Origin of the sequence: Thioclava sp. GXIMD4216 (assembly GCF_037949285.1) — a bacterium.
Taxonomy (GTDB): domain Bacteria; phylum Pseudomonadota; class Alphaproteobacteria; order Rhodobacterales; family Rhodobacteraceae; genus Thioclava; species Thioclava litoralis.
Map to the genome: position 1 here is coordinate 1,940,840 of NZ_CP149926.1, position 55,852 is coordinate 1,996,691.

General features: G+C 61.5%; 55 protein-coding genes and 1 tRNA gene (1 of these 56 only partly in view). 16 read left to right on the forward strand and 40 right to left on the reverse strand.

Features of this window, described 5'->3' with window-relative positions; all coding sequences use genetic code 11:
* A protein-coding gene (locus tag WDB88_RS09575) for a phosphoglycerate kinase (RefSeq protein WP_339107445.1) crosses the window boundary here: on the reverse strand, window positions 1–690 show its 5' portion. The gene continues 501 nt to the left of window position 1, outside the view; the window shows 690 of its 1,191 coding nt (coding positions 1–690); the start codon lies at window positions 688–690; the stop codon falls past the left edge of the window.
* Between the two features lie 202 nt (window positions 691–892).
* Between WDB88_RS09575 and WDB88_RS09580 the strand changes: the two genes are divergently transcribed.
* From WDB88_RS09580 to WDB88_RS09605, 6 genes are all read left to right on the forward strand, one after another.
* The gene (locus WDB88_RS09580; protein ID WP_339107446.1) at window positions 893–1,399 is read left to right on the forward strand and encodes a peptidylprolyl isomerase; all 507 of its coding nucleotides are present in this window, start codon (window positions 893–895) and stop codon (window positions 1,397–1,399) included.
* 40 nt (window positions 1,400–1,439) lie between these two features.
* Entirely contained in the window at window positions 1,440–1,985 is a 546-nt protein-coding gene (locus WDB88_RS09585) for a peptidylprolyl isomerase (protein WP_339109512.1), read from the forward strand.
* Between the two features lie 210 nt (window positions 1,986–2,195).
* Window positions 2,196–2,492: a septum formation initiator family protein gene (locus WDB88_RS09590; RefSeq protein WP_339107447.1), complete on the forward strand. Its 297-nt coding sequence runs from the start codon at window positions 2,196–2,198 to the stop codon at window positions 2,490–2,492.
* A gap of 190 nt (window positions 2,493–2,682) precedes the next feature.
* Window positions 2,683–3,708 carry a pyruvate dehydrogenase (acetyl-transferring) E1 component subunit alpha gene (gene pdhA / locus WDB88_RS09595; RefSeq protein WP_339107448.1) on the forward strand — a complete coding sequence of 342 codons (1,026 nt, stop codon included), beginning with the start codon at window positions 2,683–2,685 and terminating at the stop codon, window positions 3,706–3,708.
* Between the two features lie 14 nt (window positions 3,709–3,722).
* Complete coding sequence (locus tag WDB88_RS09600; protein ID WP_339107449.1) at window positions 3,723–5,093, forward strand: pyruvate dehydrogenase complex E1 component subunit beta; 1,371 nt, start codon at window positions 3,723–3,725, stop codon at window positions 5,091–5,093.
* A 12-nt stretch (window positions 5,094–5,105) separates the two neighbouring features.
* Window positions 5,106–6,401 (forward strand): pyruvate dehydrogenase complex dihydrolipoamide acetyltransferase, encoded by a 1,296-nt coding sequence (locus WDB88_RS09605; protein WP_339107450.1) that lies wholly within the window; start codon window positions 5,106–5,108, stop codon window positions 6,399–6,401.
* Window positions 6,402–6,528: 127 nt separating this feature from the next.
* On the opposite strand, the gene cysE is transcribed toward WDB88_RS09605, so the two are convergent.
* From cysE to fabD, 25 genes are all read right to left on the reverse strand, one after another.
* Complete coding sequence (gene cysE, locus WDB88_RS09610; protein ID WP_339107451.1) at window positions 6,529–7,332, reverse strand: serine O-acetyltransferase; 804 nt, start codon at window positions 7,330–7,332, stop codon at window positions 6,529–6,531.
* 160 nt (window positions 7,333–7,492) lie between these two features.
* Window positions 7,493–11,398 carry a glycoside hydrolase TIM-barrel-like domain-containing protein gene (locus WDB88_RS09615; RefSeq protein WP_339107452.1) on the reverse strand — a complete coding sequence of 1,302 codons (3,906 nt, stop codon included), beginning with the start codon at window positions 11,396–11,398 and terminating at the stop codon, window positions 7,493–7,495.
* 3 nt (window positions 11,399–11,401) lie between these two features.
* Complete coding sequence (locus WDB88_RS09620) at window positions 11,402–11,842, reverse strand: peptidase (RefSeq protein WP_339107453.1); 441 nt, start codon at window positions 11,840–11,842, stop codon at window positions 11,402–11,404.
* Window positions 11,839–12,729 carry a DUF2163 domain-containing protein gene (locus WDB88_RS09625; RefSeq protein WP_339107454.1) on the reverse strand — a complete coding sequence of 297 codons (891 nt, stop codon included), beginning with the start codon at window positions 12,727–12,729 and terminating at the stop codon, window positions 11,839–11,841. The genes WDB88_RS09620 and WDB88_RS09625 overlap by 4 nt, the downstream gene beginning before the upstream one ends.
* Complete coding sequence (locus WDB88_RS09630) at window positions 12,726–13,358, reverse strand: DUF2460 domain-containing protein (RefSeq protein ID WP_339107455.1); 633 nt, start codon at window positions 13,356–13,358, stop codon at window positions 12,726–12,728. Before WDB88_RS09630 ends, WDB88_RS09625 begins: the two co-directional genes overlap by 4 nt.
* A 31-nt stretch (window positions 13,359–13,389) precedes the next feature.
* Window positions 13,390–14,046 (reverse strand): phage tail tape measure protein, encoded by a 657-nt coding sequence (locus WDB88_RS09635; protein ID WP_339107456.1) that lies wholly within the window; start codon window positions 14,044–14,046, stop codon window positions 13,390–13,392.
* The gene (locus WDB88_RS09640) at window positions 14,039–14,269 is read right to left on the reverse strand and encodes a rcc01693 family protein (protein ID WP_339107457.1); all 231 of its coding nucleotides are present in this window, start codon (window positions 14,267–14,269) and stop codon (window positions 14,039–14,041) included. The genes WDB88_RS09635 and WDB88_RS09640 overlap by 8 nt, the downstream gene beginning before the upstream one ends.
* The gene (locus WDB88_RS09645) at window positions 14,266–14,586 is read right to left on the reverse strand and encodes a gene transfer agent family protein (RefSeq protein ID WP_339107458.1); all 321 of its coding nucleotides are present in this window, start codon (window positions 14,584–14,586) and stop codon (window positions 14,266–14,268) included. Before WDB88_RS09645 ends, WDB88_RS09640 begins: the two co-directional genes overlap by 4 nt.
* A gap of 1 nt (window position 14,587) precedes the next feature.
* A complete protein-coding gene (locus WDB88_RS09650) occupies window positions 14,588–15,010 on the reverse strand; it encodes a phage major tail protein, TP901-1 family (protein ID WP_339107459.1) in 423 nt (140 codons plus the stop codon).
* Between the two features lie 63 nt (window positions 15,011–15,073).
* Complete coding sequence (locus tag WDB88_RS09655; RefSeq protein WP_339107460.1) at window positions 15,074–15,484, reverse strand: DUF3168 domain-containing protein; 411 nt, start codon at window positions 15,482–15,484, stop codon at window positions 15,074–15,076.
* Window positions 15,481–15,813, reverse strand: a complete 333-nt coding sequence (locus WDB88_RS09660; protein WP_339107461.1) for a head-tail adaptor protein — start codon at window positions 15,811–15,813, stop codon at window positions 15,481–15,483. Before WDB88_RS09660 ends, WDB88_RS09655 begins: the two co-directional genes overlap by 4 nt.
* Window positions 15,810–16,409, reverse strand: a complete 600-nt coding sequence (locus WDB88_RS09665; RefSeq protein ID WP_339107462.1) for a head-tail connector protein — start codon at window positions 16,407–16,409, stop codon at window positions 15,810–15,812. Before WDB88_RS09665 ends, WDB88_RS09660 begins: the two co-directional genes overlap by 4 nt.
* A gap of 187 nt (window positions 16,410–16,596) precedes the next feature.
* A complete protein-coding gene (locus WDB88_RS09670; protein ID WP_339107463.1) occupies window positions 16,597–17,796 on the reverse strand; it encodes a phage major capsid protein in 1,200 nt (399 codons plus the stop codon).
* Window positions 17,797–17,836: 40 nt separating this feature from the next.
* The gene (locus tag WDB88_RS09675; RefSeq protein WP_339107464.1) at window positions 17,837–18,394 is read right to left on the reverse strand and encodes an HK97 family phage prohead protease; all 558 of its coding nucleotides are present in this window, start codon (window positions 18,392–18,394) and stop codon (window positions 17,837–17,839) included.
* 9 nt (window positions 18,395–18,403) lie between these two features.
* A complete protein-coding gene (locus WDB88_RS09680) occupies window positions 18,404–18,637 on the reverse strand; it encodes a hypothetical protein (RefSeq protein ID WP_339107465.1) in 234 nt (77 codons plus the stop codon).
* 3 nt (window positions 18,638–18,640) lie between these two features.
* The gene (locus WDB88_RS09685) at window positions 18,641–19,819 is read right to left on the reverse strand and encodes a phage portal protein (RefSeq protein WP_339107466.1); all 1,179 of its coding nucleotides are present in this window, start codon (window positions 19,817–19,819) and stop codon (window positions 18,641–18,643) included.
* 78 nt (window positions 19,820–19,897) lie between these two features.
* Window positions 19,898–21,256: a terminase family protein gene (locus WDB88_RS09690; protein ID WP_339109513.1), complete on the reverse strand. Its 1,359-nt coding sequence runs from the start codon at window positions 21,254–21,256 to the stop codon at window positions 19,898–19,900.
* Complete coding sequence (locus tag WDB88_RS09695) at window positions 21,195–21,521, reverse strand: hypothetical protein (RefSeq protein WP_339107468.1); 327 nt, start codon at window positions 21,519–21,521, stop codon at window positions 21,195–21,197. The genes WDB88_RS09690 and WDB88_RS09695 overlap by 62 nt, the downstream gene beginning before the upstream one ends.
* 230 nt (window positions 21,522–21,751) lie before the next feature.
* A complete protein-coding gene (mltG, locus tag WDB88_RS09700) occupies window positions 21,752–22,921 on the reverse strand; it encodes an endolytic transglycosylase MltG (RefSeq protein ID WP_339107469.1) in 1,170 nt (389 codons plus the stop codon).
* A complete protein-coding gene (gene fabF, locus WDB88_RS09705) occupies window positions 22,921–24,180 on the reverse strand; it encodes a beta-ketoacyl-ACP synthase II (RefSeq protein WP_339107470.1) in 1,260 nt (419 codons plus the stop codon). Before fabF ends, mltG begins: the two co-directional genes overlap by 1 nt.
* Window positions 24,181–24,322: 142 nt before the next feature.
* Window positions 24,323–25,921, reverse strand: coding sequence for a GGDEF domain-containing protein (locus WDB88_RS09710; RefSeq protein ID WP_339107471.1), 1,599 nt, complete (start codon window positions 25,919–25,921; stop codon window positions 24,323–24,325).
* Window positions 25,922–26,003: 82 nt separating this feature from the next.
* Window positions 26,004–27,425, reverse strand: coding sequence for a GGDEF domain-containing protein (locus tag WDB88_RS09715; protein WP_339107472.1), 1,422 nt, complete (start codon window positions 27,423–27,425; stop codon window positions 26,004–26,006).
* A 265-nt stretch (window positions 27,426–27,690) separates the two neighbouring features.
* Entirely contained in the window at window positions 27,691–27,924 is a 234-nt protein-coding gene (locus tag WDB88_RS09720) for an acyl carrier protein (protein ID WP_135505123.1), read from the reverse strand.
* Between the two features lie 229 nt (window positions 27,925–28,153).
* Window positions 28,154–28,891 (reverse strand): 3-oxoacyl-ACP reductase FabG, encoded by a 738-nt coding sequence (gene fabG / locus WDB88_RS09725; RefSeq protein ID WP_339107473.1) that lies wholly within the window; start codon window positions 28,889–28,891, stop codon window positions 28,154–28,156.
* A 129-nt stretch (window positions 28,892–29,020) separates the two neighbouring features.
* On the reverse strand, window positions 29,021–29,953 hold the full coding sequence (gene fabD / locus WDB88_RS09730; RefSeq protein WP_339107474.1) for an ACP S-malonyltransferase: 933 nt from the start codon (window positions 29,951–29,953) through the stop codon (window positions 29,021–29,023).
* Window positions 29,954–30,240: 287 nt separating this feature from the next.
* On the opposite strand from fabD, the gene WDB88_RS09735 reads away from it, so the two are divergent.
* Both WDB88_RS09735 and WDB88_RS09740 read left to right on the forward strand, forming a co-directional pair.
* The gene (locus tag WDB88_RS09735; protein WP_339107475.1) at window positions 30,241–31,452 is read left to right on the forward strand and encodes a cytochrome b/b6 domain-containing protein; all 1,212 of its coding nucleotides are present in this window, start codon (window positions 30,241–30,243) and stop codon (window positions 31,450–31,452) included.
* A 128-nt stretch (window positions 31,453–31,580) separates the two neighbouring features.
* Entirely contained in the window at window positions 31,581–32,201 is a 621-nt protein-coding gene (locus tag WDB88_RS09740; RefSeq protein WP_339107476.1) for a DNA-3-methyladenine glycosylase I, read from the forward strand.
* Between the two features lie 125 nt (window positions 32,202–32,326).
* On the opposite strand, the gene WDB88_RS09745 is transcribed toward WDB88_RS09740, so the two are convergent.
* Window positions 32,327–32,908 carry a YceI family protein gene (locus WDB88_RS09745; protein WP_339107477.1) on the reverse strand — a complete coding sequence of 194 codons (582 nt, stop codon included), beginning with the start codon at window positions 32,906–32,908 and terminating at the stop codon, window positions 32,327–32,329.
* Between the two features lie 248 nt (window positions 32,909–33,156).
* Here WDB88_RS09745 and WDB88_RS09750 point away from each other — a divergent pair, with 248 nt between their 5' ends.
* Entirely contained in the window at window positions 33,157–33,918 is a 762-nt protein-coding gene (locus tag WDB88_RS09750) for a Crp/Fnr family transcriptional regulator (RefSeq protein ID WP_339107478.1), read from the forward strand.
* A gap of 11 nt (window positions 33,919–33,929) precedes the next feature.
* On the opposite strand, the gene WDB88_RS09755 is transcribed toward WDB88_RS09750, so the two are convergent.
* A complete protein-coding gene (locus WDB88_RS09755) occupies window positions 33,930–35,807 on the reverse strand; it encodes a ferrous iron transporter B (protein WP_339107479.1) in 1,878 nt (625 codons plus the stop codon).
* A 21-nt stretch (window positions 35,808–35,828) separates the two neighbouring features.
* Entirely contained in the window at window positions 35,829–36,110 is a 282-nt protein-coding gene (locus WDB88_RS09760) for a FeoA family protein (RefSeq protein ID WP_339107480.1), read from the reverse strand.
* 288 nt (window positions 36,111–36,398) lie between these two features.
* Between WDB88_RS09760 and WDB88_RS09765 the strand changes: the two genes are divergently transcribed.
* The gene (locus tag WDB88_RS09765) at window positions 36,399–37,844 is read left to right on the forward strand and encodes an NCS1 family nucleobase:cation symporter-1 (RefSeq protein ID WP_339107481.1); all 1,446 of its coding nucleotides are present in this window, start codon (window positions 36,399–36,401) and stop codon (window positions 37,842–37,844) included.
* A gap of 17 nt (window positions 37,845–37,861) precedes the next feature.
* Here the strand turns inward: WDB88_RS09765 and WDB88_RS09770 are convergent, their stop codons facing one another.
* Window positions 37,862–38,629: a DeoR family transcriptional regulator gene (locus WDB88_RS09770; protein WP_339107482.1), complete on the reverse strand. Its 768-nt coding sequence runs from the start codon at window positions 38,627–38,629 to the stop codon at window positions 37,862–37,864.
* Between the two features lie 178 nt (window positions 38,630–38,807).
* Complete coding sequence (locus WDB88_RS09775) at window positions 38,808–40,421, reverse strand: FAD-dependent oxidoreductase (protein WP_339107483.1); 1,614 nt, start codon at window positions 40,419–40,421, stop codon at window positions 38,808–38,810.
* Window positions 40,422–40,945: 524 nt separating this feature from the next.
* On the opposite strand from WDB88_RS09775, the gene WDB88_RS09780 reads away from it, so the two are divergent.
* Both WDB88_RS09780 and glpK read left to right on the forward strand, forming a co-directional pair.
* Window positions 40,946–41,665, forward strand: coding sequence for an MIP/aquaporin family protein (locus WDB88_RS09780; RefSeq protein ID WP_339107484.1), 720 nt, complete (start codon window positions 40,946–40,948; stop codon window positions 41,663–41,665).
* A gap of 61 nt (window positions 41,666–41,726) precedes the next feature.
* Window positions 41,727–43,220, forward strand: coding sequence for a glycerol kinase GlpK (glpK, locus tag WDB88_RS09785; RefSeq protein WP_339107485.1), 1,494 nt, complete (start codon window positions 41,727–41,729; stop codon window positions 43,218–43,220).
* Between the two features lie 99 nt (window positions 43,221–43,319).
* Here the strand turns inward: glpK and WDB88_RS09790 are convergent, their stop codons facing one another.
* The 4 genes from WDB88_RS09790 to WDB88_RS09805 form a co-directional block, all read right to left on the reverse strand.
* Complete coding sequence (locus WDB88_RS09790) at window positions 43,320–43,976, reverse strand: LysE family translocator (protein WP_339107486.1); 657 nt, start codon at window positions 43,974–43,976, stop codon at window positions 43,320–43,322.
* Window positions 43,977–44,226: 250 nt separating this feature from the next.
* A complete protein-coding gene (gene ggt / locus WDB88_RS09795; protein ID WP_339107487.1) occupies window positions 44,227–45,900 on the reverse strand; it encodes a gamma-glutamyltransferase in 1,674 nt (557 codons plus the stop codon).
* A 129-nt stretch (window positions 45,901–46,029) separates the two neighbouring features.
* The gene (gene glnA, locus WDB88_RS09800) at window positions 46,030–47,439 is read right to left on the reverse strand and encodes a type I glutamate--ammonia ligase (protein ID WP_339107488.1); all 1,410 of its coding nucleotides are present in this window, start codon (window positions 47,437–47,439) and stop codon (window positions 46,030–46,032) included.
* Window positions 47,440–47,510: 71 nt separating this feature from the next.
* Window positions 47,511–47,849 carry a P-II family nitrogen regulator gene (locus WDB88_RS09805; RefSeq protein WP_339107489.1) on the reverse strand — a complete coding sequence of 113 codons (339 nt, stop codon included), beginning with the start codon at window positions 47,847–47,849 and terminating at the stop codon, window positions 47,511–47,513.
* Between the two features lie 256 nt (window positions 47,850–48,105).
* Here WDB88_RS09805 and WDB88_RS09810 point away from each other — a divergent pair, with 256 nt between their 5' ends.
* Window positions 48,106–49,698, forward strand: coding sequence for an NAD(P)H-hydrate dehydratase (locus WDB88_RS09810; protein ID WP_339107490.1), 1,593 nt, complete (start codon window positions 48,106–48,108; stop codon window positions 49,696–49,698).
* Window positions 49,699–49,765: 67 nt separating this feature from the next.
* On the opposite strand, the gene WDB88_RS09815 is transcribed toward WDB88_RS09810, so the two are convergent.
* A complete protein-coding gene (locus WDB88_RS09815) occupies window positions 49,766–50,245 on the reverse strand; it encodes a Hint domain-containing protein (RefSeq protein ID WP_339107491.1) in 480 nt (159 codons plus the stop codon).
* A 164-nt stretch (window positions 50,246–50,409) separates the two neighbouring features.
* Between WDB88_RS09815 and WDB88_RS09820 the strand changes: the two genes are divergently transcribed.
* The 3 genes from WDB88_RS09820 to WDB88_RS09830 all read left to right on the forward strand — a co-directional run bounded on the left by WDB88_RS09820 (window position 50,410) and on the right by WDB88_RS09830 (window position 53,245).
* Window positions 50,410–50,494 (forward strand) — tRNA-Leu (locus WDB88_RS09820).
* Between the two features lie 489 nt (window positions 50,495–50,983).
* Window positions 50,984–52,318: a trigger factor gene (tig, locus tag WDB88_RS09825; RefSeq protein ID WP_339107492.1), complete on the forward strand. Its 1,335-nt coding sequence runs from the start codon at window positions 50,984–50,986 to the stop codon at window positions 52,316–52,318.
* Window positions 52,319–52,540: 222 nt separating this feature from the next.
* Window positions 52,541–53,245: a heparan-alpha-glucosaminide N-acetyltransferase gene (locus WDB88_RS09830; RefSeq protein ID WP_339107493.1), complete on the forward strand. Its 705-nt coding sequence runs from the start codon at window positions 52,541–52,543 to the stop codon at window positions 53,243–53,245.
* On the opposite strand, the gene WDB88_RS09835 is transcribed toward WDB88_RS09830, so the two are convergent.
* The 4 genes from WDB88_RS09835 to rpsR all read right to left on the reverse strand — a co-directional run bounded on the left by WDB88_RS09835 (window position 53,242) and on the right by rpsR (window position 55,838).
* Window positions 53,242–53,637, reverse strand: coding sequence for a hypothetical protein (locus tag WDB88_RS09835; protein WP_339107494.1), 396 nt, complete (start codon window positions 53,635–53,637; stop codon window positions 53,242–53,244). The two genes, WDB88_RS09830 and WDB88_RS09835, sit on opposite strands and share 4 nt — an antisense overlap.
* A gap of 95 nt (window positions 53,638–53,732) precedes the next feature.
* The gene (locus WDB88_RS09840) at window positions 53,733–54,761 is read right to left on the reverse strand and encodes a YihY/virulence factor BrkB family protein (protein ID WP_339107495.1); all 1,029 of its coding nucleotides are present in this window, start codon (window positions 54,759–54,761) and stop codon (window positions 53,733–53,735) included.
* 233 nt (window positions 54,762–54,994) lie between these two features.
* A complete protein-coding gene (gene rplI / locus WDB88_RS09845) occupies window positions 54,995–55,600 on the reverse strand; it encodes a 50S ribosomal protein L9 (protein ID WP_339107496.1) in 606 nt (201 codons plus the stop codon).
* Between the two features lie 13 nt (window positions 55,601–55,613).
* A complete protein-coding gene (gene rpsR / locus WDB88_RS09850; protein WP_038073027.1) occupies window positions 55,614–55,838 on the reverse strand; it encodes a 30S ribosomal protein S18 in 225 nt (74 codons plus the stop codon).
* Window positions 55,839–55,852 lie beyond the last annotated feature (14 nt).

The following is a 55,852-nucleotide window of genomic DNA, read 5'->3' on the forward strand; positions in this document are numbered from 1 at the left end:
GCCTTGCGCCACGAGGAAGGTATTGGCCATGCCGCCACCGATGACCAGATTGTCCACCTTGCTCACCAGATTGCCCAGCAGATCCAGCTTGGTCGACACTTTCGCCCCGCCGACAACCGCAGTCACCGGACGCTCCGGATCCCCCAGCGCGGCCTCCAGCGCCTTCAGCTCCGCTTCCATCAGACGCCCCGCAGCACTGGGCAGAACACGGGCCAGAGCCTCGGTCGAGGCATGCGCACGGTGGGCCGCCGAGAAAGCGTCATTGATATAGACCGATCCAAGCGCGCCCATCGCCGCCGCCAGCTCGCGGTCGTTCTTTTCCTCGCCCTCGTGGAAACGGGTGTTTTCCAGCAGCAAAACCTCGCCCGCAGGCAGGGCCGCCACAGCCCGCTTGGCCGGACCGCCAATGCAATCCTCGGCAAAATGCACCGGAACGCCCAATGCGGCCTCAAGCGCCGGAACCAGCGGTTTCAGGCTCATTTCCGGCACGACCTTTCCTTTGGGGCGGCCGAAATGGGCCAGAAGGACGGGCTTCCCGCCCTTGGCCAGAATATCCTTGACGGTCGGAACGATCTTGTCGATCCGCGTGGTATCCGTCACACGTCCGTCCTCGACCGGAACGTTGATATCGACGCGAACAAGGGCAACCTTGCCCTCCAGTTCCAGATCGTCGAGGGTTTTCCATGCCATGCGTTATCTCCTCATTCCGGCACCAAATCAGGGGATGGGGTGCCCGTTGTGCCGCAACTTGCACCGTCCATGAAATGGCGTCAACACACGCAATCACCGGACATGACCCGCGCGTGAGAAGGCGTGAAAACGAAAAACGAAGGTTTCGGCTTTCCATAGCGGCCCTGTCGTGTAGATTGCGGGCCAAATCCAGGAGGACCTCATGGCCGAATATAAAGACCCCGAGAACACCATCATCATCGAATTGAAGGATGGTCCCGTTGTTATCGAGCTGATGCCCGAAATCGCGCCGAAGCATTCCGAGCGTATGAAACAGCTGGCCCGCGACGGTGCCTATGACAACGTGGCCTTCCACCGCGTGATCGACGGTTTCATGGCGCAAACCGGCGACGTAGCGAATGCGAATATGGAAAAAGACTACAATCCGGGCCGCGCAGGCACCGGCGGGTCCGAATATGACGACCTTCCCGCAGAATTCTCGCGTATTCCGCATGATCGCGGCACGCTGGGGGCTGCCCGCTCGATGAATCCGAACTCGGCCAACTCGCAGTTCTTCATCAACTTCTCGGACAACCACTTCCTGAACGGCCAATACACCGTTTATGGCCGCGTGATCTCCGGAATGGAATTTGTCGACAAGATCGTGCGCGGTGAACCGCCGGCGAATCCCGACCGCATGATCAAAGTCACGGTGGCCGCCGATGCGTAATCTTGTTGCGGCAGCCCTGATTGCGATGGGTGCCGGGGCAATGACCACTGGCGCTTATGCCGAAGACACCGCGCCCGACGGGCCCGGCCCGAATCTGACGCTGGAGATCGGCGGCTCGGTTCAGGGCGAGATCGTCATCGACCTGCTGCCCGATGTCGCCCCCAAAGCGGCGGAACGTCTGGAAGAGCTGGCCAAGGAAGGCGCGTATAATGACGTGGTGTTCCACCGCGTGATCGACGGCTTCATGGCGCAGACGGGCGATGTGCAATTTGGCAAGCGCGGCTCTTCGCAGATCGAGATGGCGGGGATGGGCGGCTCGAACAAGCCCGACCTTCCGGCCGAGTTCTCGAAACGCAAATTCGTGCGCGGCATTGTCGGCATGGCACGCTCGCAATCGCCGAATTCCGCCAATTCGCAATTCTTCATCATGTTCGCGGATGCGCCGCATCTGAACGGGCAGTACACGGTTGTCGGCCATGTCATCAAAGGTATGGATATCGTCGACCAGATCAAGAAGGGCGATCCCGCGAAAAACGGCTTGGTCGATGACCCCGATTACATCGTTTCGGCAACGGTCAGCAAATAAGATCCCGTGCCGAGACCCGGCCCAAGCTTGCAAGGCGTCCCAAAGGGGGCGCCTTTTTCTGTTCCGGTCCCCTTTCCATGCAAAAATGCCTAGGCGAAGCGGGGCGCTTCGTGGCATAGTCGGATCTCAGGCCCGACAAGAGGCCGCGCAGAACGCGCAAAGAACTGGCAGAGCAAAATGGCGCCCTTGCGCGCCCGATATAGGCAGAACATGCAGCAGAAAAACCGGGCGGTCGGTCCGCTGATCTTCTTTTCCATCGCCTTCGTGTTGGCGGCATATTTCACCTTTGCCGCCGTGCAGGGATCTTACGGGATCTTCAAGCGGGTGCAGATCGAGGCCGAAATCACCGACATGACGCAAAAGCGCGACGCACTGCGCGACGAGGTCAAGCGTATGGCGAATCTGACGCATCGCCTGTCGGATGATTATCTGGACCTCGACCTTCTGGACGAGCAGGCGCGCAATATCCTTGGACTGGTGCGTGGCGACGAGGTCGTCATTCGCTAAAGCGCCCGAAATGTGGACATTTTTAGCAACCCGCAAGCTTGCCTTGCGGGTTTTTTGCGTCATCCTTCTCCACATACCATCACTTTATGCCCGCAGAAGACACTGTTGCATATCGCGGTGATTGTCTTTGCAGATGCTTTCCGCTAGAGATGGTTTAATACTGAACTATCCGCTTTTAGGGAGGATGCCTATGGCTGCTCGCAAGAGTTCGGGGACCGCACCCAAGGCTGGTGCGAACGTCTCCAAGGACGAGCTTCTCAGCTACTATCGTGACATGCTGCTGATCCGCCGCTTCGAAGAGAAGGCAGGCCAGCTTTACGGCATGGGGCTGATCGGTGGCTTCTGTCACCTTTACATCGGTCAGGAGGCTGTTGTTGTGGGCCTTGAGGCCGCCGCGAAAGAGGGCGACAAGCGCGTGACCTCGTATCGCGACCACGGGCATATGCTTGCCTGCGGCATGGACGCCAAGGGCGTGATGGCCGAGCTGACGGGCCGCGAGGGCGGCTATTCGAAAGGCAAAGGCGGCTCCATGCACATGTTCTCGAAAGAGAAGCATTTCTATGGGGGCCACGGCATTGTCGGCGCGCAGGTTCCGATTGGCGCAGGTCTTGCCTTCTCGGACAAGTACAAGGGCAATGACAATGTGACCTTCGCCTATTTCGGCGATGGTGCGGCCAACCAGGGTCAGGTTTACGAGACCTATAACATGGCGCAGCTATGGGATCTTCCGGTCGTCTTCGTCATCGAGAACAACCAATATGCAATGGGCACCTCGGTCGCCCGTTCGACCAAATCCCCGGCGCTGTGGAAACGCGGCGAGGCCTATGGCATCTCGGGCGAGGAAGTCGACGGCATGGATGTTCTAGCGGTCAAAGCGGCTGGCGAAAAGGCCGTGGCGCACTGCCGTGCGGGCAAAGGCCCCTATATCCTCGAGGTAAAAACCTACCGTTACCGCGGTCACTCGATGTCGGATCCCGCGAAATACCGCTCGCGCGACGAAGTGCAGAAGATGCGCGAAGAGCGTGACGCCATCGAGCATGTCCGCCAACTGCTGCTGACCGGCAATCATGCCACCGAAGATGACCTGAAGGCCATCGACAAGGACATCAAGGCGATCGTCAACGAGTCGGCTGAATTCGCGAAAGAAAGCCCCGAGCCCGCGCTCGAAGAGCTCTGGACCGACATCTATGCCGACGCGGCACCGCAGAACGCCTGAGAGGGAAGAGAAGAATGGCAACTGAAATCCTGATGCCCGCCCTGTCGCCCACTATGGAAGAGGGCACTCTGGCACGCTGGCTCAAGAAAGAAGGCGATACCGTCTCCGCAGGGGATATCATCGCAGAAATCGAAACCGATAAGGCGACGATGGAATTCGAAGCGGTCGATGAAGGCACGCTGGGCAAGATCCTGATCGAAGAAGGCACCGAGGGCGTGAAAGTGAACACCCCCATCGCGGTTCTTCTGGAAGAAGGCGAATCGGCGGATGATATCGCATCGGCTTCGGCACCTGCGGCAGAGGCAGCCCCTGCCCCGGCTTCGGTTCCCGCCGCTGCCAAAGACGACACGCCGGACACGCCCCTTGCGCCGAATACGACGCCGGATTGGCCCGAAGGCACCGAGATGAAGACCCAGACGGTCCGCGAAGCCCTGCGCGACGCGATGGCCGAAGAGATGCGCGGCGACGAGAACGTCTATCTGATGGGCGAGGAAGTGGCCGAATACCAAGGCGCTTATAAAATCAGCCAAGGTCTTCTGGACGAGTTCGGCTCCAAGCGCGTCATCGACACCCCGATCACCGAGCATGGCTTTGCCGGTATCGCCGTTGGTGCCGCTTTCGGTGGCCTGCGTCCGATCGTCGAGTTCATGACCTTCAACTTCGCCATGCAGGCGATTGACCAGATCATCAACTCGGCGGCGAAAACGCTCTATATGTCGGGCGGCCAGATGGGCGCTCCGATGGTGTTCCGTGGCCCGAATGGTGCGGCAGCCCGCGTGGGTGCGCAGCACAGCCAGGATTACGCCGCATGGTATGCGCAGATCCCGGGCCTCAAGGTCGTTCAGCCCTATTCGGCAGCCGATGCAAAAGGCCTGCTGAAATCGGCAATCCGCGATCCGAACCCCGTCATCTTCCTTGAAAACGAGATCCTCTACGGGAAGTCGTTCGAAGTGCCGGTGATGGATGATTTCACCGTTCCGATCGGCAAGGCGAAAGTCTGGCGCGAAGGTACGGATGTGACCATCGTCTCCTTCGGCATCGGCATGACCTATGCGTTGGAAGCGGCAGAGAAACTGGCAGCAGAAGGCATCTCGGCAGAGGTCATCGACCTGCGCTCGATCCGCCCGCTGGATTATGACACCGTGCTGGCCTCGGTCATGAAGACCAACCGCTGCGTCACCGTGGAAGAAGGCTTCCCCGTCTGCTCCATCGGTAACCACCTGTCGGCTGTCATCATGGAACGCGCCTTCGATTACCTCGATGCGCCCGTGATCAACTGCACCGGTAAAGACGTGCCGATGCCCTATGCCGCCAACCTCGAGAAACTGGCTCTTGTCACCACCGATGAAGTCATCGCTGCGGTGAAAAAAGTCACCTATCGCTAAGGAGATCCAGAGATGGCAACTGAAATCCTGATGCCGGCCCTTTCTCCGACGATGGAAGAAGGCACACTGGCGCGCTGGCTGAAGAAGGAAGGCGACACCGTCGCCTCCGGTGACATCATCGCGGAAATCGAGACCGATAAAGCGACGATGGAATTCGAAGCGGTTGATGAGGGTGTGCTTGGCAAGATCCTTATCGCGGAAGGCACCGAAGGCGTGAAGGTGAACACCCCGATCGCCGTCATGCTGGAAGAGGGGGAAGACGCCTCGGCCATCGAGACCGCCTCGAACCCGGCAGCCCCCGCCAAGGCGGAAGCGCCCGCAGAGGCCCCCAAGGCCGCAGCCGCACCTGCTGCTGCACCCGCACCTGCGGCGCCTGCCAAGGACGGCAAGCGTATCTTCGCCTCGCCGCTGGCCCGCCGTATCGCGGCCCAGAAAGGTCTGGATCTGGCGACTATCGCGGGTTCGGGTCCCAAAGGCCGTATCGTGAAGGCGGATGTCGAAGGTGCGAGTGCCGCGCCCAAGGCCGAAGCCGCCGCTCCCAAAGCCGAGGCGCCTGTCGCCAAAGCAGCCCCCGCTGGCCCCTCTGCCGATGCCGTCATCAAGATGTATGAAGGCCGCGAGTTCGAAGAGGTCAAGCTGGACGGGATGCGCAAGACGATTGCCGCGCGTCTCTCGGAAGCCAAGCAAACGATCCCGCATTTCTACCTGCGCCGCGACATCAAGCTTGATGCGCTGCTGAAGTTCCGCTCGCAGCTGAACAAGCAGCTGGAAGGCCGTGGGATCAAACTGTCGGTGAATGACTTCATCATCAAGGCCGTGGCCCAAGCACTGCAGGCCGTGCCGGATGCGAATGCTGTCTGGGCGGGCGACCGCGTGCTGAAGCTGAAGCCTTCGGATGTGGCTGTGGCCGTGGCGATTGAAGGCGGTCTCTTCACGCCGGTGTTGAAAGACGCCGATATGAAGTCGCTCTCGGCGCTGTCGACCGAGATGAAGGATCTGGCCAAACGCGCCCGCGACCGCAAGCTTGCGCCGCATGAATATCAGGGCGGTTCCTTCGCGATCTCCAACCTTGGCATGTTCGGCATCGATAACTTTGACGCCATCGTGAACCCGCCCCATGCCGGCATCCTCGCCGTGGGTGGTGGTGTGAAAAAGCCGGTGGTGAATGCCGAAGGCGAAATCGAAGTGGCCACCGTGATGTCGGTCACCATGTCGGTCGATCACCGTGTGATCGACGGGGCGCTTGGCGCGGATCTTCTGAAGATCATCGTCGAGAACCTCGAAAATCCGATGACGATGCTGGCCTGATAGGTCAGTGCGGCAGGCGTGCAAACGCCTGCTGTAACAAAAACAAAACGGGCTACCGGTTATGCCGGTAGCCCGTTTTTCATATAGCAAACATCCGCCACGCGGGCTGACGCTCTCACAAATCGTGCTATTTTTCCAAAAGATGATCCATTGATACCGACGGCTGGCTGCAACCGGCATCTCCCACGATGCGGGCGGGCACCCCTGCGACCGTCTTACACGGCGGCACCTCGTTCAACACGACCGACCCTGCCGCGATGCGGGAATTGTCCCCCACCCGAATATTGCCCAGCACCTTGGCACCGGCCCCGATCAATACGCCATTGCCGATCTTGGGATGTCTGTCTTCCTCTTCCTTGCCGGTCCCGCCCAGCGTGACAGAATGCAGCATCGACACATTATCCCCGACCACAGCCGTCTCGCCGATCACGATAGAATGCGCATGGTCGATCATCACGCCCTGCCCGATGCGGGCAGCGGGGTGAATATCGACACCAAACATCTCGGAGGTACGCATCTGGACATAATAGGCCATGTCCTTACGCCCCTCCGACCACAGCCAATGGGCAATCCGGTAGGATTGCAGCGCCTGAAAACCCTTGAAAAACAACAGGGGTTGCATCAGACGGTGGCAAGCCGCGTCGCGCTCGTAAACCGCAACCAGATCGGCACGCGCTGCCGCAATCAGATAGGGGGCCTGCGCATAGGCATCATCCGCAATTTCGCGCAGGATCTGCTCGCTCATTTCGTTCGACGCCAGTTTCAACGAGAACCGGAAAGACAGCGCCCTCTCGAAAGTGGGGTGATGCAAAAGACCGGCATGGATCAGCGATCCAAGAAGCGGCTCGTTCTGAACGGCCGCGCGCGCCTCGGTACAGATCCGCTCCCAGACAGGATCAACGGTGGCAATTCTGACTTGGGGCTCAGCCATGACGTCTCCTTTGCGCAGCAAATGCGGGCTCACCTTCACAGGCATGCTCTAGCACAATACCACATGGAGGCCGACCAGAGATAAACCAAGTGCAAAATAGAGAAAAGTCCTTAACATCGGTCACAAACCTTTCTTTGCCCGCCATCGGATGCCCCGCCCGTCAAAGTCCGAGTGCCAGTCGTGCCGGCAATCCCGCTCCGTAAAGATCACTCAGTTGCGCCACCTCAAGCACCAACGCAGAACCGCTCGCAAGATCGGCCTGACGCTGGGACGCAGTATATATCCAACTCGGTGCCTCAAGCGTAACCTCACGCAGCACGGCACCGGTCTCGGTCAGAAGACGCAGCCTGTATCGTTCATGCAATTCGCCAAGCGGCACCTCCTGCTCCAGCCAGGGATCACCGTTCAGACGCGTACGCCGGACCCAGCCTATACTCCAGTCTTCCGTCGCCTTGGACACCCGCAGATGCGACGGTGCATAGGGGCGCAGGCCATTGCCTTTGAACGCCTCATTCAGATGCACATAGCTCGGGTCGTCATAGCTGCGCCGCGCCGATCCGATACGATAATGGCGGGAAATATTGCGCTGTGCCTGCGCCAGCGTGATCTGATCGAGATTGCCATCAAGTGCCACCACCACCGAACCTTCCGGCCAGATTTCGGGCATCAGCACATCGGTGCCCAGCTGGCCGCGCAACCTCAGGCTCAGATCCCATGTATTATTGCCGACCAGTTCAGCCTGCGCGAACTGGAAGATCTCCCAGTTGTCACTGCTGCCATCGCCGATGGCCATCGCATTCGCTCCGGCCAATAGCTGTTCTTCGCTGGCCGATTGCAGCTCCCCCGAAACAAGCGAAACCCGCAGCGGCGCCCCACGGTCCCATAGCCCCGCGCGGGCTGCATTCAGCGCCCCCAGACTACGCCCGAACGTCGCACGGCGCGTCAGCGTGGCATTCAACTGGTAATCGGCATCACTCACCGCATCGAATACCGCAACCGTTCCGGGCCACGGACTGGCGGTCACCGCCAGATACGGCGTATAGGGCACTTCCTCTCCGGTTAGAAGCGGCAGATCCATGAACTGCGCCGTCACCGGCACAGGCGCGTAAAACCGCGTCGTGGAGACATCCGCCTCGGCCGCATCGGACGGCTCGTAAAGCCCCGCCTCGATCCGGACGGCCTCCATTGTCGCCGCCCCCGCCAGATCGACACGGTCGATCCGGTACCGCTCTTCCTCGATCGCGATGACATCCCCCGCCCCGAGCCCCGTCAAGGAGGGCGGCACCGCGAATTGCACGACATCCCGCGCCATCTGCGCCTCTGCCAGCCAGCGTTCAACCGTGGCCACTGCCTGCGGACGATGCAATGCGGCATTTACCTCACTGGCACTATTGCTGCCCTGATCGGTCTCCTGCGGCGCAATCGCTTCGACCACACGGGTGGCATAGTCTCCCTCTGCCTCGATATAGGACAGCCGCACCCTGCCCGACATCTCCGCCTCGGAAGCACGAATGCGGGTCAGCGTGCTCTCGTCCTCCTGCAAAGCAAAATCCGTATCGGCAAGAACCCGGCTCACCTGACCACTCCGCATGATAAAATGCAGTGCTCCGTCGCGCTCGACCGCATCGAAACCATAGGCCAGCATAAGCGTTTGCAGCATTGCCCGCGGGGACTCCCCCGATTGCGCACTATATCCGCGCACAGAGCCACGCAGCCCCGACACATCCACCGCCGTCACCCCACCCATCGCGCAGATCTCGGCTACAACACGCGCCAGCGGCTGCGCCACCGCGCGACCGGATAGCCAATGCCCGCGCGCGTAATTCTCGGCATCGCTCCAGAGATCGTCACGGGAGGGAAACTCGGGCCAGGGCCGCGCGTCCCAACACCAGACATGCGCCTTGGTCATATCGATCATCGGCCCCTCATAGACCTCGGAAACAGGATTATGCGCCCGGTCCTGCCACCACCCCTCCATCGCCCGCACATATTGCATCTGGATCAGCTCGTCGCGCCGCCCGTTGGAAAAATGGGGCAGCATGGATTCAGAGCTTTTCGGGTCCAGAAACTTGTTGGGCTGGTTGGCCCCCTTATCGATCGCCGCACAGCCATATTCGGTAAACCAGATCGGTTTCATCTGCGGTATCCATGCCGTCGGCTCCTCCGCCCGCAGCCCGTCGATCCGCTCGTAATGACGGTTCTGCCACCAGCTACGGAAATCCTTCGCCCGCCAGATCCAGGGTTCTCCCTCCCCATCGGTGATGGGCGTGCGGATCTGCATCTGCCGATGGAGATCGGTCGCATAATACCAGTCATAGTATTCTCCACCCTCGATATTACTTTGCAGATAGCCCAGATCGTGGATGGCAGGCCATGCCGCATCGGCATGGTTTTCGCCCTCGCGCCAATCGGCAAGCGGCAGATAATTATCGACGCCGACAAAATCGATGGCACTATCTGCCCAGAGCGGATCCAGATGGAAGTAGCGGTTTCCATCCGGCGAATTATATCCGAAATATTCCGACCAATCCGCCGCATAGCCGATTTTACAAGTCTCGCCCAGAATAGCGCGAACGTCATTTGCCAGACGGCGCAAGGCTTCGACGGCAGGAAACCCGTCCTCGGCATCACGAATCTGGGTCAGGGCGCACATTTCGGTGCCCACGCAAAACGCATCTACCCCACCCGCTTGCGCGCAAAGATGGGCATAGTGCAAAATGAAACGGCGCATAGACCATTCTTCGGCACCACTATAGCGCAGCGTCATCCCCTCCGGCGAGAAGGCTTCTGGTGCGGCCTCCCCGAAAAAGGCCGCAACGTCCTGCGCGGCAGCCGCGCTACGATCGGTCGAGCCCTCCAGTCCGGGGGCGATGTCTGTCGTAATTCGTCCGCGCCACGGCAAAGCGGGCTGTTCCTCGGTCGGCGACCACGGATTGGGACGTGCATTGCCCGCGATCTGCTCCATCAGGATGAAGGGATAGAAGGTCACGAATTTTCCCGCAGCTCGCAAGGCCCGGATGGCCTCGATCACCGCAGCATCGGCGGGCGTGCCCCCATAAAGATCGCCCTCGGCGGTATGGGCAACCTTTCCGGCCTCGGCGCGCCCCACCCCCGAGACAGACCATGCCATATTTTTCCCGTCTCCTGCGGTTTCATTCACCCGCGGGCGGATCTTGCACTGACCCGCGCGCAGGTCATCACCAAACCACGACACCACAAGGGAAACGGCTTCGCAATTCGGCAGATCACCATTCAGTGCCGCGAGAGAGGTCGCGAAATCACTAAGCCCGCCCGGGGCGCTCTGGTTCATGACCTTGCTTGAGCCTCCCTCTTCTCCCGCAAAATAAACAGGGGTCGTCGCCAGAGAATACTCGCCCGTGCCGGGAATAAGCGCGACCCCCCTGACACAGCCCTCAAACCCCGCGATCTCCTGCGGCACAGACGGCGCGGCGGCGCGGAACACCTCGAAGGTCAGTTGCGGGACGCGATTGCCAAACGGAGCAAGCGCCAGATCCTCGAAAACCACATAGGCGATACCGCGATAGGCCGGGGCGGCATCCGCCCCCTCGACCGCCTGTATCTTCGCATCCGGTTCCTGATCCTCGGCACCGGTATACACACGAAAATCAAGGCCTGCCGTATCCAGTATCTGGCCATCGGCCCAGATCCGCCCGACCCGCAGAATCTCGCCTTCGCACAAGGCCAAGGCAAGACTGACGGAATAGCTGTAGCTTGTTGTCGACACGGTCGTGCCCGTGCCCTTTCCGCTTTTCTTGGTGCTGGCATGTTCGCGAAAGCGCGTTGCCCAGATCACCTGTCCTGCCACCCGCATCCCGCCCCAGACCATCGGCACGGGCGTCCCCTCGCTTGCCGAGGAAAGGCGGAACTGGCTGACCTTGCCGGTTTCAACGCTTTGCGATCCGGTTCCCAGAAGCCGTTGGTCGATGGCGCGCCCCAAGGTCGCTCCGACCGCCCGCCCGATGACCGCACCGGAAAGCCCCAGCACCGTGCCACCGAAGCCACCGCCAATCGCAGCGCCTGCCGCGCCCAAAAGGATCGTTGCCATGTCTCACCTCACATCCGGAAAGTCGAAGCGCGCCACCAATCGGGCACGCCAAGGCGCGGACAGGGCGTTTTCCACCACCCCATGCCCGCCATAAGCATGAATAAAGCGCAAAGGCCCCCGCTCCGAGAGCAGGCCAACATGCTTGGCCACCGCACGGGGTTTCATACGGAACAGAAGAACCTGCCCCATTCGGAACGGGTCATTGGCCTGAACCGGCACCAGATGACGCGCGGCGGCCTGCCAAAGCGCCTCGGCGCCCCCCGCCTCGGCCCAATCCGCGCTATAGGGGGCCGGAAGTTCGGGTTCGTAGCCATAAAGACTGCGCCAGATCCCGCGGATCAACCCCAGACAATCCGTGCCCCCCTGCAGACAGGACGCCTGATGGCTGTAAGGCGTGCCGATCCATGCCCGCGCCAAAAACACGACCTCGGAACGGGCGGTCATCGGAAGAGGCTCCCGCCGTCGTAATTTCCGCCAGAAACCGGATAGGACACCAGCCAGTCCTCCCCCGGAATATGCGGGAACCCACGGAAATTCACGAAATTGTCGAATTTCAACCGGCACGTTTCGGCACGCCGGTCACAGCCTGCAACAATCCGCACCCTGTCGCCCGCCACCAGCTCGGCACGCAAGGACTGCCATAATTCGATCACGCGGCGACCATCCTGTGCCAGACGGTCAAATTTCACCGCTCCCGAAAGACCGGCAGCCGCTCCATCGAGAACCGTCAGCAGACCGCGTTCGAACCAGCGATCCTCGAAGCCTGTCAAGGATTGCCACGAAAACCGTGTCGCCCCTTCACACTCTTCCACGGCCAGTTCGACAAAATACCCCGCCTGCAAAGGATCAAACCGGCACTTCCCGTCGCCCAGAACCGCCGAGCAGGCCGGATGATACACCCGACCGACCTGATTGTTCAGCCGGTCCGAAAGGCCACGCAACTCCGCCTGAAACGCACCGTCATTGCGCGTCAACTCTCCCAGATGGCCGCGAAAGATCAGTGCATGTTCGGACGTATCCGCCCAGTTGACAAGCCAGCTACGCAACTCGGCCCCATCGTAACGGCCTGCGCGGATATCGTCTTCGGTAATCGCATCAGCGCGCAAAGCCGCGACAACCTCGAAATTGTCGACCGAGAGCCCCGAAGATTGCCCCAGCGCGCTGGCCGACATTCCGGTTTCGGGCTGGAACGTCAGGCCGGCAAACGCCAATGGCCGATCATGGTCGGTGAACCCCATCACGATGCCATCCTGCCGTGTCACCGCCCATGCGCGCGCAATCGTGGTGGCCTTCGTGTCAAGATGGGCCTGAAACTGTGCGGAATAGCTCATAGGCGCACCTCCACAACCGGCACCTGTGGCACTTCTCCCGCCTGAAACGATTGCACCGAAACCTGAATCCGGTCGGTGTCAAACCGCACCGGCACGTCGAACTCGAAGCCTGCCGTTACCCGCGCGCCTTTTTCGGGCGGAGCGGCAAAGGTGACCACACCCGTTGTCGTGTCCACCGACCAGTCGATGCTTTCGGCCTGATAGCCGCCCTGCACCCCCACCAGCACCGTCGCCCCCACCGGCTTGGTGATCGGGCGCGTATAGGTGATATCGCCAGAGCGATAGGTTTTAGCCAAAGAAAAGGCGACGGTTTTCCCATCGCCAGTCCCGATCACCTGATCTTCATATCCAAGCGCGCGGCTGGCAGGGGCCGAACGGTAATCGGCCCAATCCTTCCAGCGGAACCCGTGCAACTGTCCAGCCCGCGCCTCGAAAAAGGCCAGAAGCGCCTCGACATCATCCAACGACCGCAGCCCCACACCGGCATCGTAATGACGCCTTGAATGGGCCCAAGGGCTGTTACGCTCCTCATAGCCGCTGGCAAGGGTGACAATCTCTGTGCGGCGCTCCGGTCCACCAAGCGAGCCGAAACTCAGACTGGCGGGAAAGCGGATTTCATGAAATGCCATCTTGTTCCTCCGAAAACTGTCTTGAAACGGCTCACATCGTTTTCGACCCGCGCGAGAGAGCGCGGCTCATCTGGGCAGCCAACTGCGCGCGCGAGCGACTGAAGCCCGCAATATCCGGCGTGGTCACATTCATCGTCACATTCACCGCGCGCCCGCCCTGTGCCTGCACGCCCAAACGACCATCCGCGCCACGGGTCAGCGGCATGATCGCCTCCGGCCCCGCCTCGCCCATCAGCCCCATTCCACCGCGCATCGCAAAACCCGTGGCCTCGCTGACCACGCCCCCCTTGGCAAAAGCGCGCACCTTACCCGAAGAGAAGGCCCCGCCATTGGCAAACGGCATCAAACCGCCAGCCAAAGAGGCAACACCGCTTGCCAAGGTACTGCCTAGCGTGTCGCTGACCGGCTTCACCGCCGCCGCATAAACCGCATCCGACATGCTCTGCGCGACAGAGCGCAACGCGTTCGACAGGCTCTCCCCATCAAAAACGACATCTTCAAACGCACTGCTGATCGTGGTCGAGAAACGGCGCGACAATGTGCCGATCTCGCGAGACGTCAGCCCCATGCTGTCACGCAGGCTCGATAATTCGCTCGAAAATGCCCCCGTCAGAACCCCGACATTGCCCAGAACCGTCTCCAGTTCCTGCGCGCTTTCGCTCAGCGCATCGAAATCAGTATCATCCATTACTTTCTCCTTCGGGTCCGCGACGATCGGGGAATGCCTGCGCCAGCTCTTCCAGCCGCGCACGTGTCAGTGGTCGCGCCTTGGGCATATCGCCCAGAAGCAGCGCCAGTTCGGCAGGGCTCAGCGCCCAGAACTCCTGCGGACGCAGGCGCAAGCCCACCAATCCCGCCCGCATCAGACCCGGCCAATCCAGCCGCCCCGATGCCTCATACCGGCGCATCATTGCTCTTCTGGCGCGCCAAAAGCGCGGGCCAGAAGGCGTGCGGCAAGCTGGGCCGCCTCAACCGGCCCAGAGCCGATTTCGACCATGCGCAGATCTTCCGCCCGTCCCCGCCAGCCACCACCGCGCAGCCCCGCCACCAGCAGCGCCAAGACATCGCGGCTGGAAAACCGCCCGCTTTCAAACCGCGTAACCAGATCCAGCATCGTCTCTGTCTCCAGCTGCGCCTCAAGTTCCGCCAATACGCCAAGGGTCAACTTGGCAGTATGCGGCACCCCGTCCAGCGTCACCTCGACCTCACCTGCCCAAGGGTTCGCCATATCACTCCTCCGTCAGCTCGATGAAGCTCAGCGCCCCCGCCGAAGCCATCGCCATCTCATAGGTGGCCTCGCCATCATGCGACCCCGCATATTCGATCGACGAAATCAGGAACGGCCCCTGCACGATGCCGAAACTGGGGATGATCACCTGAAACTCGGGGATCTCGCCATCAAAGAAAATCTGCCGCGCCCGCGCATCCGTATCGGCATCGCGAAACACCCCCGACCCCGAGATCGAGGCCGAACGCACCCCCGCACCCCCCAGCAGCTCGCGCCAACGCCCCTCGCTTTCCAGCGAGGTCACATCCACCGTCTCTGCGTTAAAGCTGATCCGCGTAGCCCGCAGGCCAGCGATCGTCTGGAACTGTCCGTCTCCGCTGAGATCGAGCTTCACCAGCAGGTCTTTTCCGTTTTGGACTGCCATTTTTCTCTCCTAGAAATGCAAAAAGGCCCCGTATCGGAGCCAGATATGGACGCGCCTGTCCGGTCACTCGGGGCTGACGAGGGCGCGAAACGTCAGATCAATCCGCCGTGTCGCATTGGTCCCTACACGACGCGCCTTGGCCTTGCGAAACCACACCCCCGCCACCCGTCCCGCTGGAAGCGTCAGCGCACCCTGTGTCAGGCAGGCATTCACCGCTTCGGCCAAGGTCTTGGCCGCCTGGAACCCCGCCGCATCCGTCACCACCGAAATGGTGAAATCATGCCGAGCAATCGGGCCGCTGCGATCCGAGATATCGACAACGTCTTCGGGGCCGAGACTGATATACGAACCGGCGGTTGCACCAAGAGGCTGGGCATCATAGATCGCTCCACCGCTCAATTCGGCAACCGTCGCATTGCCCGACAGCGCCTGAAACACCGCCGCCTGCAAGGCCGACGCCAAGAGATAGCTCATGTCACAACCTCCTCGCGGGCAAAGCAACGCAGGTAACCGGGGGCATCCTCCGCCACGGCAAGAATACGAAAGATCCGATCGCCCAGCCGAAAGCGCTGATTGGCCGTTGGCCTGCGCGGAGAGGAAGGCAGTGCCGAGCGCACCGTGACCGTCACCGATACCGCAGCGATCGCGCGCAGCTGATCGGCGCGCTCGGTGCCGGTGCCGAAATCGAGCGCCGCCCAGATCTCGCCCAGTTCGACCCAAGTCTCGATCAGGCCCCCCGCACCATCAGGGACATTCTGCGGTTCTTCCAGCACGAGGCAGGTGGAAAGCTTCGGCACACTCATCCCCGCCCCCCGTTCCCACCAAACAGCCGCACCACGCGCCAAGGCTCGATCAGCGCGTTTACGCCAAAGGGCAGCGCGCCGCTCTGGTCGCTTTCATGACGGTGCTCGAAATAATGGGCCGCCAGCAACATCACGGCCTGTCGCAAATCTGCGGGCACATTCTCCCACATGACCCCAAAGCCTGCCTCGACCGAAATCTCGATCAGTCCGCCGTCCTCAAGGGGCGGGAAATTGCCCCCAACCGCCAACAGCACGGGCCGCACCCCATCCGGCATCAGCCGGTAACGCGCCGCGTCCAGCACCGCCACCTCCTCATCGGCCCCGCGCAAAGCGACCTGCGTCACGCCCGTCAACGGTGCCAGAGGCAGAGGCTGTGCCTGCGGATTGGCCCAGCGACGCAGCCGCAGCAGAAAGCCGCGCGTCAAAAGCGCCTTTGAAATACGCTGTTCGATCAAGGCAATCGCCGCACGCAGATAGGCCTCAAGCGCCACATCCTCGGCCCCCACATCCGCAAACCCGCGCCCCAGCCGCAGATGGTCGCGCAGGGCCGCAATCGGAAGCCGGTCGCTTGTCACCGGCACTATTTCGTTCAACATGGAAAGCACCTCCGAAATTGGGATGATGACGCCCGCAAGACCACGGGCGCCATCTCGGACAGACGCCGCCTTCCGCCACCCGCTCGGACGGAGGGAGCAGCTAGGCGGACGGCAGAAAGACCGCGTCTGCCCTTATCCGGACCGAAGCCCGGATCGGGGTCAGCGCAGCCTCAGCCGCGCCCGCGCCTCAGGAGACCGCAAATTTCAGAAGCTTGATCGCCGCGAAATCGCTGACATCGCCGCCCACTCGCTTGGAGGCGTAAAACAGCACATGCGGCTTGGCCGAGAAGGGGTCACGCAGCACACGCAGATCGGGACGTTCGGCAATAGTGTAGCCCTGATGGAAATCGCCGAAAGCAATCGCATAGGTATCCGCTGCGATATCGGGCATATCCTCCGCGATCAGCACCGGATAGCCCATCAGGCGCGCAGGCTCGCCCGCAGCCAGACCGTCCGACCACAGGAAGCGGCCATCAGCATCCTTCATCTTGCGCACGGCCCCTGCGGTTTTGGAATTCATCACGAAGCTGCCATTGGCGCGATATTCCGCCTCAAGTGCATAAACCAGATCGACCACCGCATCCGCGGCCGCCGTGGCCGAGAAATCCCCTGCAACGCCGGTCGCCACATAGCCCAGACTACCCCAGGCCCAGTTTTCATTATTCACAGCCGGATGAGCCAGAAAACCCTTGGGCTTATCGGCACCATCGCCATTCACGAAAGCCGCAGCCTCCGCACGGGCGAAACGGTCGGCAATACGGCCCGCAAGCCAGCCCTCGATATCGAAGGCCGCATCATCCAGCAGACGCTGGCTGGCCTTGGGCATGGCCGAAAGCTCGTAGAGCGGGATCGAGATCCGGTCGATCTGCGGCGTGCTCGTCTCGGTGAGGTTCGCGGTCTCCGACGCCCAGCCCGAACCGATCTCGCCATGATCGACCAGCACGTCAAAGCTGGTGGCCTCGACCTGTACCACATTGGCGATCATGCGGATCGAGGCGGTCGAGCCGAGGATCGAGCGGATGGTATCGCTGGTCTGCGGATCGACCAGATAGCCACCCTCGGCGGCAACGGCCGTGTTCAGCCCCTTGGTCTCGACAACCAGACCGCGCAGACCGTCATCATCGCCCGAACGCAGATAGGCATCAAAGGCCTTCACATGGGGGGCGGTTTCTTGCGCTGCATGCGACAGGGCCGGACGATTTTGGATGGATTTGGTTTGCAACATGGTCAGACGCTCTTCCTGTTTCTGAATGCGTGAAGTCATTTCGTTCTGGAAGCCCTTGGCTTCCTTCACAAATTCGCTAAGGGCCGAGTGCACCTCGGCCACGATCGGGGCCCCGTCGGACATAGCTGTCCGCTCCCCAAAGACGCTTTTGTCGGGGGTCATTGTCTCTCCTCAATTTTTCACGAAGATCGAAAGCGCGGGGTCAGTTACCCGCCAGTTGCGACGCGGCCGCACGCAGCGCCCGTGCCAGATGTGAAAGCTCTGCCCCTTCGGACATCGCTTTGGCGGCGACCCGCGCCTCCTTCAGCATCGGGAAGGTCACCAGGGACACCTCCCAAAGATCCAGCTCGGTGAGCATCCGCTGGCCCTGCCCGTCGCGATGCGCCCGCACCACACGGTAGCCGATGGACAGACCGTCCATCGCCCCCGACGCCAGAAGCGCACGCGCCTCACGGGCACGGGCCACATCCTCCAGAAGATAGCCGCGCACAAATAGGCCGGTGCGATCTTCATGGATGTCTTCCCAGACGCCGATGGGCTGCGTCTGGTCATGCTGCCAGAGCATCGCCACGCGGCGGCCTTCCTGCGCAAGCCGCGCAAGACAATCGGTATAGGCGCCGGGGCAGACCACATCGCCGCCCTGATCAGGCAGGCCGAAAAGGCTGGCATAGCCCTCGATCCGGTCCTCGGTCACCTTCAGGGTGCTGGGCGTATCGGTGCGCACCGATTTGAACTCCAGCCCCAGTGTCATTTGCTCCATTCAGCCCTCCTAATGCGGCACCATATCCAGAAGCCCGTAGACCGCCTGCGACAGCACCACGGCCACCACGCCGTAAACCGCCATCCACAGACGCCGCTCAAGCCCCTCGATCATCGCTTCAATGCGCTGCAACCGGCGTTCCACCTGATCGAATTGCAGCTCCATAATCTTCTCCGTCGCGTTGAACCGTTCCTCATGCAGATCGAACGGCTCCTTCAGAAAGCGCGAGCCTCCAGTCGGCATGGCTTACTCCTCCGGTTGACGCGGCAACCCCAGAAGAACGCGCTTCTCGGCAGCGGTCAGAAAGCTCGCCTCGCCCACGCGCTGCCATTGCGCATCGCGTTCCGAGGCCAGCGCGGGCACCTGATCCAGATCGGGACGCAACTCGATGCGCGCGCCCAGAAAGCCCGACAGCCACCACGCAAGCGCCGCCGTCACCCGCGTGGCCAAAGGCAGCACGGTCAGCCGGAAGAAGGCCCGATTGGCCTCGGCGTAATTGGCATAGGTCGCATCGCCGGGAATGCCCAACAGCATCGGCGGCACCCCGAAGGCCACGGCAATCTCGCGCGCGGCGGCGATCTTGGTCTCATGGAACTCCATATCCGAGGGCGAGAACCCCATGGGTTTCCAATCAAGCCCCCCCTCCAGCAGCATCGGACGGCCCGCATTGCGTGCGCCCTGATGATTGGCCTCCAACTCGAAGGTCAGACGGTCGTATTGATCGGGGCTCAAGACACCCTGACCATCAGCGCCCTTATAGATGATCGCCCCCGAGGGCCGCGCGGCATTATCCAACAGCGCCTTCGACCAATGGCTTGCGCTGTTATGCACATCCACCGCCACCGCCGCCGCCTGCATCGGAGACAGCCCGTAGTGATCATCCTGCGGGTGGAAGGTGCGAATATGGCAGATCGGATCGGGATGGCCCGTCAGATCAAAGCGGTGCTTGCGCGCGCCCACCGTGTAATCATAGGCCACGGGCCAGCCGTCTTCGCCCGGCACCACACTCATCCTATCGGCGCGCAAGACATGCAGCTCCATCGGCACATCAACGCCCTCGCCCACGGCCTCGATATAGGTGTCACCGGTCAGCAGCATCTGGCCGAATAGCGCCTCAAGAAACTCGGCCTGCCCCTGAGCCCCATTCGGACGGCGCAGAAGGTCGATCACCGGATGCGCCTCATAGCGGCGCTCGGCATCCTGACAGATCAGCGGCAGCGCGGCGGCTGCCTCGGCAATCAGCTTCACACAGCGAAAACCGATGGGGTTGCCGACAAAACCCTGCCGCGTCATCGAGGCCGTATCGCGCGGGCTCCAGATCACCCGCCCCGAGCCACCCGACAAAGACACAGGGCGACCGCGCACCGCTTTTGTCTCGGGCTCTGTCCCGGGCGCAGGCCCCTTACGAAAGATATTCAGCCCCATGCAGATCTCCTTATCTCTAGTGCTCCCCGACCAAGCGGGCCAAAACGAAAGGGGCCGGAACACCGACCCCTTTTCGCATCACAACCGTCTTACCTGTGGCCTGCGCCAATGGGCGGCAGGTTCGATCATCAGTTCCGTCAAAGCCCAGACCAAAGCATCCAGCCGGTCCGGAGACCCTTTGGCCTGATAGCCCTGCACCGTCATCTGACACATCTGGTCCTCCAGCTTGCCAAGGCTGGCCTTGCGGTCGTGGTAGACGCGACCCTGCTCGTAAAGGGCGGCCACCGGCTCGGCGCGCAGCCCCTTGCCGCGCCCTGCACGCAGCGCACGGAAGGGCACCAGCGGATCGACCTGCCGCAGAACGCCCTCGATGAGATCACCACCCTGATTGACCTCGGCCACCAGACGGTCGGCGCCAAAGCGCTCCATCGCGGCAATCGCGGCCTTGGCCCAATCGGTGGGCTTGCCGCCGATGCTCAGATCACCCAAGACATAGGCGCGCCAATCCTGCGGCGGCCCCTTGGTGACAGCGCCCGCCACGATGATCCCGCATTCATCCGAAGCCGATCCCGCCGTGACCGCCGGATCAAGCGCCACCACGATCCGGTCAAGCGCAGGCACCTCATCAATCCGCAGAGCCTCAAGCATCTGCGTCGACCAAAGCGCCCCCTCGATATCCTCCAGCAGAACACCCTCCAGCTCCTGCCGCCCCAGACGCGTGCCGGCATATCGCGCCTGCACCTCGGCCAGAAAGCTCTCGGCCAGATAGGCGCGATTGGCCTCGGTCGGCGCATGGGTCACCACGGTCGAAGGGTTCTTCATGATCGCCCGTAGCACCGCCACATCCCGCGGCGTGGTGGTCACCACCTGCTGCGGATGCCGCCCCAGACGCAGGGCGAATTGCAGCATGTCCCACGTATCCTCGGCACGCTTCCACTTGGCCAGCTCATCCACCCAAGCCGCATCAAACTGCGGCCCGCGCAAAGCCTCGGGGTCATGCGCCGAATAGGCCATCGCCATCGCGCCATTCGGCCAAACCAACCTGCGGCGCGAGGCCTCCCACGTCGGACGACGATCGGGCGGCGAACAGGCGATGATCCCGCTGTCCCCCATGATCATCACATCACGCACCTGATCATAGGTCTCCCCCACCAAAGCCACACGCGAGGCCTTACCCGCATCCAGCGGCGTGGAGGATTCCACCTGAGAGCGCACCCATTCGGCACCGGCGCGGGTCTTGCCCGCGCCGCGCCCTCCCATAATCACCCAGCTTTTCCAGTCCCCCATCGGAGGCAACTGGTGAGGCAAGGCCCAGAACTCGAACAGCCACGGAAGGGCCAGAAGAGAATTCTCGTCCAGCCCATCCAGAAAGGCGTCAACGTCCTGAGGCGTCGCGGAGGCAAGCCAAGCGGCGCCCGATCTCAGTTCTGGCTGCATCAAAGTCGAGGTGCTGTCCTTCGACGACCCCGGCAGCCTCTCTGCGGAGTTTTTCAACGCGGTTCCTTTCCTCAAGCAAAAGTTGCAACGCCGCGCGCAAATCACGCACGGCGGCCCGTGCTGTCTTGGCCTCGGCAAGCTCCCCCTGCCTCAGACCCTCCATCGCAATGGCCAGCTCCTCGGCCACATCGCGATACATCGCTCCGGCCATCTCCAGTGCTTCGACCGAAGATGCCCCTTCCAAATCAACGGAAGTCACTTTCATTCCTGTAATCCGCCTCTCATGTGGTGTGACTCCGCACGAGCAAAATGAAAAAGACGCCCAACGGGTCACCCCGCGGCGTCTTGCCCACTTCTCCTAGCATGTCATAAGTGATGCCATGCAACGCTCTGACTGTCAAAGGAAATCGCGCCTAGGTTGCGCCCAGCCAGCGCACGTTGCACAAAGAAAAACCGGGCGCCTGGCCCGGTTTTCCCAATCGCGATTGGCTGGAATTAGTTACCACCCGCCTCTTTTGCCCGTTGCGCCTCGATCGCGCGCCACTTGGCAACATTGGCATTATGCTCGGCCAAAGTGCTGGCAAAAGCATGCCCGCCCGTGCCATCGGCCACAAAATACAGGTAGTCGGTGGAATCAGGGTTCAGCGCCGCCTCAATCGCAGCCTTACCCGGATTGGCAATCGGCGTCGGCGGCAGACCTGCGATGACATAGGTGTTATAAGGGCTGTTCGCCCGCAGCTCGGACTGACGCAACCCACGCCCGAGCGACCCTTTGCCATTGGTCACCCCATAGATCACCGTCGGGTCGGTCTGCAGCCGCATGCCCTTCTCGATCCGGTTGATAAACACGCTCGCCACTTCGGGACGCTCCGCCGTCACGCCGGTCTCTTTCTCGACGATAGAGGCCATGGTCAGCGCCTCTTCCGGCGTCTTGTAGGGCAGCCCTTCGGCCCGATTGGCCCAAGCCGTGTTCAGGATTTCGGATTGCGCCGTCTGCATCTGTGCGATCAGCGCATTGCGGTCCTCGCCCTTGGTCACCACATAGCTTTGCGGCGCAAGGCTTCCCTCGGCGGGGACCTCTTTCACATCGCCAGACAGGAAATCATAGGATTTCAGCGCCTGAACAATATGCCAGCTGGTTGCCCCTTCGGCCAGAATAACACGGTGATTGGTGATGTTTTTCTCGTCGACCAGTTCCTTGAACCCGTCGGGTTCGGGATCGGCCACCGGATCATATTTGGCAAGTTCCTCGTAGATCCCCGTCGCCGGATCCAGCTCGCGCAGCGCCAGTGTCTGGGTGTTGACGCCGATACGGTAGATCAGTTCCGACCCACAGCTGGACGGCCCCCCACGGGTGATCTGATCCACGATGTCTTCCATCGTCGACCCCGGCTCGATGAGATAGGAACCGAATTTCAGCTTGCCGTCCTTTTCGGTGTAATCGGCACCGGTGCGGAAGATATAGCCCGACGAAATCGCGCCCTTGGCCTTCAGATCATCCGAGACCTTCACGAAACTATCGCCCTGATCCACCCGCAAACAGATCGCCTGCGACAGCGGGCCTTCGGACACATATTCCCGTTTGGCCCATGCCACCACCCCCGCCACAGCGACGAGGATGACGATCATGGCCGTCAGAAAATTCGACGTGATGTTACGCCACATCAGTCCGCCACCTTGCGCAGCACAAGGCTGGCATTGGTGCCGCCAAAGCCGAAGCTGTTGGACAGAGCCACATTGATCTCGCGCTTGACCGGCGCATTGGGCGCCAGATCCAGCGGCGTCTCCACCGCGGGATTATCAAGGTTCAGCGTCGGCGGTGCGACCTGATCGCGGATCGCCAGAATACAGAAGATCGCCTCCACGGCACCCGCCGCCCCCAGCAGGTGGCCGATCGAGGATTTGGTCGAGGACATCGTGGCCTTTGCCGCCGCCTCGCCCATCAGCCGCTCGACCGCTTTCAGCTCGATCGTGTCGGCCATGGTCGAGGTGCCATGCGCGTTGATATAATCGATCTGGTCGGCGGTAATGCCCGCACGCTTAAGCGCCATTTTCATCGAGCGGAAGCCGCCATCACCATCTTCCGAAGGTGCGGTGATGTGATAGGCATCGCCCGACAGACCATAGCCGATCACCTCGGCATAGATCTTGGCACCGCGCGCTTTGGCGTGCTCATATTCTTCCAGAACCACAATCCCCGCGCCCTCGCCCATCACGAAACCGTCGCGATCGGCATCATAGGGGCGCGAAGCCTTGGTCGGGTCTTCGGCCTTGGTCGAGAGGGCCTTGCAGGCATTGAACCCCGCAATCCCGATCTCGCAGATCGGGCTCTCGGCACCGCCCGCCACCATCACATCGGCATCGCCCCACTGGATCAGACGCGCCGCATCCCCGATGGCATGCGCCCCCGTCGAACAGGCCGTGACCACCGCGTGGTTGGGGCCCTTGAAGCCGTGCTTGATAGAGACCTGTCCCGAAACGAGGTTGATCAGCGCCGACGGGATAAAGAAGGGCGAGACACGTTTGGGCCCGCGCTCCTTGATCAGAACGGCGGTATCCGCAATCGCCTTGAGGCCACCGATCCCGGCACCGATCATCACGCCGGTCCGCTCGCGCTCTTCGTCGGTTTGCGGCGCCCAGCCGGCATCTTTCACAGCCTGATCGGCAGCCGCCATCCCGTACAGGATGAATTCGTCAACCTTGCGGGCCTCTTTCGGGGCCATCCAGTCATCAGGATTGAATGTTCCGTTGGTCCCGTCACCACGCGGAATTTCGCAGGCATATTTGGTGACGACCTCGGACGCATCGAAGCGCGTGATCGGGCCTGCCCCCGACTGACCGTCCAGCAAACGCGACCAAGTTTCCTCGACACCGCAAGCCAGCGGAGACACCATTCCAAGACCTGTGACGACAACCCGACGCATATGCCATACCTCTTGTGGCTAATTAACCTTCGGGCATCACATACACGGGCAATCCCCTGCGCGCAATTCAAAGGATTGCTCCGATAGGCGGTTTCCGCCACGCAAGAGGTTGGGCCCGACATAAATTCCTACGGCATCGCGCCTATTTCGAAAGCTTTGCCGCTTTGGACAAACCCGTCACAAGCCCCTCCATTGGCCGTTCGAACATTGAAAGCCCCACCTGCGTCGCCCCGCCTTTAGGTAGACCAGAGATCGGGCCAGAGATCGGGCTGCCGGCGTGATCAGGGGCTAGACCAGAAATCGGGCCGGATGGCGGGCATGCCGCCTTTTGCATGGCCTGCAGCGAAGCGGCCTTGTCCAGCTGCTCTGGCCATGTTTCAACCGGCACCTCCTGCACCGCGCTCCAAACGGCATGGCCGCCGTCCGGCCCCGGCGCCACGCATACCTGATTCCCCCCACGAATGCGCGCCAGCTCGAGCGCGGCAAGGGCACGCTCGTAAACCTGCTTCGAGCTTTCCGAGAAATGCCAACGGGCCACCCCTGCCGAGGCGGTCAACACGCCCTGACCCGTCTTGATCTCGAGTTTCTCGATCACCTGACAGAGCTGCCGCGCCAAAGTGGCCACCTGCGTTGCCCGCAGACCGGGCAGGAACACAAGAAACTCATCCGCATGGGCACGGCCAAAACAGTCCTCCCCGCGTAAATGGGGCAAGACCCCCTGCGCCACGCGACGCAACGCCTCGTCACCATGTTCGTAGCCCCCCACCGAATTGACAGCACTGAACCCGTCAAGATCCAGCACGATCACCGTCAGTGCCGATCGTGCCTGTCGCGCCTCTTCGGTCAGTTCGGCAAAACGGGCCCGCAAGGAGGCGCGATTGTAAATTCCCGTCACCTCATCCGTGACCATGTCCCAAAGCCGCTGATCCTCAAGCGCACGACGTTTGCGTTCGATGATATGGCTGCGACGCATCCCGATCACCTGCAAGATGATATTCAGCCCCACGATATGCGCCACCACGACCGAAATCGCCTGCGCATAGGCCCCGTAATCGGCATAGGTCACAAGGGTCCAGCCGATCAAGATCGGGCCCAGAACACTGACCGTCAGATCGATCCGGAACGCCCCCATCGCCATCACGCTTGCCATCAGGCCCTTATTCGCGCGGCGGCACAACAGGGCCACAACCAGCCCGCCCGACATCATCACGGTGGCCAGAGACATATGGCCGTAAAGCCCCGCATCATCGAAAATATAACCGATCAGCGCGGCAAAAAGCACCGTCAGCGACAACAGCGCCATGAACTGGCCGCGCGCGGGCCGCGCCGTCTCCAGCCCCGCACGCGCAAAGGCCAGCATCATAAAAACCAGCGCGGTGTTCATCGCCGTCTTGGTGCTGCCATCGCCCAACGAATAGACCCCTGCCAGTCCCGGAACGAACTTGCCGATGGCCAGCAGGAAGGTCGCCCCCGCCAGTGCCAGCGCCACTCTGCGCGACCAAAGACGGTTCATCGGTAAAAACAGGGAGATCGCCAGAAGAAGGGCCATTGTCGAGGTTATCGGATGCACCCCGACAAAAACCGGCAGCACCCCGAAAATACCGGAGGTCGGCATCAGATACCCGAAAATCGGTACAATCGCCACGAAGACCACGAATATCGTTGGAAAGATCGACAGGACGTAACACCAATCCGCAGCCGAAACAGCTTGACCGTCCGTCGTAGCCTCTGTCGTCATCATGCCGCGTTCCTCCAGGGCGATACCCGCCTGAGAGGAATGCTACGCCAGCCTCACTAACAGAAGCTGAAGGACTGCCCCAAGGTTACTTAAAACTCGCTTTAACCAGATGCAGCGGCGGGATCGTGAAATCCAGATCCACGGCGGCTGTGGTGGTGGTGGTCGTGGTCTCGCCCACCGCCACCGGAGCCATCGGCGCCACACAGACCCGATTCCGCCCCTGCGCTTTGGCATGGTAAAGCGCGGCATCGGCACGGGCATAGCTCTGATCGAAGCTTTCCCCCTCCATCCATTGCGCGATCCCGATCGAGGTGGTCAGATACTGCCAGCGCCCGTTGCGCATGCGCACCTGTAGCGCGGCGATCGCTTGGCGGAACTGCTCGGCCCGCAGCTCGGCACGGTGCATATCGCTATTGCGCAAGATGACGGCAAATTCCTCGCCCCCCAGTCGCGCAGCGGTATCCTCACGCTCCAGACAGTCGGAAATCACATGCGCCACCCGCACAAGCGCCTGATCGCCAATCTCATGGCCGCCCATATCGTTGATCTTCTTGAAGTAATCCAGATCGAAGATCAGCAGCGAGAAAAACTCGCGATCCGATTGCGCCCGCTGCACCGCGCGGTCGAACCGGCGCCGCAGCATGACGCGGTTGAACAGCCCCGTCAGCCCGTCACGCAGCGCCTGCCGCGCCAGAGCGCGCTCGAGCTTGCGGCGGCTGATATCGCTGCGCTCGGAATAGACCGCATTCAGAACGATCACCACCATATTGAAGGCGATCATATTCGACACGATCAACCCGCCATAGATCTGCACCACAGGCACATTGACCGCGCCCACCGTCAGAATCCCGACAATCGCAGGCCCCGCGATCCCCAGACAAAGCTGCAAACGCGCCACCCCGCTGGCACGGTGACCGGCCAGAAAGATCCGCAGCGCGCCCCGATGCGGCTGATAGAGCAGCACCGAAAGCGTCAAGGCCACCCCCGCCAGCAGATATTGCGGATCGGCCAGCCCGAGAAAGGCCTCCGAACGGTCCAGATTTCCCGACACCGCACTCAGCAGGAACGCGATCCCGACCAGCACCAGCAACTGCCCCGAAAGATAATGGCGCATGGCCTGCAACATCAGCGCCAGAGCCAGCAGCACAAACAGCACCTCCCCGCTCAGGAAAAGTTGCAAAGGCACCCAGCCAATGGTCTCGAAACCGGATTTCATATCTCGGATATTCAGCACGATACCGGTCAGCACCGTGGCAATGACCGCCGCCCCGCCCATCATCTGCAGCATACGTCCCAGCGGATTGCGCGGCAGAAAGCCCAGACCGGCCATAAAGGCACCGATCACGCAAAACAGGGCCCGTGGCGCCAGAAGAAAGTCGTATTCCCCCCGCGGGAGGCCACGGAACGCGTCCAGCCCGCTGCCCATCACAAGCATGGCGATAGAAACCGAGGCCGCTACGAAAGCCGCCCCCCGCCTTACCCAATGCGCATAACGGATAGCCGTCATAACCAATGACCTCGACATTACATTCGATCCTCTCGGTCTCGCCCATGCGAGATCATATAATTCTCCGGAGGACCAGCTTATTATATATAGGTAACAGAAACGGCGACAAACCGATCACTTTACCTAAACGGAAAGAACACATTTTCGCAAGCTTTTCCCGCAGCGGAGTCACCTTGATGACATTCAAGCCTATTTTAGACGCAACGCCAAAAAAAACGGCGCCCTTCTTACAAAGGACGCCGTAAAATTCTTGGTCTCTAAGAGATCAGGACGCTTCGGAGATGAACTTGACTGCGTCGCCGAAGGTTTGGATGGTTTCGGCTGCGTCATCGGGGATCTCGATGCCGAATTCTTCTTCGAAAGCCATCACGAGCTCGACGGTGTCAAGGCTGTCTGCGCCCAGATCATCGATGAAGGAAGCATTCTCGGTGACCTTGTCTTCTTCGACACCCAGGTGCTCAACGACGATTTTCTTAACGCGATCTGCGATATCGCTCATAACTGTTTCTCCAGTTTCGTGGGCCGCAGCCCATCCTGAATTGCTCATAAGAGCGGCTGTAACACTCCGCCTGCCTCACGACGAAACGAAGTGGCCGATCACATTGCTGCCACCGACCCGACTGCACGCTGAATAGCCAGTGTGAAAGCCTATGGCAAGCGGTTAAACGCAACAGCCTGCAATCGGTAGAAACTTTGCCCCCCACTCAATGAAACAAGGGGCAAAGCACTCAGATCATGGCCATGCCGCCATTCACATGCAGCGTAGCGCCCGTAACGTAACCGGCTTCCGGCGCGGCCAGATACAGGACCGCCGCAGCGATCTCTTCCGGTTTGCCCATCCGCGCCGCCGGAATCTGCGTCAGAATCTTGCCTTTCTGCTCGTCATTCAGCTTGTCGGTCATCGCCGTCTGGATGAACCCGGGCGCCACACAGTTGACCGTGATTCCGCGCGAGGCGACCTCATAGGCCAAAGATTTCGACATGCCGACCATACCGGCTTTTGCCGCCGCATAATTGACCTGCCCCGGATTGCCGGTCGCCCCCACGATCGAGGTGATATTGATGATCCGGCCCCAACGCGCTTTCATCATGCCCCGCATGGAGGCGCGCATCAGACGCATGGCCGAGGTCAGGTTCACATCCAGAACCGAATTCCACTCGTCATCCGACATCCGCATGAACAGGTTATCCCGGGTGATCCCGGCATTGTTCACCAGAATATCAAGGCTCCCCATCGCCTCGACCGCCGCTTTCGGCAGCGCCTCCACAGAGTCCGCATCGCCCAGATTGGCGGGGCAGACAAAGGCATTCTCGCCCAGCTCCTCCGCCAGCGCCCGCAGCGGCGCCTCACGCGTGCCCGACAGGGCCACCTTGGCCCCCGCCTGATGCAACGCGCGCGCGATCTCGCCGCCAATCCCACCCGATGCGCCGGTGACCAGCGCCGACTTGCCCGTCAGATCGAACATGTCTCTTCCTTCCTGCAATCTCTTCCGCAACCCGATGCGGTTTGGTGAACGGGCCCGCCGCTTTCCAGCTGCCCGAAATATCCCGGGGTGAATGGAGCCCCCGAAGGGGCTCCAGAGGGGCAGCGCCCCTTACGCCTCTTTCAGCTTGGCAATATCGGCAGGCGTGCCGACAGCCTGCGTCTCCAGCCCTTTCACGATGCGCTTGATCATGCCCGAAAGCGCCTTGCCCGCACCGATCTCCCAGAAGCTGTCAACGCCCTGTGCGGCCATCCACTCGACACTCTCGCGCCAACGGACCGACCCCGTCACCTGCTCGACCAGCAACTGACGGATCACCTCGGGGTCGCTCACCCCCTGCGCACGCACATTGGCCACCAGCGGCACCGCAGGGGCGTTGATCGTCACCGAGGCCAGCGCCGCAGCCATAGCTTCCGCAGCCGGTTGCATCAGCGCGCAATGGAACGGTGCGGAGACCGGCAGCAGAAGCGCGCGCTTGGCCCCCTTGGCCTTAGCAATCTCGCATGCCCGCTCGATGGCGGCCTTGGACCCCGACACGACCACCTGCGAAGGGTCATTGTCATTGGCCGCCTGACAGATCTCGCCCTGTGCGGCCTCGGCAGCCACCTCCTGCACCGTGGCCAGATCCAGCCCCAGCACCGCGGCCATCGCCCCTTCGCCCACCGGCACCGCCGATTGCATCGCCGCCCCGCGTTTGCGCAGCAGCACGGCCGCATCCGCAACAGACAGGCTGCCCGCCGCACAAAGCGCCGAATATTCCCCAAGGCTGTGACCCGCGACGAACGCCGCATCGCCCACCGCAAAACCCTCGGCTTCGAGGGCCCGCAGCGCAGCAATCGAGGTGGCCATCAGCGCGGGTTGGGCGTTGGCCGTCAGGGTCAGCGTCTCGATATCGCCCTCCCAGATCAGACCCGAAAGGTTCTCGCCCAGTGCCGCGTCCACCTCGTCGAATACGGCGCGGGCTTCGGGATAAGCCTCGGCCAGATCCCGCCCCATACCGATGGTCTGCGCGCCCTGACCCGGAAATACGAATGCTTTGCTCATGCGTCCTTGTCCTTTTCAGACTATCCTTTGCTGGCCTCCCCTCTAGCGCGGCTTTGCCCGTCAGGCAAGCAAAGCCCGCAAACCGGCGCGCCCGGCGCACGGATCGGGAACGCGGGTCCACAAGATCGGGCCGCAGACCACGGCCCCACAAACAGCAGGCCCGCAAAGGATGCGCGGAGGCACCGCACAGGTCCTGTGCGCGGTTTCACCCCGATCACGGCTATGGTTCCTACGCGATTTTCCCGTATCAAGGCCGACAGACAGGTAGCACCCATCGGAGATTTCAGATGCTGACCAATACCCCTCTCAGCTATGGCGTGATGGCGCGGGGCTTGCATTGGGCCATCGCCCTGCTGATCCTGAGCGCGATCGGGCTGGGCCTTTACGGCGAAAGCGTGCCGCGCACTGCCGACACCACGGCCCTGCTGCAAACGATCTACAGCGCGCATAAGACCATCGGCGTGGCCACATTCTTTCTGGCCGTTCTACGGGTGCTCTGGACGCTTGGCCAGACACGTCCCGTGCCCCTCCATCCCGAACGCCGTCTCGAGACATGGGCCGCAGAGGCGGTGCATTTCGCGCTCTATGGCGCGATGTTCGTGATGCCGCTTTCGGGCTGGATCACCCATGCCGCCGAACAGGGCTTTGCCCCGATCTGGTGGCCTTTCGGGCAGGATCTGCCCTTTGTGCCCAAATCCGACACGCTCGCCCATACGGCCGGACATGTGCATAAGACCGCAATCTGGGTGCTCTATACCGCCTTGGCCCTGCATGTTCTGGGCGCGCTCAAACATGTGCTGATCGACCGCGATGCGACAATGGCACGGATGACGACAGGCCGTGCGGCAGGGCGCGAGGCCCCGCCCGCGACGCAGGGCGCCGCCGCTGTGGCCGCATTGGCGATCTGGGTCGCCGTGCTGCTTTTCGCGCTTCTGGGCAGCGCCGGTCTCCCCGCACACAATACCGCACAAGATGAAGCACGGGCCACCACCCCCGCCCCCGCAGCCCCTGATGCGGCAACCGGAAACTGGGCGGTGACGCAAGGCAGCCTGAGCTTTGATGTCGTGCAGATGGGGGCCAAGGTGCAGGGCCATTTCGGCAACTGGACCGCCGATATCCACTATGACGAAGACAGTGGCACGGGCCATGTCACGGTGCAGATCGACACCACCAGTCTTGATCTGGGATCGGTCACCGATCAGGCGAAAGGTTCGGAATTCTTCAATGTCTCGCACTTCGCCACCGCGACATTCGAGGGCGATATCACCCGCAAGGGCACAGGCCCCGACCATATCGCCACGGGCAGCCTGACGCTGATCGGCACCACCGCCCCGCTGACCCTGCCCTTCACGCTCGATCTGCAGGGCGACACCGCGCATATGACCGCGCAGGTCACGATCGACCGCCGCGACTGGAAGATGGGGGCCGCCTATCCCGACGAGGGCACGGTGGGCTTTCCGATCACGGTCTCTGTCGATCTGCAGGCGCGCAAATCCTGAGGCCGCGCACAGGACCACGCACAGCATCACCACAGCATCACACAAACACAAAGGGGGCTTCGGCCCCCTTTTCTCTTGCACAGCGCCCTCTGCCCGAGGATATAGGGACAAACAGAAGGGGGTAAATCATGAACATGCTGGAAACCGGTCCGGACGGGCAGTGCCGCTGCGGCTGGTGCCTGCCCGATGCGCCAGAATTCTACCGCCGGTATCACGATGACGAATGGGGCTTCCCCGTGGGCTGCGATATCAGGCTGTTCGAAAAGATCTGCCTCGAAGGGTTCCAAAGCGGCCTGAGCTGGCGCACCATTCTGGCCAAGCGCGAGAATTTCCGCGCCGCCTTCGCGGGCTTCGAGATCGAACAGGTCGCGCGGTTCGGCGCGCAGGATGTCGAACGGCTTGTGCAGGATGCAGGCATTATCCGCCATCGCGGCAAGATCGAGGCCACCATCAACAATGCCCGCCGTGCCTTGGAACTGCAGGCCGAATTCGGATCCTTGGGGGCCTATTTCTGGTCCTACGAACCGCAACCGCAGGAACTGATGCCGCTGATGACGGCGGCCACCTCCCCCGTTTCGGAGCGGCTGTCAAAGGACCTGCGCAAACGCGGCTGGAAATTTGTAGGGCCGACAACGGTCTATGCCTTCATGCAGGCGATGGGATTGATCAACGACCACGCGCAGGGCTGCATCACCCGCGCGCGCGTCGCACAGGCTCGCGCCACCTTCTGCCGGCCCTGCAAGGCCTGAGCCGCCTTACAGCCTCGCGCGCAAAACGCGAAATGCCCGCCGCGAACGCGAAATGCCCGCCGCGAAATTGCGACGGGCATTCTGAGTGGTGGCCCATATACAGCATGGGCCAGGGGATATCGGGGTTATTCCGCTGTGCCCTTCATCGCTTCGATCGAAATCCGCACATTGACATCATCCGACACGTAGGGCGCATACATTCCCATATCGAAATCCGAACGCTTGATCGTGGTGGTTCCGTCGAAACCGACCCACGGCTTTTTCTGCATCGGATGCTCGCCCATCTGGGTCATGGTCGCGTCGATAGTGATCGGCTTGGTCACGCCATTGACCGTCAGATCGCCGGTGATCTTGCCGGTTTTCTCCCCCGTTACCTCGATCGAGGTCGATTTGAACGTGATTTCGGGGTTTTCGGCCGCGCCGAAGAAATCATCGGTCATGAAATGCTTCGTGCGCGCATCCCAGCCGGTGATCAGGCTTTCCGCCGGAAATTCGACGCTGACCGAGGATTTTGCCGGATCCTGCGCGTCAAACTCGATCGTGCCTTCAAAGCCCGAGAACATGCTGGTCGTGGTCGAGAAACCAAGGTGGTTGTAATCGAAGACGATCTGGCTGTGGCTGGGATCAAGCGTATAGGTTTCTGCCTCGGCATGGGCCATCGACGCGAAAGAGGCCATCAGACCGGCGGCAAGAACGAGCGATTTCATTGGGATCTCCAAAGCTTGGATGAGTACGTTGGATAGAAGGATAGCCCAAAGGTGGCCTTGCACAATTCAACAGAAGCAAACAAATTATGTGCGGAAAAAAACACAAGCATGCTTAAAACTGAATTCATCTCTTTTTTACTGTCATAGCTTAATTTAACCTTTGGTTAATAATGTTGCGCAACCTTGAACGCGTTTTCGGGTATTTTGTTGCGCATGGTGTTTGGATTTGAATTTTTTATGAGGGTCGCATGGACGGGCAGATTTACCAGAAAATTGCGCGCAATACCGCCGATGACTGCATCACCTGCCCCGAAGAACGTCACTGCCTGTGGCGGACAGACCCCCTCAGTGACAGCGCCGGGACGGAACCGGCCACGGGCTTCAAACATATGCGCTTCACCCCCGGTCAGGCAGTGGTGATGGCGGGCTATCATTTCCCCTATGCCGCAACGATCCGCGCGGGCACGGCCAGCCTGACCCGCAGCCTGTCCGACGGGCGCTCACAGATCGTGGGGGTTCTCTACCCGTCGGATATTTTCAATTCCCGCCCTGCGCTTGCCTCGAAATACACCATCACCGCAACCACCCCGCTAGAGCTGTGCTGCCTGTCCGAAGCCAGCTTGCAACACCGGCTGGAGACCGAAAAGGCCCTGTCCCGCCGCCTGCTGGAGCGCAAGCTGCATGACCTGCAGGAGGCGCGGGACTGGATGTTCGTGCTGGGGCGCAAGACCGCGCTCGAACGGCTGGCCAGCATGATCTACACCGTGGCCGAACGCTATAGCCATCGCCGCCAGCGTTCGCCCGTGGGGGTGGAACTGTCGCTGCCGCTCGCACGCCACGAGATCGCGGATTATCTGGGGCTGACCCCCGAAACCGTCAGCCGGAATTTCGCACGGCTGCGCGCGGCGGGCATTCTCAGCACCAATAGCGCACGGTTGATCACCATCTGGAACATGCGCGCGCTTATGGAGGCCACCGGCAATGATGAGGATGGCGGCCCGATCTTCTAGCCGCCGATCTGCTACCCTCCGAGCGCCCGCATCACGTGATAGGCGATGAAGCTGCAGATATAGGCCAGCCCGAACATATAGACGACCGAGACCCACATCCAGCGCGCCTGCCCCGTTTCACGCCGGATCACCGCCAGCGTCGACAGGCATTGCGGCGCAAAGATATACCACACCAGAAGCGACACTCCCGTGGCCAACGACCAATTCGCCGCAAGCTCGGCCCCGAGCGCCGTTTCCCCGCCCGAGACGGCATAAACGGTCGAGAGCCCCGCCACCGCCACCTCGCGGGCGGCCATACCGGGCACCAGAGCCACACAGATCTGCCAACTGAAGCCGATCGGCGACAGGATCGGTTCCAGCAGATGGCCGATCATGGCCGCAAAGCTGTAATTGATGGCGGGTTCCGTTGCCCCTTCGGGCGGGAACGGAAAGGTCGACAGCACCCAGACGACCACCGAAGCGTAAAAGATGATCGTGCCCGCGCGGCGCAGGAAGGCCCGCGCCCGTTGCCACAGGCCCAGCAGCACACCGCGCATCTGCGGGATCTTGTAATCGGGCAGATCCAGCATCAAAGGCGCGGCAATCTCGTTGCGGCGCAACAGCATCCGGCTGACAAAGGCCACCAGCAGCGCCGAGATCACACCGGCGGCAAAGAGGCCGAACATCACCAGCCCCTGCAACCCGATCCCCGGCCCGATGCTGCGGGCGGGCACGAAGGCCCCGATCAGCAGGGTGTAGACGGGAATACGCGCCGAACAGGTCATCAAAGGCGCAATCAGGATGGTTGTCAGGCGGTCACGGCGATCATCGATCACGCGGGCCGACATGATGCCCGGCACCGCGCAGGCAAAGCTGGACAGAAGCGGAATGAACGCCCGCCCGTGCAGCCCCGCATGGCCCATGATACGGTCCATCAGGAAGGCTGCCCGCGCCATATAGCCCAGATCTTCGAGGATCAGGATAAAGCCGAAAAGGATCACGATCTGCGGCAGGAACACCACCACAGAGCCCACACCGGCAATCGCGCCATCCACGATCAGCCCGCGCAACAGGCCCTCCGGCAACAGCGCCGAGACCGCGCCCGAAAGCCAGTCGATCATCGCACCGATCGCCTCCATCAGCGGCGCGGCACCGGCAAAGACCGCCTGAAACATCGCAAACATCAGCACCAGCAGGATCATCGGCCCCGCAAACGGGTTGAGCACGACGGCATCCACCTTCTCGGTCAGGCTGCGGGGGGCTACGGGCTTGTGCACGGCATGGGCAATCAACTGGTCGGCCTGCCGCAGCGCCGCGCGCAACTGGGCGGCGCTCGGGGCCTCCCATGTCATCGCGCCGCGCGCGGGCAGCCCCTGCCCGATCAGCCCGTCAAGCCGTCCCCAAAGCGCGTCCATTCCCCCGCGGCGCACCGCGGTCGAGGCGGCAACCGGCAGACCAAGCGAACGCTCCAGCACCTCGAGATCGATCTCGATCCCGCGGTGGCGGGCGATATCGATCATGTTCAGCACCACGAGAATCGGAATACCGCAGGCGCGCAATTCCTGCGCCAGACGCAGGCCGGGGCGCAGATGGGTGGCATCGGCCACCACCATCAGCAGGTCGATCTGCCCCACATCCTTGCGCCGCCCCAGAATGACATCGCGCGTCACAACCTCGTCGGGACTGCGCGCGCGCAAGGAATAGGTTCCGGGAAGGTCGACCACCGTCAACGGCACACCCGCAGGTGTCACGGCCTGCCCGATCTTGCGTTCAACCGTGACGCCGGAATAGTTGCCAACCCGCTGGTTGGCGCCGGTCAGGGCATTGAATAATGAGGTCTTGCCACAATTCGGAGCCCCGATCAGGGCCACCCGCAAGGGGCTATCCGCTCTGGCTTGAGGCTCGAGCATATATGCACTCCGTCGGGAAACTTACTCCGTCAGGATTGCCATAGCATCTCGACGGCGCAGCGCAACCGTCGCCTCGCCCACGCGCACCGCAATCGGGTCGCGTCCGAACGGGCCTTCATGGATGACAGAGATCTCCACGCCCTCGATGAAGCCCATCTCGATCAGACGACGCTCCATCTCTTCGGGCGCAAGGCGGCCATTGCCCGGGATCGGCAGGATACAGGCCACCCGCCCGCGATAGCCCTTGCGGGTCAGCCCCAGAGCCACCGTGCGCTCGATTGCGTCAATCTGTCCAAGTTCCATCAGGCGAATCCTATACAGGTCACATCCTGATAGAATGACTCGGATACATTTCGCAACCATGCGCCAGATCAAATCGCCGGAAAGTGAGTGAAAAGATCAGGATTGCACGGTCCCTCCCCGCCACAGACCGCCCGTTTCCGCGCCCAGACGCCCGAAAAGCAGGCATCCACCGCGCAATTCCCGAAGCCTGCTTGCGATTTTCCGCAGGCCAGATGCCCCTGTCCCCGCGCCGCGCCTAGGCTGGGCCCATCAAGGATGCTCCATAAGACAACCATAAAGAGACGCCCCATGACCGATGCAAGCTTCGACCCCGAAAGGGTCCATCTGCCCTCCTCGCCGCATGACAGCGACCCGTTGGCCCCGACCGCCCCCTACGAACAGACCTGGGGGTGGTTTGCCATCTTCAACATCTGGGCCAATGATATCCAGTCGCTTTTCGGATATTCACTGGTGGCCTCGCTGTTCATCTCCTATGGGGTCAGCGGGTGGACGGCCTTTGCGGCACTGATCGTGGCGGGGCTTCTGGTAATGGGGCTGGTGACCTTGTCCGGCGTGGCAGGCCAGCGTTACGGCATTCCCTATCCGGTGCTGGCGCGCGCAAGCCAAGGACTTCAGGGCGCAAAACTTCCCGCCATCCTGCGCGCCATCGTGGCGGTGTTCTGGTACGGGGTGCAGGTCTATTTCGCCTCGACGGCACTGGCGCTGCTGATCCGCTCTGTCACGGGTCTGGGCGCGGGCGGCACCTTTCTTGGTCTGGGCACGATCGACTGGATCAGCTTCCTCCTTGTCTGGGCCTTCCATATCGTCATTTTCTGGCGTGGAATGAACTGGGTAGAGACCTTTCTTAATGTCGCGGGCCCGTTTGTCTATGCGGTGATGATCGGCCTGCTGATCGTGCTCTGGATCAAATCCGACGGGCAGCTCTGGACACAGGCGCAGACCATCTTCGCCAATCCCGAAGGCACGTTCTGGACCGAAACCTCGGGCTTTGTCGCGATTGTCGGCACGATGGTGTCCTATTTCGCCGCCGTGCTGATCAACTTCTCCGATTTCTCGCGCTATGCGAAATCGACACGCGCCATGATGCTGGGCAATCTGGCGGGGCTGCCGCTGAATATGGTGCTGTTTTCCGCGCTGGCGCTGCTGACCACCGCAGGGGCTGCCGTGGTCTATGGCGAGGCGCTCACCAACCCGACCGAGATCGTCGCGCGCACCGATAGCGTGATCCTTGGCATCATCGCCGCAATCACCTTCTTCGCCGCGACGGTGGGCATCAATCTGGTGGCGAATTTCATCCCTGCGGTCAATGGCATCGCCAATCTCGCGCCGCGCCATATCAGCTTTCGCATGGCAGGGGCGATCACCTCGGGCTTTGCGCTGGTGATCGGCGGGCTATGGGTGAGCTTCATCGCCGATGTCGGCATCTCGGGTTTTGTCAACACTTTGGGCGCGACACTGGCCCCGCTTTATGGCATCATGATCGCGGATTACTTCCTGCTGCGCAGAGGGCGGTTGGACAAGGCCGACCTCTACCGCGCCAAGGGCGGGCGCTACCAGTATAAAAACGGCTGGAACGATGCGGCGCTGATTGCCTTCGTCATTGCTGCGGTCTTCTCGGTGGCCACGGTCTGGGTGCCGGTGCTGGCCGTGCTATCCGGCTATGCATGGATCTTCGGCGCGCTTCTGGGCGGCCTCCTCTACCGCATTCTCGCCCCCTCGCGGATTGTGCTGTAAGCCCGACAGGCCAAGCCTCAGGGCTTGGCCACATGCACCGAGACCTTCGAGGCCTCCAGCATCTCGGCATAGGGTGCGGCAGGCAGCGCATCGATAAACAGACCGTCGAGATCGTTCAGATGGCCCAGCTTGACCATCGCGCGACGCCCGAATTTCGTGTGATCGGTCGCAAGGAAGGTCGTGCGCGAATTGGCAATGATTGCCTGCGCCACCTGCACCTCGCGGTAGTCGAAATCCAGAAGCGTGCCATCTTCGTCGATCCCCGAAATCCCGATGATCCCGAAATCCACCTTGAACTGGTTGATAAACCCGATCGTCGCCTCGCCCACCACCGCCAGATCGCGCTTGCGCACCTGACCGCCCGCGATGGTGATATCGAAATCCTCGCGGCTGGAAAGCAGCGTGACCACATTGATGTTATTGGTCACCACATGCAGATCCTTTTTGCCAAGGAGGGCCTGCGCGATGGCCTCGGTCGTGGTGCCGATATTCAGGAAAAGCGAGGCCCCATCGGGAATATGCGCGGCCACCATCTCGCCGATGCGGGCCTTCTCATGCGCCATGTCCTCGCGGCGGCGGGCATGATCGCGGTTGCGGGTATTGGTCATCAGGCTCGCCCCGCCATGATAGCGGTGCAAGATCCCCATATCGCAAAGCAGCTTGATGTCGCGCCGGATCGTCTGCGGCGTCACGTCAAGACGCACGGCAATATCCTCGATGCCTACGAACCCTTCGGAACGGGCGATTTCGGTAATCTGGTTCTGGCGTTGGGTAAGCGTGGACATCGCGACCTTGATCTCATGAAGCACCGGCAGGCCCTACTTGGCGAAGCAGAGCCAAATCTGTCAAGTGCTTAGGCCCCGAAAGGGCGTGCGCCGCGAGGCCGGACGGGCCCATTTCGTCCGGCCCCGCGCGCCCACCTTTCCGCCCCCCGCTCAAGGCCGGACACGGAAAGGGTTCGGGTTACAGGGCGATCTGCGTGCGCTGTTCGGCCAGCGCGATCTCTGCCGCAAGACGCGGAGCATCCCATCCGGCCTCGCGCGCCATCAGATCCGCCACACGGGCAATCGCGGCATCGGCGGCACGGCTGTCGACATGGGTCAGCGTCATGCGGCGGCATAGCACATCGGCCACCCGCAGCGCAGCCTCGTGGCGCATCGCATAAAGCACCTCTGCCTCGATATAGGGATGCGCCTCGGCCAGACGGGTCGCGCAGCCCTCGTCGCGCGCAATCCCCGCCACCACGGGCGCACGGTCACCATAGGAATGATGCAGGTGACGGGCCACATCCGGCGGCAGGCCAAACTCGCGGGCCAGAGCCTGCGCCCCCTCGGGCACGTAGTTTTCGGCCCCCAGAAGCTTCATGTCATGGGTCAGACAGGGCTTCAGCCCCGCAAATGCGCCGCCCGAGACGACCTTATCGACCGCCTCTTCCGCCATATGCCGGTAGGTGGTCCATTTGCCGCCCGAAATGGTGATCAGCCCCGAGCCATCCTCGATGATCACATGGTCACGCGCCAGCTCTGCGGTGTCCTTGGCCTCGGGATTGAAGACCAGAGGCCGGATGCCCGACCATGCCGATTTCACATCCGCGCGCGTTACATTGATGTCGAAATAGCGTTTCACATAATCCAGCAGATAGGCGATATCTTCCTCGGACACGGTGGGATGATCGACCACCTCGCAGGAGGTGTCGGTGGTGCCCACCAGCGCCTGCCCCTGCCACGGCAGAATAAAGACCACCCGCCCGTCATCGGTCTGCGGGATCAGCAGCCCCTCATCGGGCGGCACGAAAGAGCTGTCCAGCAGGATATGGATCCCCGAGCTGCCCTTCAGGATCGGCTTGGCATCGGCATGGTCCATCCGGCGGATGGTATCGGCAAAGGGGCCGGTCGCATTGACCACCTTCTTGGCGCGGATCGCGAAGGCCGCGCCGGTCATCGCATCCTCGACATTGGCGCCGATGATCTTGCCCGCCTCGTGGGTGAGGCTGGTCACCGCGATATGGTTGGCCATCACCGCCCCTGCCCGCTGCGCCGTCATGGCAAGGGTCACGCACATCCGGCAATCCACGAATTGCCCGTCGTAATATTGCACAACCGCCTTCAGCCCCTTGGAGCGCAGCATCGGAAACCGCGCCTTGGCCTTTTTCGCGCTGATGATCTTGGAATGGCCGATATTCATCTTGCCCGACAGAATATCATAGAGCTTCAGTCCGGCGTAAAGATAGGGCACCTGCAGCCAGCTATAGACCGGCGTGATCAGCGGCAGCGGGCGCGACAGATGCGGCGCATTGCGCAACAGTGCCCCGCGTTCGTGCAACGCATGGCGCACCAGATCATATTGCCCGCGGTCGAGCTTTTTGACCGCCGCCTCAAGGTAGCGCACGCCGCCATGCACCAGTTTGGTGGACCGGCTGGACGTGCCTTCCGCGAAATCGTAACGCTCGACAAGCGCCACCTTCAGCCCTCGCGTGGCCGCATCGACCGCAATCCCGCAGCCGGTTGCCCCGCCGCCAATGATCAGAAGATCGAAGAGTTCATTGCTTTGCAGCTTGGCAAGTGTCTCAGCGCGCATCGGATAGCCTCGTGCCGGATAGGAAACAGGTCGCGGAACGTCCGCTGTCCTTTCCAGATAGATTGATGTTCGATTTTTTTCAAGTGAAAGCGTCATGACAGGAAATGGCACCTCAATGCTCCTGATTTTCCGCTGAAACGGGCGCAAATCCGCCTTCGGACCCGTCAAGATCCGGATCGGTTTGCAGCTATCATCGCCAATGCAGGGCAACCTCCCTGCCCAGTCCTCAGAGAGAATCGCGAAAACATATCGAATATTCGCAATTTATCCACGAATGGTCTTTCCGCATCTCCGCTCACGGAACTGTCATCCGCTAACATTCAAAGAGATATTGACCAGATGTTCGAATGGGCCAAGTTTGAGTTCATAATTTTCGATTCCGAACATTTTGCCCTTGCTCGGATGGAGAATCGAAATTACCCGTGACCCGGTCACTATGGAGGAGACCGGAAAGCCGCGAGGAACGGCCTTTCCGATCCGGGTCACAGCGACAGTTTTCGAGGGCTTATTAGGGGGGAGGAAGTATGAACTTCTTTCTGAGTGAACTTGTCGGGACCGCCGTCCTGACACTTTTCGGCTGCGGCGTCGTGGCCAACGTATTGCTTGCAAAATCCAAGGGGTTCAACGGCGGCTGGATCGTGATCGCTCTTGGCTGGGGGATGGCGGTCACCTTCGGTGTCTATGTGGCGGGAAAATATTCCGGCGCGCATCTCAACCCCGCATTGACCATCGCCTTTGCCCTGACCGGCCAGCTGAGCTGGAGCTTGGTGCCCGTCTATATCGCGGGCCAGATGGCAGGCGGCATTCTGGGCGGCGTGCTGACCTATCTGATGTATCTGCCACATTGGGCCGAGACCGAGGATGCCGATCTGAAACTGGCCGTTTTCTGCACCCAGCCCGCCATCCGCAACACGCCCGCGAACTTCCTGTCCGAATTTCTGGGCACGGCGGTGCTGTCTTTCGGGCTGAGCTGCATCGGTGCCAACAGCTTTGCCGAGGGGCTGAACCCGCTGATCGTGGGCTTCTTCATTCTGGCCATCGGCCTGTCGCTGGGAGGCCCCACCGGCTATGCCATCAACCCCGCCCGCGACCTGGGCCCCCGCATCGCCCATGCCCTGATGCCGATCAAGGGCAAGCGCGACAGCGACTGGGGCTATGCATGGCTTCCGGTTGTCGCACCGATCTGTGGTGCCATCGCGGGGGTCTATCTGTATATGGCGCTTGTCTCTCCGGTGGCTGGCTAAATTCATGAGGATCGGGGATGGGGCCCAAGAAGGCGCATCCTCTCAAGGGAAGGAAAAGGACATGACCAAGAAATACGTTCTTGCCATTGATCAGGGCACGACCAGCTCGCGCGCCATCCTGTTCGACAAGGCTGGCCAGATCATCCACACCACCCAGAAGGAATTCGCGCAGATTTTCCCCAAGCCCGGCTGGGTCGAGCATAATGCGATGGAGATCTGGTCCTCGGTGCAATCCGTTGTGGCAGAGCTCTTGTCAAACGCCGAGGTGACCTCGGACGAGATCGCCTCGATCGGGATCACCAACCAGCGCGAAACCGCCGTGGTCTGGGACAAGAAAACGGGCCGCCCCGTCTATAATGCCATTGTCTGGCAGTCACGCCAGACACTTGATGTCTGCAAGGACCTGAAGGCCAAGGGGCTGGATGACACTTTCCGCGACAAGACCGGCCTGCTGATCGATGCCTATTTCTCGGGGACCAAGGTCAAATGGATCCTCGATAATGTCGAAGGGGCGCGTGAAAAGGCCGAGGCCGGCGATCTGCTGTTTGGCACCATCGACACATGGCTCGTCTGGAAACTGACCGGCGGCGAGGTCCATGTCACCGATTACACCAACGCCTCGCGCACGCTGATGTATAATATCTTCGAGCTGAAATGGGATGAGGAGCTGCTGGAGCATCTGACCATTCCGGCCTCGATGCTGCCCGAGGTGCGCCCCTCCTCCGAGGTGTATGGCACCACCCATCGCGACGCGTTCCAGGGCATCCAGCTACCGATCGCGGGCATGGCAGGCGACCAGCAGGCGGCGCAATTCGGCCAGCTCTGCTTTGAAAAAGGCATGGCAAAGAACACCTATGGCACCGGCTGCTTCATGCTGATGACCACGGGCGAGCGTCCGGTGAAATCCGAGAACGGCCTGTTGACCACCATCGCCTGGGGCGTCGACGGCCGCGTCGAATACGCGCTTGAAGGGTCGATCTTTGTGGCGGGCTCCGCCATCCAGTGGCTACGCGACGGGCTGCGCATGTTCCGCAATGCCAAGGAATCCGAGACCTATGCCGCCCGCGTTGAAGATAGCGACGGGGTCTATGTCGTGCCCGCCTTTGTGGGCCTTGGCGCGCCGTACTGGGATTCGGAAGTGCGCGGCGCGGTGTTCGGGTTGACCCGTGGCACCTCGAAAGAGCATTTCATCCGCGCGACGCTGGAATCGCTGTGCTACCAGACCAAGGACGTGCTGTCGGCGATGGAGGCCGATAGCGGCATCGAGCTTGCCAAACTGCGCGTGGATGGTGGCGCGGTGGCCAATGATCTTCTGTTGCAGATCCAGTCGGATATCCTGGGCAAGGAGGTCGAGCGCCCCACCGTGATCGAGACCACAGCCCTTGGGGCGGCCTATCTGGCAGGGCTGGCCGTGGGCTTCTGGTCCTCGAAAGAGGAGCTGGTGGAAATGGCCGCCGTGGACCGCGTGTTCGAACCGAAGATGCCCCCCGAACAATCGGCCAAACTTTACGCGGGCTGGCAGAAGGCGGTGAAGGCCACGATGGCCTTCAAATAACCCCATCAAGGCCGCCTTTCGGGGCGGCCTTTTTTTACGCGCCCCTCTGTGCGCCTTCCTGTGTGCCCCTTTTCGGGCGCCCCTCCTTGGGCCTCCCTCTCAGGCGCGGCGCAAAGCGGCTGTCGCGATGCCCATCGCCACAAGTGCCCCGCCGCCCAATCGGGTCAGGGCGGGTAGCACATTGGGGCGCGCGATGTTCCGGCGCAATCTGTCGGCCAGCAGGGCATAGGCCAGCGCGTTCAACGCCGCCAACCCCACAAAAGTTGCGATAAGCCCTGCGAATTGCGGTGCTAAAGCCCTGTCGGGCGCAAGGAACTGCGGCACGAAAGCGATGAAGAAGACAATGGATTTCGGATTAAGCGCCGTCACCGCGACCGCGTGAAAAAAGACGCGACGCGGCGATGCGGGCGCTGCCTGTGCCTGTGCCTGTGCCTGTGCCTGTGCCTGTGCCAGCGTCCCCAAGCGGGCCGCCGGTGCGCTGCAAAACAGTCGGACCCCGAGATAGACCAGATAGGCCGCCCCGATCCACTTCAGAGCCAGAAACACTCCCGAAGAGGCCAGCACCAGTGCTCCGAGACCGGCGAGCGAGGCGGACATTGCCACGAAATCGCCAAGCGCGACGCCTGCAACCGTCGCCAGCGCCACGCGACGCCCCTGGCTCAGGGCATAGGTCAGGACAAGCAGCACAGTCGGCCCCGGTATCAACAACAACGCAAGAGAGGCGGACGCGAAGGCCAGCCAGAGATGAAAGGTCATGATGATCCTCCCGAAGACATCTTGCATGAGCCAGCCACGGATCTCGGCCCACGTAAAGCGTTTTTCGAAAGCCACTGACCGAGGGCGCATGGGCGCGACATCTGCCGCCTGCCGAAAGACGTGATGCCAAAGCCCGACAGGATCGCGGCGAGCTTTGGTGTCAGCGTGGGGGACATGTGGAAGGAGGCCACAGATGATCCCCCTATCCCTTCGCGGCCCCATCCTTTCGCGCAGCCGTCCCTTCGGGCCGTCAATTCGGCGAGGAACTCCCCTGCGAACGGTCGGGCCAGAAGCGCACGCCCTCCTCTGCCAGACCACCGCCCAGCCCCAGCACCGTGCCATCCGCCCGCCAGCAGGCCGCGCCCTCCATCTGCCCGTCCGCATGGAAACGGATCGCGTTCAGCCCGCCGCCGATATGGGGCACATGCTTGACCGCAAGGCCCGCCGCCTCCAGCGCGGGAGCCAGCGCCGCAAAGCGCGGCTCCAGCTCGATCTCTGCGCCCTGGGTCCAGAGCCGCGGGGCCTCGACCGCCTCTTGCAGCGCCATGCCGTGATCGATGATATTCACCATCGCCTGCAGCACCGAAGGGAAAATCCGCGTGCCGCCGGGCTGCCCCAGCGCAAGAAAGGGCCGGCCCTCCCGCGCCACGATCATCGGAGCCATCGAGGTGGGCACCCGCTTGCCCGGCGCGACAGAAAGCGCCCGGCCCGGATTGGGGTCGAAATTGCACATATAATTATTGAGGATCATCCCCGTCCCCGGCACCATCACCCGCGCGCCAAAGAGCGAATTGATCGTGAAGGTTGCCGTGACAATCATCCCCTCGCCATCGGCGATGGTAATATGGGTCGTGTCGCGGCTTTCATAGCCTTGCGCGGCCGTGACCGGCGGCACGCCCTCCATCAGCGCGCGGGCATAGTCTTTCGAGGTCAGTCGCCCGACCGGAATATCCACAAAACGCGGATCCCCGCTATGACGGGCACGGTCGGCAAAGGCCGCGCGCATCACATTGGCCAGAAGCTGCGCCCGTAGGGGGCTGTCAAAACCCATCGCCGCCAGATCGCGGGTTTCCAGCATGTTAAGCATCTGCGTCACATGCACGCCGGAAGAGGCAGGCGGCGGCGGGCCGAAAATATCGAAGCCGCGATAGTGCCCCTGAACCGGCGCCAGCACCTGCGGGGCGTATCCGGCCAGATCCTGAAGCGTCAGCCGGGCCTGAGGCACAGGCCCCGTGGCCAGATAGTCCACCAGTTTCCGCCCCAGCGCGCCATGATACAGCGCATCCGGCCCCTGCAGGGCGATCTCTTCCAAGGTGGCGGCATAATCGGGCTGGAGCAGACGGTCCCCTTTGCGCAGCGGCGCGCCCTTTGGCAGGAACAGCGCCGCCATATCGGGGGTGCGTGCAAGGTCATGACGCGCCTCGGAAATCGAGCCTGCCAGATACGGGGTCACCACAAAGCCCTGACGTGCATGACGGATCGCAGCCCCGAACAGATCGGCAAAGGGCAAGCGCCCGTGACGCTCGTGCAAAAGCGCCCATGCCCGCAGACTTCCCGGCACGGCAACCGCCGAGGCCCCAAATTCGTTCTGGCGGTCCACCGTCTGCATCTGTAGCGGCGGCACATCGGAAAGCGGGCGATACATCGCGGGCTCCGAGGCCGCGCCTGCGCAGGACAGCCCGTCGATAATCTCGTGCTGGCCCTGCGCATCGCGCAGATGCACCAGCCCGCCACCGCAGATCCCCACCATCATCGGCTCGACCACCGAAAGCGTCAGCAGCGTGGCCACAGCCGCATCGGCGGCATTGCCGCCCGCCGCCAGCGCCTCGATGCCCGCAGCCGCCCCTAACGGATGGTTGGCCAGCACCATGCCACCACGGGCAAAGACCGGCGTTTTCGATGGAAAGGAGATTTTGGCAGACATCCGGGACCCTCGATCAAGGTTAACAAAACCTAACCTAAAACCTCAAAACAGCAGCGCAAGCCTTTAATTCAAAATGGAAAAGCGCCACCCGAAGGCAGCGCTTTCCTTTGTCACAAAGCAATCCGGAGATTAGCAGCTGTAATACATCTGGTACTCGATCGGGTGCGGGGTATGCTCGTAGGCATAGACCTCTTCCCATTTGAGCGCGATATAGCCTTCCAGCATGTCCTTGGTGAACACGTCACCTGCGGTCAGGAAGTCCATATCGGCTTCGAGGGCTTCCAGAGCCTCACGCAGCGAGCCGCAAACGGTCGGGATTTCTGCGAGCTCTTCCGGCGGAAGATCGTAGAGGTCCTTGTCCGATGCCGGGCCCGGATCGATCTTGTTCTTGATGCCGTCGAGGCCTGCCATCATCAGGGCTGCGAAGCACAGATAGGGGTTTGCCGACGGATCGGGGAAGCGGGCTTCGACGCGCTTTGCTTTGGGCGAGTTGGTCCACGGAATACGGACACAGCCCGAACGGTTGCTTGCCGAATAGGCGCGCAGAACCGGAGCCTCGAAGCCCGGGATCAGACGCTTGTAGGAGTTGGTCGAGGGGTTCGTCAGCGCGTTCAGAGCTTTCGCGTGCTTAAGGATACCACCGATGAAATACAGCGCCTCTTGCGACAGGTCTGCGTATTTGTCGCCAGCAAAGAGCGGCTTGCCGTCCTTCCAGATCGACATGTTCACGTGCATGCCCGAGCCGTTATCGCCTTTCATCGGCTTCGGCATGAAGGTCGCCGATTTGCCATAGGCGTGGGCCACGTTGTGGATCACGTATTTGTATTTCTGGATGTTATCGGCTTGCTCGGTGAGCTGGCCGAAGATCATGCCCAGTTCGTGCTGGCAGGTCGCCACTTCGTGGTGGTGCTTGTCGACCTTGATGCCCATGCGCTTCATGGTCGAGAGCATCTCGCCACGCAGGTCTTGGGCTTCGTCAACGGGGTTCACCGGGAAGTAGCCGCCCTTGTGGCCCGCACGGTGGCCGAGGTTGCCCATTTCCGACGGGGTGTCGGTGTTCCATGCCGCCGCTTCCGCGTCGATCTGGAAGGACACTTTGGCCGGCGTGACCGAGTAGCGCACGTCGTCAAAGAGGAAGAATTCGGCTTCGGGGCCGAAGAAGGCCGCATCGCCGATACCCGAGGATTTCAGATAGGCTTCGGCTTTGGCCGCAACCTGACGCGGGCAGCGGTCATAGGCTTCGCCGGTGTCGGGCTCGACCACAACGCAGTGCACGCACATGGTTTTTTCAGCGTAGAAGGGGTCGATATAAACCGAGGAAGCATCGGGGATGAGCTTCATGTCGGATTGGTCGATCGATTTCCAGCCCGCGATGGACGAGCCGTCGAACATGAAGCCTTCCTCGAAGAAGTCTTCGTCGACCAGATCAACGACCAGAGTCACGTGTTGGAGTTTACCGCGCGGATCGGTGAAGCGAACATCAACGTATTCGACTTCTTCGTCCTTCATCAGCTTGAGGGCGTCCTTAACAGAGCTCATTCGTAGCAACCCTTTCGTTGAGCAATAAGACACCGGACTTTAGGTCCGACATGCGTTTGGGCGGGACGCGATCAGATCGCGTCGTCGCCAGTTTCACCGGTCCGGATGCGGATCGCTTCCTCGACCGGCGAGATGAAGATCTTGCCGTCGCCGATTTTCTCGGTGCGGGCGGCAGAGGTGATCGCCTCGACGGCGGCCTCGACCATATCGTCGGAAATCACCATCTCGATTTTAACCTTGGGAAGGAAATCAACGACATATTCCGCGCCGCGATAGAGCTCTGTATGCCCTTTCTGACGCCCGAACCCTTTGACTTCAATCACCGACAGGCCTTGGATGCCAGCCTCTTGAAGAGCTTCTTTCACTTCATCCAGTTTGAACGGTTTGATGATCGCTTCGATCTTTTTCATTCCGTCGACTCCTTCGTCTTGGCCTTCTCGGCACTTCTCAGCACTTTCCTTCGGCCCCCGCAATCGACTAGGCTCATCTTGTCCCAGCTTGACTTGGGAATCCGGTTAGTGCGCCCAAATTTACGCCATGTTGCGTATTGAATGAGCGATTTGCAAACATAAAGGCTTACGATTGAGCGAAATTCTCACAACTGCCCAAATGCGCGCCGCAGAACAAAGCGCTTTGTCCAAGAAACTGTCAGATGAAGACAAACTGATGGCACGTGCCGGCGCGGGTGTGGCTGCGGCGATCCTGCGCAACTGGCCGCAATTTCTGGAGCTTGAAAGCAGCGCAGAGCCGCCCTGTGCCGTTATTTTGTGCGGTCCGGGCAATAATGGCGGGGACGGCTATGTTGTGGGCCAGCATCTGAGTGCACGCGGCTGGCGGGTCGAGGTGCTGCGCGAACTCAACCACAGCCATGAAGGGGCCGCCGCCCATGCGCTGGCCAATCTGCCCGCCGCCGTCGAGCAGCACGGCTTTGCGATGGCGGCCACCGGCCACCGCCCCGATATCATCGTCGATGCGCTCTTCGGGATCGGCTGCACCCGCCCGCTTGGCACCGAATATTTGGCCCTGTTCGGCGCGGTCGCGGCCCGTCCGCCCCGCCCCGCGACGGCGCGCTGGCGTCATATTCCGAAAGTGGTGGCCGTCGACTGCCCCTCCGGTTTCGATCTGGATCGCGGGGTTTTTCTGGCGCCCGAGCCTCCGCGCAGCCTTGATCAGGAAGCCCTGACGGAATGGAGCACGGACGAATCGCGTCGCCATATCGCCACGGATCTGTGCGTAACCTTCCATCTCCCGAAACCGGGGCATGTGCTGTCGGCACTTGCGGGGCAGCGGCTGGAAATCGTCGATATCGGCCTGCCGGGCGGGGCGGGCAAGGATGCGGCAGCCCTTGCGGATCTGCCCAAACAGCCCCATGCCCTGCGGCTCGTTGATCTGGTACGCGGCAATCGCCCCAAAGCGTTCCAGCGCTGGTTCCAAAGCGTCACGCATCTCGATAAGGCGGCGCATAAATACCAGCGCGGACATGCCATTGTGCTGTCCGGCGGTCTGGGTCAGGGCGGGGCGGCACGGATGGCCGCACGCGCGGCTCTGCGGATCGGCGCGGGGGCGGTGACCATTGCCGCGCCGCAATCGGCCGTGCCCGAAACCGCCGCCCAGATCAACGCCCTGATGCTGCGCCCCCTGCCCGACAGCTACACCCTGCGCGGCTGGATGGAGGACGACCGCCTGCGCGCGCTCTGTCTGGGGCCGGGTCTGGGCCATAAACGCGCGCAGGAAATGGTTCCTGCCGCCCTCTGGGGCAAGCGGGCCACGGTGCTGGATGCCGATGCGCTGTCCTGCTTCGGGGAAGACCCGCAGGTGCTGTTCAACCACCTGCATGAAGACTGCATCCTGACCCCGCATGAGGGTGAATTCCGTACCCTTTTCCCCGATCTGGCAGCCGAGCTACACCAGAGCGACCGTCTCACCCTCACCCGCCGCGCAGCCGAACGTGCAGGGGCGGTGGTGTTGCTGAAAGGTCCGGTCACAGTGATCGCGCGCCCCGATGGCTGCGCCTCGGTACATCCCGCCCTGCGCGAGCGCGCCGCCCCTTGGCTGGCAACGGCAGGGGCCGGTGACGTGCTGGCAGGGATGATCACCGGCCTTCTGGCGACGCAGGACCCGCATCACCGCGACATTCTGGGCGCCGCCGAACTGGCCGTCTGGATGCATGTCGAGGCCGCACGGCAATTCGGTCCGGGTCTCTTGGCCGAAGACCTCCCCGACGAACTGCCAGCGCTGATGCGCGCGCTCTTCGCATAACGCAAAACACAAAAACCGGGCCTCTGCCCGGTTTTTTCTATCTGATCTGCCGCCCCCTCAGACGATCTCAGGCTGTCGCGGGCACGACCTGCGCCTCGACCTCGATCCCCTCGGCAAAGAAGGTCTCGACCGTATCGAAATGCAGCGCATAAAGCCGCACGGGCCGCTCAAGTGCCACACGCACCACCTGCCCGTCGCATAGCTTCGATGCCGGCACAGAGGCGGTTTCGGCCTCGTAAAGCGTTTGCGCCCGCCAGCCTCCCAGCGGCATACGCGTCTGCGCGCCGAGATAGAGCACGGATTGCGGACGCCCCTGCCCGAGACTGCCCGCCGGAAACCGCAGCACATGGCGATCTGCATGCTGCACCGTCACCGCACGCAGCACACGCATTCCCGAACGGGTCACGATGCGATCACCCGGACACAGGTATTCCACCGGAAGATCGCCCTCCGAGGTCCGGATCTGCGCGCCCTGCGCCACGCCAACGGCCGAATACCGCGCCCGCGCCTCAAGCAGATCTTCTGCCGCGTAATGGCCATAAGACATTATAGAATCCTGCTTTTGCATGATGCGCCTGCCCGTTGGTAAATTCGCGATTTGCCGCGTTATTCATTTCTTTACCAACATTACGCAGTTTTTCCCGTCCCGCAGCAAAAAAATGGAAAATCCCTCTTGCATGCACCAGAGGCGTTGCTAAAAGGCACCTTGTTGCGGGTGTGGCGAAATTGGTAGACGCACCAGATTTAGGTTCTGGCGCCTAACGGCGTGGGGGTTCAAGTCCCTCCACCCGCACCACTCTGAAATTTTTGGGCTTTCCGACATTTTCAACCTTTCCTCCGATCAGCGTTTCGCCACAAGTTGGCACATTCACGTTCTGGGCTTGTTCTGTTCCCGTCGCTCTTGCGCGTATTGTGAGGCCCGTTTCTGGTTTGCCTGCGCCCGATATTTCCGGGCCATCGAGCGCGTTTCATGCCCTGTCCAGGCGTGGATCTTGGAATCGGGCGGCCCCATTTCGGCCATTTGCCACGCCGCACTGGCGCGCCACCCCTGCGGCACGACGCGCCCTGACAGGGGGTTGCCGCGACCTTCCCGCCAAGCCTTCTGCCGCAATCACCGCCCGGCAACGGCCAGCAACGGCCAGAACGCGCTCTTTTATGACATTCCTGCCCTGTAAACACAGAGTTTCACCTTGCTTCCACGTGTGCCGCCCCATAGAACGGCGCGTGAAATTGAGCTTGCCTGCCGCGCATTGACTCGCGGCATTCATCAAAGAAGGAAATCCACATGCAGGTCACCGAGACCCTCAACGAAGGCCTCAGCCGCGGCTACGAAATCACCATCACCGGCGCCGAGCTCGAAGAGAAAGTCACGACCAAGCTCAAGGAAGCGCAGCCCGAGATCGAGCTGAAGGGCTTCCGCAAGGGCAAGGTTCCGATGCCGATGTTGAAAAAGCAATTCGGTGCGCGCCTCATGGGCGAAACCATGCAGGAAGCCATCGACGGCGCAATGAACGAGCATTTCGAGAAATCGGGTGACCGTCCGGCGATGCAGCCGAAAGTCGAGATGAAAGACGGCGAGAACTGGAAAGAAGGCGACGACGTTGTTGTTACCGTTTCCTATGAAGCGCTGCCGGAAATTCCGGAATTCGACGCATCGGACATCAAACTCGAGCGCCTCGTCGTGACCCCCGCTGACGAAGCCGTGACCGAAGCCCTTGAAGGTCTGGCCAAAAATGCACAATCCTTCGAAAAGCGCCGCAAAGGCTCGAAAGCGAAAGACGGCGATCAGGTCGTGATCGATTTCGAAGGCTTCGTGGATGATGTCGCATTCGAGGGCGGCAAAGGCGAAGACTATCCGCTGGTGCTCGGCTCCAACTCCTTCATCCCCGGCTTCGAAGACCAGCTGGTCGGTGCCAAGGAAGAGGAAGAAGTCGAAGTCAAAGTGACCTTCCCCGAGGCCTATCAAGCCGAGCATCTGGCAGGCAAGGAAGCCCTGTTCAAATGCGCCGTCAAAGAAGTCCGCGGCCCGAAAGAAGCCGAGATCGATGACGAGCTGGCCAAGAAATTCGGTGCCGAAGACCTCAATGCGCTGAAAGAGCAGATCAAAGAGCGTCTGGGTCAGGAATACAAAGGCGCTTCGCGTCAGATCCTGAAACGCGGCCTGCTGGACGCGCTGGATGGCAAAGTGTCCTTCGAACTGCCGCCGACGCTGGTTGATGCGGAAGCCAACCAGATCGCGCATCAGCTCTATCACGAAGAGCACCCCGAAGATCACGGCCATAATCATGGCGCGATCGAGCCGACCGACGAGCACAAGAAACTTGCCGAGCGTCGCGTGCGTCTGGGCCTGCTGCTGGCAGAAATCGGCCGCAAGCAAGAAATCGAAGTGACCGATGCCGAAATGACCCAAGCGGTGATGATGCAAGCGCGTCAATATCCGGGCCAAGAGCGTCAGTTCTTCGAGTTCATCCAGCAGAACCCGCAGATGCAACAACAGCTGCGCGCGCCGATCTTCGAGGACAAGGTTGTCGATTTCATCGTCGAGAAAGCCGAAGTCACCGATAAGGACGTGTCGAAAGAAGACCTGCAGAAAGCCATCGAAGCGCTCGACGAGCTCTAAGCTTTCCAGACTTTCGATCATTCGGAAAACGGGCGGGTCCAAAACCTGCCCGTTTTTCTTGGCCGATGCGTAAGGCCGACGCTCTCTCTCCGATCACAGGTCCGCCCGTCAAAGCGGTGCTCTGCCCTTCCTCTGGCCCGCCTGTCCATTTCGTGACGGCTCCGCCCTTGACTTCGTAGCGGCGCGGCTGATCTTCCAGCCATACCCAATTTCCGAGGTAGCATGTCCTCTTCCCGCCTGATCTGGCCCGACCTTCTCCGCAGCCTGTCGCTGATCGCTATGGCCAGTTTCCATCTGGGCTATGATCTGGAGGCGCTCGGCTTCCATCCGGACCTTCCGCTCTGGTGGCCCGATTATGCGCGCGCCATTGCAGGCAGTTTCCTGCTTCTGGTGGGGGTCAGCCTCTGGCTGGCACATGGGCGCAGCATAGGCTGGCGCGGGTTCTGGCGGCGCGAGGCCGCGATTGTTGCAGGGGCGATAGCGGTATCTGGGGTGACCTATCTCGCCATGCCGGGCTTCTATGTCTATTTCGGCATCCTGCATTCCATCGCCATCTGTTCGCTGCTGGCGCTGGCCTGCCTTAGACTGCCCGCGCTTGTGACAATTCTGTTGGGGGGACTGGCGCTGTTCATGCCTTATCTCTTCGCGATGCCACAGATGAATGCCCCGTGGCTCTGGTGGATCGGCCTGTCAACACGCTGGGGGGCGGCGATGGATTTCGTCCCGGTCTTTCCTTGGCTGGGCATGGTGCTGCTGGGGCTGGGCGGTGCGAAGCTGGCAGACGGGTTAGGCCTGTTGCGACGCGATCTGCCCCATAACAGGGGCTTGCGACGGCTTGGCTTTCTGGGGCGGCACAGCCTTGCCGTCTATCTGATCCACCAACCGGTGATCTTCGGCAGCCTGTGGCTTGTGGCCGCGATGCGCTAGCGCCGCAAGCGCTGGCTGCGCGTCCATGTGCCCCCTTCGACCCGCAAATAGGCCGGTCTGGCCTGCGTCGGGACAGGCGTCATGCGCGTAGGCAGAAGAACGGGACGATCTCCACGGGCAGCAGGCCCAAAGAGAACAGGCGCGGAAACGTCCGGCCTCGCAGCCAGCCGCCGTGGATGCGCGACAGGCCGCGGTGAGGCCGCCAACCGCCCTTCCGGTTCACGCGGGCCAATGGCCGCTGCCCCTTGCTGGTAGACCGCCAGAAGCCCCAGCGTCAAAGCCACCGTCGGCACGATGACCGCTGTCAGAAAGCGTAGCCAAGCCACAGTAGTCTCCCCTGCCTCGACAGACCCGTGCCGATACAGCAGGCCTGTGCCGATACGGCAGGTCAACCGCCGATCCTACGCAGGGTGCGCGAAAACTGGGGCAAAACTTGGCCGCTTATCGGCCAATAGAATGATCACCGCGCCCAAAATGACATTTCCTCTCAGGAGGAGATATCCGCCACGCTATCCGCCACATCGGCCTCGCGCTGCCCCAATGGCTGGCGGGGGCCCACGGTGCTATCCCGCGCGGTCTGGCGCTCGGCCTCTGAATTCAGCTCGGCCCCCAGCATCACGGCAATGGTCGCGATCCAGATCCACATCATCAGCACGACCACCGCGCCGATAGAGCCATAAGTGGCCGAATAATTACCGAAATTCGAGGTATAGAAGGAAAACCCCCAGCTCGAGAGCAACAGCAGCACCGATCCGGCCAGAGCCCCCGGCAAGACCCAGACCAGACGCGGCGCGCGGCGGTTGGGGGCAATGCGATAGAGCATGGACAGGGCCAGCACCAGAACGCCCGCCATCAGGGGCCAGCGCGCCACCAGCACCACAAACCCCCAGCCGGGAATCTGCGGCAGGAAGGCCAGCGCCACCGGCAAGACAGCCGCTGCAAGGATCAGCACACAAAGAAAGACGATCGCGCCGAGCGTCATGCCCAGCCCGACGATATTCATCCAGAAAAAGTTGCGGTTTTCACGTTCGTTATAGGCGACATTCAGCGCCTCGATCAGCGCCTTCATCCCGCCATTCGCCGTCCAGAGCGCCAGCGCAATACTGACGATCGATGTCCAGCCAAGCGCACTCTGATCCGCCCCGATCAGCGCCTCCAACTGGCCACGGATCAGCGTCAACGCTTCGGGCGGCACAAAGCGCGACACCTCGTCAAGCATCGACAGAACCTCGCCACGGTCCGCGAAAAAGCCGAAAATCGAGACCAGCGCAGTCAAGGCCGGAAAAAGCGCGAGGATGGAATAGAACGTCACGCCGGCGGCCACCGCCATCACGCGGTCTTCGGTGATCTGTCCTTTGGTCCGCAAGAGCACGCACCACCACGCTTCCAGCCCCATATGGAACGGGCCCGCTGCCTGCCGTCCCCAACTCCGATCCGCCGGATCACCATAGGCTGCCGCATCCTCGGGCGGGTCAGAGGCACGACGCCCCGGTTGCGGCTTGGATCTGTCGGACATGGCGGCTGTCTCCTTCGGGGGGGCGACCTTAGCAAAGGCCTGCCAGAGCGCAAGCCCTGCGACAAAAAGCCGTGCGAGGGTCCGTCTGGAGGGCGTTGCGGGCATGGGGCACTTTCTGTCTTTGCCTTCAAACGGATCAGGCAGGCTATGGTTCCATTTCCGATAAGCTCTTGCCGGAAATAAAAAAACCGCGCCCCGAAAGGCGCGGTTTCAAAACGTCGCGAAAAGAGAACTTACTTCTCTTCTGCCTCTGCGGCAGGAGCTCCGTCTTCGTCGTCACGACCAGCCGAACCGATATCGTCAAACAGGTTCGAGATTTCGAATTCTGCAGCGGCTTCTTCTTCAGCAGCCAGCTCTTGGATCGATTTACCCGAAGCTTGCAGTTCTGCTTCTTCCACCGAACGTGCAACGTTGATCGAGATCACAGCCGAAACTTCCGGGTGCAGGTGGACTTCCACTTCGTGCAGACCAAGAACCTTGATCGGCAGGCGGATGACGACTTGCTTGCGGTCGACAGTGAAGCCTTCTTCGGTTGCCACAGCCGCGATATCGCGGGTGGTGACCGAACCGTAGAGGTTGCCGCCGTCCGAAGCCGAACGAATCACGACAAACTGCTGACCGTCGAGTTTTTCGGAAAGGGCGGCTGCCTCTTTCTTGGTCTCGAGGTTACGGGCTTCCAGTTGCGCTTTCTGGGCTTCGAACGCCTGGATATTGGCGGCCGAGGCGCGGAGAGCCTTGCCTTGCGGCAGAAGGTAGTTGCGGCCGTAGCCCGGCTTCACGGTGACAACGTCACCCATCTGGCCCAGCTTTGCGACGCGCTCGAGAAGGATAACTTCCATAGTGATGTTCTCCTTACTTCACAGCGTAGGGCAGCAGAGCGAGGAAGCGGGCGCGTTTGATTGCACGGGCCAGTTCACGCTGCTTCTTGGCCGACACTGCGGTGATGCGTGCCGGAACGATCTTGCCGCGCTCAGAGATGTAGCGCTGCAGGAGGCGGGTGTCTTTGTAGTCGATCTTCGGTGCGTTCTCGCCGGAGAACGGGCACACTTTACGACGACGGAAAAACGGTTTTGCCATGGTTTTCAGTCCCC

Excerpts from the sequence above, each read along its gene's own strand:
- WDB88_RS09840 (WP_339107495.1), bottom strand. The coding sequence starts at position 54,761 with ATGTCCGACAGATCCAAGCCGCAACCGGGGCGTCGTGCCTCTGACCCG.
- WDB88_RS09720 (WP_135505123.1), bottom strand. The coding sequence starts at position 27,924 with ATGAGCGATATCGCAGATCGCGTTAAGAAAATCGTCGTTGAGCACCTG.
- WDB88_RS09590 (WP_339107447.1), top strand. The coding sequence starts at position 2,196 with ATGCAGCAGAAAAACCGGGCGGTCGGTCCGCTGATCTTCTTTTCCATC.
- WDB88_RS09655 (WP_339107460.1), bottom strand. The coding sequence starts at position 15,484 with ATGAGCTATCTCTTGGCGTCGGCCTTGCAGGCGGCGGTGTTTCAGGCG.
- WDB88_RS09585 (WP_339109512.1), top strand. The coding sequence starts at position 1,440 with ATGACCACTGGCGCTTATGCCGAAGACACCGCGCCCGACGGGCCCGGC.
- mltG (WP_339107469.1), bottom strand. The coding sequence starts at position 22,921 with ATGTGGCGTAACATCACGTCGAATTTTCTGACGGCCATGATCGTCATC.
- WDB88_RS09640 (WP_339107457.1), bottom strand. The coding sequence starts at position 14,269 with ATGATGCGCCGGTATGAGGCATCGGGGCGGCTGGATTGGCCGGGTCTG.
- WDB88_RS09760 (WP_339107480.1), bottom strand. The coding sequence starts at position 36,110 with ATGGAACTTGGACAGATTGACGCAATCGAGCGCACGGTGGCTCTGGGG.
- WDB88_RS09765 (WP_339107481.1), top strand. The coding sequence starts at position 36,399 with ATGACCGATGCAAGCTTCGACCCCGAAAGGGTCCATCTGCCCTCCTCG.
- WDB88_RS09605 (WP_339107450.1), top strand. The coding sequence starts at position 5,106 with ATGGCAACTGAAATCCTGATGCCGGCCCTTTCTCCGACGATGGAAGAA.
- pdhA (WP_339107448.1), top strand. The coding sequence starts at position 2,683 with ATGGCTGCTCGCAAGAGTTCGGGGACCGCACCCAAGGCTGGTGCGAAC.
- WDB88_RS09770 (WP_339107482.1), bottom strand. The coding sequence starts at position 38,629 with ATGTCCACGCTTACCCAACGCCAGAACCAGATTACCGAAATCGCCCGT.
- WDB88_RS09695 (WP_339107468.1), bottom strand. The coding sequence starts at position 21,521 with ATGAAAGTGACTTCCGTTGATTTGGAAGGGGCATCTTCGGTCGAAGCA.
- WDB88_RS09745 (WP_339107477.1), bottom strand. The coding sequence starts at position 32,908 with ATGAAATCGCTCGTTCTTGCCGCCGGTCTGATGGCCTCTTTCGCGTCG.
- WDB88_RS09685 (WP_339107466.1), bottom strand. The coding sequence starts at position 19,819 with ATGGGGCTGAATATCTTTCGTAAGGGGCCTGCGCCCGGGACAGAGCCC.
- WDB88_RS09715 (WP_339107472.1), bottom strand. The coding sequence starts at position 27,425 with ATGACGGCTATCCGTTATGCGCATTGGGTAAGGCGGGGGGCGGCTTTC.
- WDB88_RS09615 (WP_339107452.1), bottom strand. The coding sequence starts at position 11,398 with ATGGCAACGATCCTTTTGGGCGCGGCAGGCGCTGCGATTGGCGGTGGC.
- ggt (WP_339107487.1), bottom strand. The coding sequence starts at position 45,900 with ATGTCTGCCAAAATCTCCTTTCCATCGAAAACGCCGGTCTTTGCCCGT.
- WDB88_RS09710 (WP_339107471.1), bottom strand. The coding sequence starts at position 25,921 with ATGATGACGACAGAGGCTACGACGGACGGTCAAGCTGTTTCGGCTGCG.
- WDB88_RS09620 (WP_339107453.1), bottom strand. The coding sequence starts at position 11,842 with ATGACCGCCCGTTCCGAGGTCGTGTTTTTGGCGCGGGCATGGATCGGC.
- WDB88_RS09650 (WP_339107459.1), bottom strand. The coding sequence starts at position 15,010 with ATGGCAGTCCAAAACGGAAAAGACCTGCTGGTGAAGCTCGATCTCAGC.
- glnA (WP_339107488.1), bottom strand. The coding sequence starts at position 47,439 with ATGAGCTCTGTTAAGGACGCCCTCAAGCTGATGAAGGACGAAGAAGTC.
- WDB88_RS09740 (WP_339107476.1), top strand. The coding sequence starts at position 31,581 with ATGAACATGCTGGAAACCGGTCCGGACGGGCAGTGCCGCTGCGGCTGG.
- WDB88_RS09625 (WP_339107454.1), bottom strand. The coding sequence starts at position 12,729 with ATGAGCTATTCCGCACAGTTTCAGGCCCATCTTGACACGAAGGCCACC.
- WDB88_RS09830 (WP_339107493.1), top strand. The coding sequence starts at position 52,541 with ATGTCCTCTTCCCGCCTGATCTGGCCCGACCTTCTCCGCAGCCTGTCG.
- WDB88_RS09775 (WP_339107483.1), bottom strand. The coding sequence starts at position 40,421 with ATGCGCGCTGAGACACTTGCCAAGCTGCAAAGCAATGAACTCTTCGAT.
- rplI (WP_339107496.1), bottom strand. The coding sequence starts at position 55,600 with ATGGAAGTTATCCTTCTCGAGCGCGTCGCAAAGCTGGGCCAGATGGGT.
- WDB88_RS09735 (WP_339107475.1), top strand. The coding sequence starts at position 30,241 with ATGCTGACCAATACCCCTCTCAGCTATGGCGTGATGGCGCGGGGCTTG.
- WDB88_RS09670 (WP_339107463.1), bottom strand. The coding sequence starts at position 17,796 with ATGACCCCCGACAAAAGCGTCTTTGGGGAGCGGACAGCTATGTCCGAC.
- WDB88_RS09645 (WP_339107458.1), bottom strand. The coding sequence starts at position 14,586 with ATGGCGAACCCTTGGGCAGGTGAGGTCGAGGTGACGCTGGACGGGGTG.
- WDB88_RS09630 (WP_339107455.1), bottom strand. The coding sequence starts at position 13,358 with ATGGCATTTCATGAAATCCGCTTTCCCGCCAGTCTGAGTTTCGGCTCG.
- tig (WP_339107492.1), top strand. The coding sequence starts at position 50,984 with ATGCAGGTCACCGAGACCCTCAACGAAGGCCTCAGCCGCGGCTACGAA.
- WDB88_RS09805 (WP_339107489.1), bottom strand. The coding sequence starts at position 47,849 with ATGAAAAAGATCGAAGCGATCATCAAACCGTTCAAACTGGATGAAGTG.
- glpK (WP_339107485.1), top strand. The coding sequence starts at position 41,727 with ATGACCAAGAAATACGTTCTTGCCATTGATCAGGGCACGACCAGCTCG.
- WDB88_RS09750 (WP_339107478.1), top strand. The coding sequence starts at position 33,157 with ATGGACGGGCAGATTTACCAGAAAATTGCGCGCAATACCGCCGATGAC.
- WDB88_RS09660 (WP_339107461.1), bottom strand. The coding sequence starts at position 15,813 with ATGAGTGTGCCGAAGCTTTCCACCTGCCTCGTGCTGGAAGAACCGCAG.
- WDB88_RS09600 (WP_339107449.1), top strand. The coding sequence starts at position 3,723 with ATGGCAACTGAAATCCTGATGCCCGCCCTGTCGCCCACTATGGAAGAG.
- WDB88_RS09790 (WP_339107486.1), bottom strand. The coding sequence starts at position 43,976 with ATGACCTTTCATCTCTGGCTGGCCTTCGCGTCCGCCTCTCTTGCGTTG.
- WDB88_RS09815 (WP_339107491.1), bottom strand. The coding sequence starts at position 50,245 with ATGTCTTATGGCCATTACGCGGCAGAAGATCTGCTTGAGGCGCGGGCG.
- WDB88_RS09755 (WP_339107479.1), bottom strand. The coding sequence starts at position 35,807 with ATGCTCGAGCCTCAAGCCAGAGCGGATAGCCCCTTGCGGGTGGCCCTG.
- WDB88_RS09580 (WP_339107446.1), top strand. The coding sequence starts at position 893 with ATGGCCGAATATAAAGACCCCGAGAACACCATCATCATCGAATTGAAG.
- fabG (WP_339107473.1), bottom strand. The coding sequence starts at position 28,891 with ATGTTCGATCTGACGGGCAAGTCGGCGCTGGTCACCGGCGCATCGGGT.
- WDB88_RS09690 (WP_339109513.1), bottom strand. The coding sequence starts at position 21,256 with ATGCAGCCAGAACTGAGATCGGGCGCCGCTTGGCTTGCCTCCGCGACG.
- WDB88_RS09780 (WP_339107484.1), top strand. The coding sequence starts at position 40,946 with ATGAACTTCTTTCTGAGTGAACTTGTCGGGACCGCCGTCCTGACACTT.
- WDB88_RS09665 (WP_339107462.1), bottom strand. The coding sequence starts at position 16,409 with ATGTTGAACGAAATAGTGCCGGTGACAAGCGACCGGCTTCCGATTGCG.
- WDB88_RS09675 (WP_339107464.1), bottom strand. The coding sequence starts at position 18,394 with ATGGAGCAAATGACACTGGGGCTGGAGTTCAAATCGGTGCGCACCGAT.
- WDB88_RS09635 (WP_339107456.1), bottom strand. The coding sequence starts at position 14,046 with ATGGATGATACTGATTTCGATGCGCTGAGCGAAAGCGCGCAGGAACTG.
- WDB88_RS09680 (WP_339107465.1), bottom strand. The coding sequence starts at position 18,637 with ATGCCGACTGGAGGCTCGCGCTTTCTGAAGGAGCCGTTCGATCTGCAT.
- rpsR (WP_038073027.1), bottom strand. The coding sequence starts at position 55,838 with ATGGCAAAACCGTTTTTCCGTCGTCGTAAAGTGTGCCCGTTCTCCGGC.
- WDB88_RS09810 (WP_339107490.1), top strand. The coding sequence starts at position 48,106 with ATGGCACGTGCCGGCGCGGGTGTGGCTGCGGCGATCCTGCGCAACTGG.
- cysE (WP_339107451.1), bottom strand. The coding sequence starts at position 7,332 with ATGGCTGAGCCCCAAGTCAGAATTGCCACCGTTGATCCTGTCTGGGAG.
- fabD (WP_339107474.1), bottom strand. The coding sequence starts at position 29,953 with ATGAGCAAAGCATTCGTATTTCCGGGTCAGGGCGCGCAGACCATCGGT.
- fabF (WP_339107470.1), bottom strand. The coding sequence starts at position 24,180 with ATGCGTCGGGTTGTCGTCACAGGTCTTGGAATGGTGTCTCCGCTGGCT.